Raw genomic sequence first — 55919 nt, 5'->3', positions numbered from 1 at the left:
CAGCCGAGGTAAGACGGGGCCGGCTGAATCTTCAGCCGGCTTCCGTATTGTCTGGGAAGGACAGTGTTAAGGCTTCCGTTTAGCGGCGGAATGCTCTTTTCCGTGCGCTTCATCAGCTGCAATGACGTCTGAAACGGGCACGTGATTGTTCTTTTTCTGGCCGGTCACCCGGTTGCGCTGTTTTTTGCCCATTATGTTCACTCCTTTTTCTTTAGGCTTGTCATCCCGCATATTCTGCCCAAGATCGCCCTGATCATGCTGATGATTGTCTCTTACCGTTATTCAGTGTACAATGGGTGGGAGTTTGAATAGGCAGGAGGAAAAGGAAATGAGTGTACATATAAACGCAGAAAAAGGCCAAATTGCGGATACAGTGCTTTTGCCGGGAGATCCGCTCCGAGCGAAATTTATTGCGGAAACTTATCTTGAAAATGTGGAATGCTATAATGAAGTCAGAGGAATGTACGGATTTACGGGTACATATAACGGCAAAAAAGTATCAGTCCAAGGCACAGGCATGGGTGTTCCGTCTATCTCTATTTATGTGAATGAACTGATTCAAAGCTATGATGTTCAAAACTTAATCAGAGTCGGCTCATGCGGAGCCATCCGTAATGACGTGAAGGTGCGTGACGTGATTTTGGCTATGACGTCTTCGACTGATTCACAGATGAATCGTGTCGCCTTCGGCAGTGTAGATTATGCTCCTTGCGCAGACTTCGAACTGCTTCATAAAGCGTACCAGGAAGCGCAAAAAAACAATCTTCCCGTAGCGGTCGGAAGCGTATTCACCGCCGATCAGTTTTACAATGAAGACTCCCAAATCGAAAAGCTTGCCAGATACGGCGTTCTCGGCGTAGAGATGGAAACGACTGCTTTATATACGCTTGCCGCTAAATACGGAAAAAAAGCGCTGTCTATCCTGACTGTAAGCGATCACGTATTAACGGGAGAAGAAACAACGGCAGAAGAGCGTCAAACGACTTTTCATGATATGATTAAACTGGCGCTGCATACTGTATCGTAAACTTGAGATGAGGGTCCTGCTGATTAAAGCAGCCCTCTTCTTTATGCATCGCCCTGATTCAAAAAAAGAAAGGTAAGTGTAAAATGAAGAAATCCACTAAATGGTTTTCGCTCGCTGCCGCTCTCAGCGTAACCGCAATCGTGGGAACCGGCTGCAGCATTTCAGGCGGCGACAGCCACAAGGACACAAAAACAGCAGCTGAAACAAAACAATCAGATGACACATCAAGCAAAAAAACAACGAAGGCAGAAAACAGCGATTTTGTATTGGAGAGCAAATATTTTAATGATATTAAAGAAGTGAACGGGCTTGAGACCATTCAAAACCCGACAAATACACTTGCGCTCGTGAATAAGACATACACGCTGCCGGGAGATTATAAACCGAATGATCTCGTGATCCCGAAAGTCGAATTTTCTTTTACTGAGAAAATCGAGAAACGATATATCCGCAAACCTGCCGCCGATGCTTTGGCGGAACTATTCAGCGCCGGAAAAAAAGAAGGTTATGACCTGGTTGCCGTTTCAGGATACCGCTCTTATGACAGACAGAAAGTTATTTTCGATAATGAAGTCAGTCTGAAAGGTGAAAAAAAGGCGAAAGAAGCCGTCGCATATCCAGGGCAAAGCGAACACCAGACGGGGCTGGCCATGGACATTTCCAGCAAAAGCAACGGATATGAGCTGAATGAAGCGTTCGGAAATACGGCAGACGGCAAATGGGTGAAAGACCATGCGTATGAATACGGCTTTATCATCCGCTATCCTAAAGGCAAAGAAAATGTCACAAAGTATGAGTATGAACCATGGCATTTACGCTATGTAGGCAAAAAAGCGGCAAAAGCCATCCATGACCATCAATTAACGCTTGAAGAATATTTTAATGAAGTAAAGAAAGTGTAATAAGAAGAAGCCCGCTTGAAAAATAGAAAGCGGGCTTTCTTTATTACCAGAAGAGTAAACCTCCAAGCGCAAATCCGGTAATCAAACCAAGGCCGATGCCGTAGGCTGCTCCCCAGCCTCCCCAGCCTCCCCAATAGCCGAACCCGTATCCTCTGTGACGGCCGCCGACAGGGGCGATATACACTTTGCTGTTAGTCACCCGTACGATCCTTCCGACGTGGACTCTGCCGTTTCGTTCTGTAATTCTTGCTACTTTTCCCTGGTGCTGCCGGCAAAGATGATAATAGTTTTGCATCTTTTCTCCTCCTATCCAACCTATCTTTCTATGTCAGCTTATGATAGAGTGCGGTAAAAAGGTTGGACGAAAACAGGAGGACAATCGCCGTTTTACTTGTAAGCGACAAAAGCGCAGTGTCCCATATATTCACGGTACGTCTGCATAAGCTCGTAATGAGCCGTCAGCGTATCGTAGTGAAACGGCTGAATAACGGGCGATAAATCCATTTCTGTAGTCGGCTCCTGCGCATTGTTTTCATAGACAGCGGGAATGAAATCCGCTTTCTGAAAGCCTTGCTGAAGCAATCTCTGTTTCCATGCCGTTTCATCCTGCAATACGGTAAAACCGTAGAAGTCTTTTATCTGCGTGATGGCGTTTTCCGGCATGGGCTTTTGTAAAGCAGCTTCAATGCCGATCAGCATACCCCCGGGTTTAAGGACCCGAAGGATTTCAGACAGCGATGAATCAAGATTTGAAAAGGTGAGAACTGATTCGGAAAGAACGGCGGAAAATTGATTTTCAGCAAACGGAAGCCGCTCAAGCTCCGCCAAATAGCCCGGAATGGTTAAGCCTTCAGCGGCAAATCGTTTTGCTGCTTTTTCAAGCATAATGGGATCCTTATCAACACAGGTGACGGGATACAGCAGGTGGCCGAGATAAGCGGCCGTCTGTCCCGTTCCGCAGCCGGCGTCAAGAATCGGTTCGCCAGGAGGAGGAGCCGCTTTTGTGAGAACGGCTTTGGAAAAAGCGAGCCCGCCGGGGTGAGCCCCTCCGACTCCGAATAAGGACAGCATTTCTAAATATTTGCTCAAAGGCCGAATCCTCCTTTTTTCCTCAGCATATGTTGAGAGAAAAGCATAGGTTTGGGTAAACGGGAAAGAAGGGCGCCTCACGTTTGAAGTTGACGAATGAGCGTTCGTCTATGATAATAATGTAAGAATAAAAAGGTGGTGTTTTCTTGAAGCGGCAATTTAAACTGTTTTTTATTATATTGATCACTGCGGTCGCAGCCTCGGCGCTTACGCTGTTTATCACGGGCAATACGACCATTTTCGGACAAGGCTCGGCTGCTTTGACGAACAGCAAATTTGAGAAATTCAATAAAGCCTACGAGCAGATTAAAAGTGATTACTATCAAAAAACAGATGACAGCAAATTAGTAGACGGAGCGATAAAAGGCATGATCAGTTCCCTGGATGATCCATATTCTTCTTATATGGACCCGCAGGAAGGAAAGTCTTTTGAAGAAACAATTTCCGCTTCGTTTGAAGGCATCGGCGCACAAGTGGAAGAAAAGGACGGAAGCATCCTGATCGTATCGCCGATTAAAGGGTCACCCGCGGAAAAAGCGGGGGTTAAACCGAATGACCAGATCTTGAAGGTCAACGGCAAAAGCGTTAAAGGCCTTAATGTAAACGAAGCCGTCGCATTAATCCGCGGCAAAAAGGGAACAAACGTCAAGCTTGTGCTGCACAGAGCGGGTGTCGGCGATCTGAACCTGTCGATCAAACGTGACACCATCCCGGTTGAAACGGTGTACTCTGAAATGAAAAAAGGAGACATCGGCGAAATCCAAATCACATCCTTCTCCGAATCGACGGCAAAAGAGCTGAATTCAGCCATTGACAGCCTCGAAAAACAAGGAGCGAAAGGATACATTCTCGATTTAAGGGGCAACCCGGGCGGACTGATGGATGAAGCCATCAAAATGAGCAACATGTTTATCGATAAAGGGAAAAATATCATGCAGGTCGAATACAAAGACGGCACGAAAGAGGTCATGAAAGCGACGAAAGAGCGCAAAGTGACAAAACCGACAGTCGTCCTTGTCAATGACGGCACCGCGAGCGCCGCGGAAATCATGTCGGCTGCGCTGCATGAATCATCGGGCATTCCGCTGATCGGCGAAAAAACGTTCGGAAAAGGAACCGTGCAGACGGCAAAAGATTACAGCGACGGTTCTACCGTTAAACTGACAATCGCTAAATGGCTGACAGCGGACGGAGAGTGGATTCATAAAAAAGGCATCAAACCGCAATATCAGGTTAAGCTTCCTGAATATGCGAACCTGCCGTATTTAGATGCGAAAAAAACATACAAATACGGGGATTCCGGAACCACCGTCACCAATGCGCAAAAAATGCTGAAAGCGCTGGGGTACAGCGTGAATGTAAACGGCACGTATGATAAAGCATTTGAACAAGCCGTTAAACAATTCCAAGCAAAAGAGAAACTGAAACAAACAGGCATTGTAACGGGAGACACAACGGCAAAATTGATGACGGATCTGCAAAAACAGCTTGCGGACAACGATACACAAATGAAAACAGCCGTTGAAACATTAAATAAGAATATGAAATAGTAAAAAACACCCGATGCGTCGCTCGCGCATTGGGTGTTTTCTGTTTGCGAAAAGCCCGTCTTATGTCGTTTCCTGTTCAAAAAGGTGGCTGTTCGCCTGAATGAAAAACTGTGATTGCTCATAGTGATAGGTGACTTTTGAGTAGTCAAACGGCTGGCCGTTGGTTAAATGAAAAATCGTTTCAACGCAAAGCTTAGGCGCTCCTGTAAACAGACCTAAGTACTCTGCTTCTTCCTCATTTAACATCCCCGCGTACAGATATAAATCTGAAAAACCGCGCTTTAACCCGAGACCTTCTCTAATATAATCAAATATTGATTCTGCCACGATCTCTTTATTCAAATACGTAATAATCGATTTGTTGTAAAATGACTCTTCGATACACAATGTCAGCCCGTCAATATATCGGATTCGCTTGACATAATACACGTCGCCGTCAGGCGGCATATTCAGATTTTGGGCAGCCTCAGGCGTGGGTTTTCTCACTTCCAGCGCTAATAATTTGGAAGTGACATTAAAATCTTCAAGTGATTCTTTAAATCCCTGATTAGAAAGCAGACTGATATACCCTTTTCTTTTATTCCGTCTGACAAAAATGCCGCTTCCCCTTACTTGAAACACAATCCCCTTTTTTTCTAATAAATCTAAGGACTTGGTGATTGTGCTTTTGCTCACGTTAAACCGGGTCATTAAGGTTTGCAGCACAGGCAGTTTATCCCCTTGCTGCAGCTGATGTTCTTCTATGTATTTTTCAATATCTTTCGCGATTTGCTGGTATTTTAACATATACATTCCTCATTCATTTATTGTCCCGCTTCTTTCAGAATTATAGCATAATCGTTTTTAAAAGCCATTTCGTAAATTAACTAAGATTGTTTATGTATTGATAAATTATACCGGTACAATTATAATATAAACGTATAATATGAAAATAAAGGCAGGATTTCTTCTACACTTGCGAAGCGGATGCTTGAAGCGGCTGCAGTGCATTTATTCGGCATGCAAGCGGCAGTCAAATAAAGGAGGATATAAACGATGGGGACATTGCCAAAAGATTTTTTATGGGGAGGCGCTCTGGCAGCCCACCAATTTGAAGGGGGATGGAATAAAGGCGGCAAGGGGCCGAGTGTAGTGGACGTCATGACGGCAGGCGCGCATGGTGTGCCCCGGAAAATAACAGATACAATTGAAGAGCGGGAATTTTATCCGAATCATGAAGCGATCGATTTTTATCATCGTTATAAAGAAGACATCGCATTATTCAGCGAGCTGGGTCTGAAATGTTTAAGAACGTCCATCGGCTGGAGCAGAATTTTTCCTAAAGGTGATGAAGCCGAGCCCAATGAGGAAGGATTGGCTTTTTACGACCGAGTGTTTGATGAATTGCTGAAACATGGGATTGAACCGGTAATCACGCTGTCACATTTTGAGATGCCGCTCCATTTGGCGAGGGAATACGGCGGTTTCAGAAACAGAAAAACAGTCGGATTTTTTGTGAAATTCGCTGAAGTGTGTTTTGAACGCTATAAACATAAGGTGAAGTATTGGATGACGTTTAACGAAATCAATAATAAGATGGATGTGAATAATCCGATCTTTTTATGGACGAACTCGGGCGTGGCCGTCAAAGAAAACGAAAACGCAAAAGAAGTCATGTATCAGGCCGGCCATCACGAACTGCTGGCAAGCGCATTGGCTGTTTCGAAGGGAAGGAAAATCAATCCCGAGTTCAGGATCGGCGCGATGGTATCACATGTTCCGATTTACCCGTACTCATCTCACCCCGATGATGTGATGCTGGCTGAAGAAACGATGAGACAGCGTTTTTTCTTCCCGGACGTGCAGGTTCGCGGATATTATCCAAGCTATGCGTTAAAAGAATTTGAAAGAGAGGGCTATCAGATACACTTTGAAGACGGTGATGAAGAGATTTTGAAAAACGGCCGAGTGGACTACCTCGGATTCAGCTATTACATGTCTACAACCGTAAAAAGTGATGTATCAAACGATAATACCGGGGATGTCGTAAACGGAGGATTGCCAAACGGCGTGGACAATCCTTATATTACAGCGAGTGATTGGGGCTGGGCGATTGACCCGACCGGTTTACGGTACACATTAAACCGCTTATACGACCGCTACCAGATTCCATTATTTATCGTGGAAAACGGATTCGGCGCCATCGACACATTAGAAGAGGACGGTTCAATTCATGACACAGCAAGAATTGAATATTTATCGTCACATATAAAAGCTTTGAAAAAAGCAATCACATATGATGGTGTGGATGTAATGGGCTATACACCATGGGGAATTATTGATATCGTGTCATTTACAACCGGAGAAATGAAAAAACGCTACGGTATGATTTATGTTGATCGGGATAATGAAGGCAATGGTTCAATGAGGCGGCTTAAGAAAGACTCATTTGAATGGTATAAAAAAGTAATTGAAACAAACGGTTCATATGTATCCTAAAGGTGTAAAAAGGGAAGGCTTCACCGTTGTGTGAAGCCTGCTTTTTATCAGTAATTTTGAAAACGCATTCATTTAAGCGGGAAGGAGGTGACTGTCCGGCTTTTCATTTAGAATCGCTTATAAAAATAAGGAAAGGGATGGTGGTTCATGTTTTTTAAAAAAGGTCTGCACAAGACGCTGGTTTTTCTTTTGTTTTTCTTTTTCATATCAAGCAGCATGGAAACCGAAGTGTATGCGGCTGATCGGAAGGCTTCAGACAAAAACAAAGTAAGGGTGTGGTTCAGTTCTGAAAAAGATCCGGCTTCCCGTACGTGGTATGACGGGCCGCTGGAAGTGAAATACGCCTTAGACGAACAAACACCGCTTACATTGACAAAAAAGAAGGCTTCTGACTCCGCCGCTGTGTATATTGATCCGTCGCGCCGCTATCAAAGTGTGTTAGGCGTAGGATCGTCCCTGGAAGAATCCACAATCCATAATTTGTCAAAAATGACACCCGCAAAAAGAAAAGAAGTGCTGAAAAAACTGGTTGATCCCAAAGATGGTATCGGCATGGACGTTATGCGCATAACGATCGGGACATCTGATTTTACGGCACAGGAATTTTATACGTATGACGATATGCCTGAAGGCCAAACAGATCCTAAGCTCCGTCATTTCTCGATCCAAAAGGATATTGATTTACACATTACAGCAACCATCAAGGAAGCGCTGGCGATCAATCCGGAACTGAAAATCATTGCCTCGCCGTGGAGCCCGCCGGCTTGGATGAAAACGAATGAAAACCTCAAGCGGGGAAAGCTGAAAGATAAATATATCGACGCACTGGCCGTTTACTTCCGCAAATTTATTGAGGCGTACGAAAAGCAGGGAATTCCGATTTATGCCATGACCCTTCAAAATGAACCTTTGCTGGAAATCGACTATCCGAGCATGTATATGCCGCCGTCTCAGCAGCGCAAACTGGCACTGGCCTTAAAAAAAGAAATGAAAAAACACGTAATTGACACGAAAATTTGGATTTATGATCACAATGCGAGCGGGGCGTGGAACTATATTCCGCCGATTTTAGATGATAAAAAAGGAAACCGGGCGGCAGACGGCATCGCTTTTCACGATTATGACGGTGACCTTTCCGTCATGTCGGAAATCGGAAAGAGATATCCTGATCAATCTATTCACTTAACGGAGCGGTCTGTCTGGGGGACGGCAGGGGCGGACCGGATCGCGCAGTATTTCCGCAACGGCGCGTCGAGCTATAATGCGTGGGTAACGATGCTCGACAGTCAAATCAAGACGCATCATTGGATAGGCATCCCAGACCCGACGCTGTTTATTCAGGATGCCAAAAACCCTGACCGCTATTGGAATATCCCGATCTTTCATATGACAGGAAACTTTTCAAAATTTATCGACCGTGGAGCAAAGCGGATAGAAAGTAATTACGGCTCCAAAAACACAGTCTCGAATGTATCGTTCCTTAATCCTGATCAATCCATTGTGACAGTCGTAATCAACCAGACATCCGCCGATCAAAAATTCCATGTCGTTTCAGAAAATCGGCAGTTTGAAGCTGTCATTCCGGCTAAAACTGTGGCTACCTACAAATGGAAGTGAAAAAAGTGAAAAACCGGCACATTTACGTGCCGGCTTCTTTCTGTTAAGCGCCTTTTTGGTTCAGTTGATCAGAAGGCGCTTTATTGAATAAACCGTCTTTGACGGCGTTTGAAGCCGCTTTTTTTACAAAAAACGGGTTAAGGATAATAACGGCTGCCATGTTAGCGGTCAAACCCCAAAAGCCTTCATATATACCGTGGGCGGATTGGGTGATATTTACCGTGAATGTCACGATAAGACCGACGAGAAGACCAATAATTGTCGCTTCTTTCGTTTGATTCTTCCAAAACAGACTGACGGCGATAGCCGGAAAGATCTGAACCATGCCGGAAACACCGAGAAGCTGAAGGGTAACGAGCGCAGTCGGGAACAGCATGCCGAATAAAAGCGCGAGCCCGATGACGACAAAGACCATTGAACGGGTGATCATCGTCAGCTTGCTTGGTGACACATTCGGGTGAATCAAATCCCGATATAAGTTATTCGCAAATAAGTTTGATGCTCCGATGGCCATGATAGAGCAGGGAATCAATGACGCAAGGGCAATCGTGGAGTAAGCAAAGCCCTGCGCGACTCCGCCGTAAGACGTTTGAATCAGCTTCAATAAAGCGAGCCGCGGATTGGTATCTTCCGGCAGGACAAGAAACGCGATAAAGCCGAGAAAAATAACAAGAATTAAAACAATATTATAAAGCGGCAGAAACATGCTGTTTTTGCGGACGGCATCTGCGCTTTTTGCCGTAAATACGCCGGTTGCCGCATGCGCCCACATAAAGAGCGCCAGCGCAGATACGATGGAAGCTGTGACAAACCAAGGGATTCCTTTCGGCCCCGAGTCCGGGATCGTCAGCATTTGCGGCGCTTTTTCAGCCAGGGTGTGAATCATCGGCGTCCAGCCGTGAAAATGGATCAGCGGGAGTGAGACGACCATAAACAGCATAATCACCCACACCAGAATGTCTTTAATAATCGCCGTAAAGGTCGGCCCTTTAATTCCGCTGAAAAAAGTATACAGCGCTACAAGAATAAAAGAGATGATGACGACCATATTGACATTAATGACACCCGTTCCGGCCACCTGAAGCGTATCTTGAATTCCGCTCAGCTGGAGACAAATATAAGGAATGAGCATAAGAACGCCGACAATGGCGACAAGACTGGCCAAAAGTTTACTGTCAAAACGCTCACGGGCATAATCGGCAAGCGTCGTTAATTTGTGTATTTTTGCCACTTTCCACAGCTTCGGCAGAAAGAAATAAGCGATAAAATACGCCAAAACAGAATACGGGATTGCAAAAAAAGCAACGCTTCCCCCTGTGTAGGCTGTGCTTGTTAAGCCTAAAAACGTATAAGCCGTATAAAGATCCGCGCCGACTAAAAACCAGACGAGGAGCCCCCCGAACCGTCTGCCGCCGACAGACCATTCCTCAACAGAAGTGCGTGATGATTTGTCTCTCCCGGCTATAAAGCCGATACAGACAACGGTTAAAACGATGATGGCTGTAATGATCAATGCTGTTATATTTGCGGGCATCAGTCCAGTCCTCCTTGTTTCTTCTGCAGCCTATAAATAAGAAACGAACATAATGGAGTGACTGCGATCCATAAAAGCAGCCAGAAATGAAAAAAAGGCAGCCCGATAATGATCGGATGAACCCGATTAGCGGCTGACAGCAGGGCTAGCTGGCTGAAAGGGATTAAGATGAGAACGAAAATTAGTGCTTTTCTGACCATTTACTTTCCTCCTGAAACTTGATAATGCTCCTTATCATAGCAGGTGTCAGATAAGATCACAAGATATTTTTCAGAAAAAAAAGAATTCTATTACTTTTTTAACTGAAACACTTTAGTTGCATCTTCATTCATATTAAATTAGAATAGTTAATATCTCGAAATCAAGATATTTAGGAGTGAATACGTTGGATACACAAGGATTGCACCATGTTACCGCATTTGCAAAAGATCCTGCTGAAAATCTACGGTTTTATACTGAAGTGCTGGGTTTGCGGCTCGTTAAAAAAACCGTTAATTTTGACGACCCGGCCACTTATCACTTTTATTTCGGCAACCAAAACGGAGAGCCGGGCACGATTATTACATTTTTTCCTTTTCAGGGAAGCCGCCCGGGAACCGTGGGAAAAGGGCAGGCCGGAAGAATTTATTTCTCCGTGCCGAAAGGAGCACTCGCGTTTTGGAAGCGCCGGCTTGAAGAAAACGGCTTGTCTGTAAAAGAACAGATCATGCTGTCTGAACAAGTGCTTCTCTTTAATGATACAGAAGACCTGCCGCTTGCCATAATGGAAGATGAAAGAAGCGGACAAAGTGAATGGACTCCTGCGGGCATTACTGAAAAAGAAGCGATCACAGGCATGAGAGGTGTTCTTCTGTACTCGTACCGTCCTGAAGCAACCATTCAATTTCTCATAGAACGCTTCGGTTATTCAAAGACAGGAGAAGAGCATCAGATTGTCAGGCTGCAATCGGAGGCGCGGATCGGACATATTATAGATGTTGACCTTGCGCCGAAAGAAACAGGTATCGGCGGTTACGGGACAGTTCATCATGTCGCTTTCCGCACTAGTGAAAAAGAGCAGGCGGAGTGGAAGGATATTCTTGCTGATTCTCATCTTGCTTCATCTGACATTCTTGACAGGTCTTACTTCACATCAATTTATTTCAGGGAAAGCGGCGGCATTTTATTTGAAATGGCAACCGATGAACCGGGCTTTATGACGGATGAATCCTTTGAAAATCTCGGAACAGACCTGAAGCTTCCGGAATGGCTGGAAGAGCATCGCAGCCAGATTACAGCTGTTTTGCCCAAAATGGAGAAAGGAGAATGATGATGAAACATGTGTTTGAACAGGGAACGTCAGAAAATGTTCTGCTGCTTTTGCACGGAACGGGAGGAAATGAACATGATCTTCTGTCGCTCGGACGTTTTATCGATCCGAACGCAAGTCTGCTCGGGGTCAGAGGATCAGTGTCGGAAAACGGCATGCCCCGTTTTTTTAAGCGGCTGAAAGAAGGCGTATTTGACGAGAAAGATTTAATTGAACGGACGGAAGAATTAAAGAATTTTATTGAGGAAGCGGCGCAAATGTACGGATTCAGCAGAGAAAACGTGATTGCTGCCGGCTATTCAAACGGCGCCAATATTGCAGCAAGTCTTTTGTTTCATTATAAAGATGTACTGAAAGGAGCGGTTCTGCATCATCCGATGGTGCCGATACGCGGAGTGAAGCTGCCTGATATGGAAGGGCTGCCTGTGTTTATCGGTGCGGGAATACGCGATCCACTATGTACAAAAGAAGAATCGGAGGAGCTTTATCAGTATCTGACAGATGCTCATGCATCCGTTGCTCTTGAATGGCAGGAGGGCGGTCATCAGCTCACACAGCAGGAAGCAGAGCAGGCACGAACCTGGTACAGTGAGCGATTCCTATAAAAAACCCTTAGTCTGCTTAAGCGGACTAAGGGTTTCTTTCATCTTACAGCCAAGTTGACACTTTAGATACAGGCAGCCGGTTGCTTTTATGCGCCGGCTTAACGGCTTTACCGATTGAAATCAGCATGACGGGCACGAAACGCTCGCTCACGTCGAATTCCTTAACGAATTGCTCTTTATTGAATCCGCCGATCGCGCAAGTGTCGTAGCCTTTTGCTTTAGCGGCAAGCATCAGCTGCATCGCTGCTAAAGAAGCGTTTAAAAATGCTGAATCACGGGCAAACTGATCATTTTGGTATGCACCGTTAATCTGGCCTAAAAGCGTTTGTTTAATCTCTTCTGTGATATTGCCTTGCTCAGCCAGTTCAGCATAAACGTCTTCACCATTTTCATTTGCTTTTAAGTCGCCTAATACGGCAATAACTGCTGATGAATCAATAATCTGTTTTTGATTAAAAGCAACCGGAAGCAGGGCAGCTTTTGCTTCATCACTGTGAAAGACTTGAAAATGCCAATGCTGAAGGTTCCAGGCGGAAGGCGCTTGCGTTGTGATTTCAAGGAGTTCTGTTAATTCCTCTTTTGTAATGACCGCGTCTTTATCGTATTCTTTAACAGATGCGCGTTCTTTTAAAACGTCTAATACGGATGTCATCATGTTTCCTCCTTCGGATAAACGTGTTATCATAATAGAAAAGTTAGAAGCTTACTAAATGTAACTCGGAAACTAATTTTAATGGATCACAAAAAACTTGTCAATTCATAGATGAAGGGATGAACTCACGTGGGATATACAATGTGTCCTAAAATGGAATCCGCTTTTTCCCTTTTGGGAAAGCGCTGGAACGGCCTCATTATCCATGTACTGATGGACGGGCCGAAACGATTTAAAGATATGACCGAAACGATACCGACAATCAGCCAAAAAATGCTCGCGGAGCGGCTCAAAGAGCTGGAACAAAATGAAATCGTCGAGCGTCAGGTGCTGCCTGAAACACCTGTCAAAGTCATTTATAAACTGACTGATAAAGGCTTGGCCCTGCAAGCCGTTTTTCAGGAAATGCAAAAATGGGCAGACAGTTTTTGCGAGCCCGGGGGGTCTGCCAACGACACATGTGATGAATAACAAAGGCTGCCCAAGGCAGCCTTTTCTTAATGATAATGTTTACTCGTCATAAAAACCATTAAAATCAAAATTGTTCAGATTGAGGTTCAAGCCTTTTAATTGCTTTAATAAAGCATCAAATGTAAGGAAATAATCATTTTTACATTCCGCCGGAACATCATTTAAAGAAAATAATTTCATTCCTCCTTCAATCCACTGTTTCCGGTATAACTGAAATGCTGCTTCAATTAAATGATCAGGCGTTACAATAAACCCTAGGCTTACGTCATGGTCTTCGCTGTAACCGAATTCAAACCCGCAGCAGGGGCAAATATCAAATGTTTTTTGATATTCGCCGTTATAAACGGGGCTTGTCTCTAATCCTTTAAATCCGCATATCAAACAAGGGTACAACTTACTAACCAAAATACATCCCTCTTTTATTCAGTTTGCAATCATTCAGAACAAGCGGGGAGGCCTTTTACAGTTTCCCGGTTAAAAACTGAGCCTCACCAAGCCCGAAGCTCCAATCGGCGTTCCCGTTTTCTGTAATGGAAATCATGACGTCCTCGGGTGATATGCCGCATTCTGTTTTAAGCTGATCAGCCATCAGTTGATATAACGTTTCTTTTTGATGTTCGGTGCGCGCTTTGCTGACAATGCTGATGATGACAAGATCTTTGCTTCTTTTGAAACCGAGCCCGGTATCTTCAATGATAAGCTCATGAGGCCGATGCTGGTGAACGATCTGATAACGGTCCGTTACAGGGACGTCAAAAGCTTTAACCATGGCGTAATGGGCGGTATCCAGTAATTTTTTTAATGCTGCGTCATCCCGGCCTTCAATAACGTCAAAACGAAGTAATGGCATATTTTATTCCCCCTGATGGTTTTTTATCATGTCGCAACTTGTAAAAAAGTATAACAATTAATCAAAATGTAATCAAATTATAACCAAAATATTTATACATTAATGCAATATCACAGAGAGGCACATGTTGTTACAATCGCCCAATCAATTTCCTCATTTTATGAATACGCTTAAGAATAGGCAGACATAAAGGAGGAAAAACATGTACCCTCGTCATGCATTGTATCGCGGGAATTTCGGTCCTGCCGGATTTCCGGCGAGAAGTCCTTTTTTGTTCGGCGCTCCTTTATTCGGCGGATTTTTAGGCGGTCTTCTCGGTGGCGTGATTGCCACAGGTTTTACAAGACCCCGCTATCCGTACGGGTTCGCCGGTTACGGAGGCGTCCCATACGGCGGTTTCGGGCCGGGAGCCGGCGGTTATCCGCCATTTTATTAAAGAAAAAACGGCCTGCATCGCGCGGGCCGTTTTTTTATCTTAAAATCTCCACTTCCGATAGATTGTAGTCTTCCTGTTTTGAAAACATAACTTCAATCATCCCGTCTTTATAGACTGCTTTTGTTCCTTTTCGTTTGACGAGGCTCGGAAGGACGATTTCTTTTTTTCCTTCTCCCAGACTGCTGTTCTCTACAACGAGGCTGTGTGACGTATGCTTAATCCTGATACGGTCGAGTTCCTCTTGTTCTGCGGGAATTTTCGCAAAAACATGATCGGATGTTTCAAACAGGTCAATTTCCGGCTTGGGCGGTTCCGCTTCGACCGGATCGGCCTTTTTGGACATTGGGTCGCGAAAAGGGAACTGTCCGGCATAACCGGCGCCGAATACGCTTTCCATCACTCGGTTGACATATGTCTCGACATCTTTCGGATCAGCATTTTTAAACGTTTCTTTAGAGAACTGATTTTGGAAGGGAAAATATTTGTTCCAATCAAACACGGCATCTCACCCTTTCTTAACGGACAACATAGTATATGCCCGCCGGAAGCTTCCCGTGATATAATATAATCTGTTTACAGAAAGGAAGGGGAAGGCCGTGCAAGGGAATAACGCAAGAAAAGGAATCATTTATACCGCTTGTTCTTTCGCCATGTGGGGGCTGTTTCCGGTCTATTGGAAACTTCTTGAACAAATACCCGCATTGGACATTTTAGCTCACCGGATTTTATGGTCATTTGTTTTCATGTGTGTGCTTTTAACTGTGCTTAAGAAGTGGAAAACCGGATGGCGTGAACTGCGTCTTTTGAAATCGGAAGGGGGCCTGCTGGCGCTTTTTTTCGCTTCCGTTTTAATTTCCGTTAATTGGTTTGTGTACATATGGGCCGTCAATCACGGCTTTTTGCTTGAAGCAAGTCTCGGGTATTACATTAATCCGCTCGTTTCCGTTCTTTTGGGCATCCTATTCTTAAAAGAAAAGCTTAACAAGATGCAAACAGCAGCCGTTTCTATTGCCGGGGCGGCCGTGATCATATCTGCGTTTCAATATGGCGCGGTTCCTTATATCGCATTGCTGCTTGCATTCAGCTTCGGCCTGTACGGCTTATGCAAAAAAAGAACCCGCATGTCCAGCACGATGGGACTGACGCTGGAGACGCTTTTGATTACCCCGGCTGCACTTGTTTATTTAGGATATACAGCTGACGGGAGCACTTCCGGGTCCTTGGGGGCAGGAACATGGGCGCTCCTATTTTTCGCAGGCGTATTTACGGCCTTGCCGCTGTTGCTGTTTGCAGAGGGGGCAAAGCGTCTGCCGCTGTATCAAGTCGGCATTTTGCAATATATAGCGCCGACCATTACCCTTATGCTCGGCGTATTTGTGTATCATGAACCGTTTTCCGGGCAAAAAGCGTTTACCTTCATTTGTATATGGGCAGCATTGCTTTTGTTTACCTTTTCACAGATCAAATGGAAGCGGCCGATAAAAAGCCGCTAAGCCTTTCGCTTTCCAGCGATAGCTTAAATTATGTATAATCATTACGAGTATGTAAAGGAGCTGTACAATGGGCACTGATAAAGACATAGCAAAAGCCTATCAGGCACTGTGGAGTAACCGCACTCTCCCGGCTTCAACTCTTGAAGAAGCGGAGAAGGCAATTGATCTTGAACTGCTTGATCAAAGAACACATCCGAGGCTCCGGAAGACACCCGAGGAAAAGTTTGCTCTGGCGGTGCAGCGAATTGTAGATTCCCGGCTGCGGCCGATTGAGAAATATGAATTGGTTGAACTACATACGAAGCGTTTGCAATTTTTAAAAGAAGAAAGAGGGGAGCAGCTATGAAAGCGATCATAAAAGAAGATGTGCAAACTTCTTTAGAGCGATATGCCGATCGTCCTGTATATATCCATTTGGAAACAACGACCGGTTCTTATTCAGCGCATCTGAATGAGAAAAATATGACGGTTGTAGCCTATATACGCAATGCAAAAGTGACGTACCATCAGGCGAAAATCAAAGGAAACGGCCCGTACCGCGTCGGTTTGAAAACGGAAGAAGGCTGGATTTACGCAGAAGGTCTGACTGAATATACAGTAGATGACGAAGACCGCTTGTTAATGGCAGGGCATCTGCCGGGCGGAAAATTGGCGATTTCGCTTCAAATCAGCGAAAAGCCGTTTACAGTTTAAAGAAAAGGGTGAAAATCATGAAAGAACATGTACTCGTCATCCTGCCTCACCCTGATGATGAATCATACGGAGTGGCAGGGCTGATTGCTTTACACAGACAAAAAGATATTCCCGTTACGTATGCATGCGCAACGCTTGGCGAAATGGGCCGGAACATGGGAGATCCTTTTTTCGCGAACCGTGAAACACTGCCGCTGTTAAGAAAACAAGAGCTGATCGACGCATGCAAAGCAATGGACGTTACTGACCTGAGAATGCTCGGGCTTCGTGATAAAACACTTGAATTTGAAGATGACGAGTGGCTCGCGGATATGATGGAAGAGATTATCGACGATGTAAAACCGAGTCTGATTGTCACATTCTATCCGGAGCACGGCGTCCATCCGGATCATGATGCATGCGGCGAAGCGGTTATCAGAGCGCTTTACAGAAAGAAAAAAGAGGACCGCCCGCGCACGCTTTGCATGGCAATCACCCGCAACAGGGAGGAAGCCGTCGGCAAGCCTGATGTCATTCTTGATATTAAAGAGGTTGCCGATATTAAAATGAATGCATTAAAAGCGCACCGCACCCAAACGGAAGGCATGCTGAGAGAGCTGGAAGAAAAAATAAAAAATAACGAGCCGGTTCTTCAGACATGGTTTGAAGAAGAAGTGTATTGGACATATCCGTGGAAAGACTGATAAAAAAAGGGATAAGGCTGAAATGCCTTATCCCTTTTTTTGTGTCAGATCGGAGGCGATCGCTTCCGCAAGCGAAGACCGTATTGATAAATTTGAAAAACTCAGTCCGAGCTGCACCGCGGTTTGGGCGATTTCAGGACGGATTCCGGATAATGTCGCTTTCACGCCGAGCATTCCGAGTGATTCAATTAAGGTGAAAAGCTGTTGGGCAACCATCGTATCAATCATGGCTACGCCCGATAAATCAATGTACAGCTGCGTGATGCGCTTCTCTGAACACTGGTGCAGCGTATTCTCCAAAATCATTTTGGCTCTTGCTGTGTCAATATCCCCGATCAACGGCAGCAGTCCGACATTGTCAAAAAGCACAATTACCGGCGAGCTCAGCTCGGTGATCAATTCTTTTTGCGCTTCAAGCTGAATGTTTGTGTTTTTATACATTTCCTCTATGAAAATATGAATCACCACATCAAACGATTTAATCAGCGTATGGAATATATCTTCGGCATCTTCTTCTGTCAAGGTGTCTGAATGAAGTCTGGTAAACTGCTTGACATGGCCGACATACAAATCACGAACTCTGATAAACTCGCGAATAATATAATGGATGGGAGTTTTTAAATGTTCTTCATCCCGTGCGGCTTCAAACGCCCACTTTTCCAATGCCGCTGTATATACTTCCTTCTCTTCAGAAAAAATCCGATTGAGATGATAATTAAACGCCAGATTTTGTTTTTTCAGATTCGTGAGTACAGCCGGGTCAGTAGAAGCATAAACAGAATCAGGATCCGTATCATGAAGGGTATCAAACCATGTCTGACTGATGTCCTCCGCCCGTTCAGTTAAATAATCGTACAGCAGTTTATGTTTTGGCATTGCTGCTCCTCCTTTATGAAATCATCATTTTTTTCACATAATGCTTTTGCAGTTTCATCAGTCTGAAGAATAAACCGACAGCTCCTGCGGCAAGTCCTGCAATTAACCCGATCCAGTAGCCGTATGCCCCGAGGCCCGTATAAGTGCCGACTGCGTAACCGACCGGAAGCCCGATAATCCAATACGACACAAAAGCCGCGCCGAGTGTATAGTTGACATCCTTATATCCTCTCAGAGCGCCTTGTATCGGAGCTGCTACGGCATCAGAAAGCTGGAAAAACAGCGCATAGATTAAAAAGTGCTGCGTCAACATGAGCACCGCCGGATCTGATGTATACATTCCGGCGATTTGCGGCCTGAACAGCAAAATGAAAGCCGCCGTGCATAAAGAAAAACTAAGCGCCATCACGATCCCGATATAGCTGTATGAGCGGGCATCTCTATAGCGCTTTGCGCCTGCTTCAAAGCCGACCAAAATGGTCATGGCCATGGATACGCTGAGCGGCAGCATATACAAGAGGGAAGCAAAATTCATTGCCGCTTGGTGGGCTGCAATCGTCACCGTCTGAAAATGGCTCATAAGCAGTGTGACAGCCGCAAAAATGCTCGTTTCAAAAAATACCGCAAAACCGATAGGCAAACCGATTTTCAAAAGCTTTCTGCATTCAGACGGAGAAAAACGGTACAGTTTCCGAAATACAGAGTACCCGGCAAACGGCTCAAATCTGCAGACGATAAAAAAGCTGATGGTGCAAATACACCAGTAAGTCAGGGCGGAAGCGAGCCCCGCACCGACTCCGCCCAATGCCGGCATGTTGAATTTTCCGAAAATAAATACATAATTTAAGACAAAATTAATAGGCAATGAGCAAAGCGTAATAAGCATTGTGACTCGCGTTTTGCCGAGTGCATCAATAAACGAGCGCAAAACGGTGTACACAAACAAAGGAAAAATACCGAGGGATAAAAACCCTAAAAAGTGTTTGGCGATCGTCCGGACACGAGGTTCCAGCCCCAAATGTCCCAAGATCATATCAACGGTGAAAAAGCCGATCAGGATAACCGCCGCACTGAGAACGGCCGCTACATAAACGGCCTGGATGACGGAAAACGGCACTTCCTTTTGTCTGCCGGCTCCAAACAGCTGCGAAACAACGGGCGTAACGGCCATTAATATTCCTGCAAGGCCCGTATACACCGGTGTCCACAGGCTTGAACCGATTGCAACCCCGGCTAAATCGGCGGCGCTCACTTTCCCTGACATCACCGTATCCAAAAAGGTGATCAGGGAAAGGCCCGCCTGTGTGATTAAAATCGGAATGAAGATATGTAACAGCTGTCTGACCTTTTGGCCGATCGTGTTCGTTTCTCTCAAGTTAGGTTCCCCGTTTCTTTATTTTAACGAGAGAAATTATAACATTTTATGTATAAAAAGCAATGAAAGCCGGCCTACTCTTTTTTGTCCGGTTTCGGCTTTTTAAACATCTTGGCATAAATGAATGAAAGTGAAATGACCCCTAAAAAGGTGCAGATATATTGCATCAGCCGTGCGAATTCCATATGATGTGCACCTCCTTTCATGATTATGGTGCACACAGCGGCGCATATCCATGCGCGCGATGCAGAAAATAAGGGAAAGGAGCTGATGTGACATGCGCCACACTCAAATGACGGAAAGCGCGTTTACCGCTGCCGTTCAAACGTATTTGAAACAAATTACAGAGGATGCCGGAATGATACTGCGGACATTGGATGAAAAAGACCAATGCCTTCTTTGTGAATTAGATGAACTGGGACATACGTTTCAGGAAATGCAGGCTGTCGCTTCGTCGTTTTACCTGCAGACATATATCGAACATTTTACGCCTTCCTATACAGAGCTGGCGAGGGCCGTGCAGCATCTGGCGGAAGAAAAACACGGAGCGCTGATTGTGATCGAACGTGCAGATCCGCTGGACGGAATAATACAAAAAGGGACCAGCCTGCATGCCGAGATCAGTGCGGCTTTAATTGAGAGTATTTTTTATCCCGGCAATCCGCTTCACGACGGAGCCGTATTGGTCAGAGAAAACCGGGTTGTATCAGCAGCCAATGTGCTTCCGCTCACAACAAAACATGTCGATCTCAAATACGGGACGCGCCACAGGGCCGCGATGGGACTTTCGGCCGTGACTGATGCACTCGTGCTCGTTGTTTCAGAAGAAACGGGAAAAATGTCCTTTGCTAAAGACGGCGGACTGTATCCGCTTGTTTCTCCGCGGGCGCTTCATGCGAAATAATAAGAAAATGGGAATATTGTACCCATTTAATATTAATAAGGTGAACATCTTTACCTTTTTCTGTATTGGTGTTATCGTTTAAATATACATAAAATTTAAAAGAATAGGGAGTGGAAAGATGGCAAATGTATTGATGATCGGCTTTCCGGGAGAAGGCCATATCAATCCGTCTTTAGGCGTCGTAAAAGAACTGAAGGCAAAAGGGGAACATGTCGTATATTACGGGGTGAAGGAATATGAGAACAAAATCGCGTCAAGCGGAGCGGAATTCCGTGAATATGAAGATTTCCGAAAAGATGAATTCGGAAAAAACGCAACGGGTGATGAACAGCGGGACGCTACCGAGTTTTTGCTATTAATGATTGAGACTTCCAAAAAAGCCGCACTCCGTATTCTTGAGGAAGTAAAAGATGAATCCTACGACTACATCCTGTATGATCATCATTTTCTGGCAGGAAGGCTCGTGAGAAACCAGCTGAAACTGCCGGCATATTCACTTTGTACGACATTTGCAATGAATGAAGCATTTATTAAAGAAGTGTTTTCGAATACAAACCTTGTATCAGAGGAATCATCTCATTATCCGGCTTATACCGAAGCGGTCAGCCGGATCAATGAAGAATTCAGCGCAGACATTAAAACGCCGTATGATATTTTCTCAAATGACGGCAGAAAAACCATCGTATTTACTTCAAGAGCGTTTCAGCCGAAAGAAGAAGAGTTTGGCGATGCTTATCTCTTTGTCGGCCCGTCCATTACCGAAAGAGCGGCGGCTCAAGATTTCCCGTTTGAACAGCTTGAAGGAGAAAAAGTCCTGTTTATTTCCATGGGCACGATTTTTAACAATCAGAAGGAATTGTTTAATAAATGCTTAAAAGCGGTCAGAAACTTTAACGGAAAAGCCGTCATGTCAATCGGCAAACATCTTGATCCGGCGGAGCTTGATGAAATTCCTGAGAATGTCATTGTCAAGCCTTATGTTCCGCAGCTTGAGATCCTGAAGAGAGCGGACTTATTTATCACTCACGGCGGAATGAACAGTACGAGCGAAGGGCTTTACTACAAAACCCCGATGATCGTCATTCCGATGGGCGCAGATCAGTTCGCCGTCGGAAGCCAAGTGGAAAACACGGGCGCGGGCAAGATGTTTAAAAAAGAAGATGTAACAGCGGAACTGCTCACTGAAGCAATAAAAGAATTGAGCGAAAATCCTGAATATCGGACAAAAGCTTCTGAAATCGGAGAATCCCTGAAAGCGGCCGGCGGAGCACAGCGTGCAGCGGAATTGATAGCAGAAGACGTGAAAACTGCCGAGACCCGGGTTCTGTAATCAGCCGTCACCCGCTTCCTTTAAAGGAAGCGGGCTTTTTTTGATTGTTTTTCGGGAGGATTTTTCACGCCGTAAAGAGAATTGTATGAAAAACAGACAAGAAAGGTGGAATGTCGCGGAAAAAAGCCATGTTATGAAAATGATTCCAAAGTCTTTTGTGAAATGTTCTCAATTTATGTAAAATGTGTGGCATTGGTGATGATCTAAGGCCAAATGAATCGGAATTAATGTCGACTTCTGAATGAATCCTGCATAACAGGCGGCGTCCAAAGAAAAGGAACGTCCCTTTCAGCAATGATAAATAGGAGGTTTTTCGTTATATGAAGAAAAAAATCGCAGCCGGACTGGCTGTATCTGCAGTAATGACTTCAACCTTCGCCGTGCATCCCGCTGAAGCAAAAACTATTCAAGTAAAAAGCGGCGACTCTCTTTGGAAGCTTTCCCGGCAATATCATACAAGTATTTCGGCCCTGCAGGCGGAAAATAAACTGAAATCAACGATACTCCACCCAGGACAGCGGCTGCACATTCCTGACGGCAGCGGCAAAACCGGACAAAAGGGAAAACGAAGCACGGGTGCTTACACAGTTACATACGGAGACTCATTATGGGTGATCGCAAAAAAATACAAAATGAGCGTTTCTGAGCTGAGAAGCCTGAACCGTTTGAGTTCAGATGTCATCTATCCGGGCCAGAAACTGAAAATTAAAGGGTCTGCCGGCGGCACGGACGGAGGCGGCAGACAGACAAAGCCTGATAAAGGCGCATCAGGGACTTACACTGTGAAGCCGGGTGACTCGCTGTGGAAAATCGCCAATCAAACCGGGATCACCATCGCCGAACTGAAAAAGCTGAATCAATTAACATCAGACATGCTGTATCCGAATCAAGTATTAAAGCTCAAAGGTTCTTCACATAACGGAAACAGCGGCAAAACACCGCCATCTCATTCAAACCCTTCTGAGAAGCCATCCACTTACAAAGTAAAAGCAGGCGACTCCCTCTGGAAAATTGCTAATCGGTTCGGCATCACCGCTCAGCTCATCAGAGAAAAAAATAAATTGACAACTGATGTGCTTCAAATCGGACAAGTTCTGGTGATTAACGGAACGGGAAAAACAGAAGATCCTGTGCGGCAGCCGGATAACAAACCGGCAAAGCCAAACAAGCCGAATACCCCGGAACCTCCGGTGACAGGCTCAAAGATTGACAGAATGATAGGCGAGGCGAAAAAACATGTCGGCGTTCCTTACCGCTGGGGAGGCAATACGCCTGCGGGCTTCGATTGCAGCGGTTACATCTATTACCTTTTAAATAAGGTAAGCTCTGTTTCCCGTCTGAGCACGGCCGGATATTGGAATACGATGAAACATATCAGCCAGCCGTCAGCAGGCGACTTTGTCTTCTTTACGACATATAAAGCGGGTCCTTCTCATATGGGAATGTATTTGGGCGGAGGAGATTTTATTCACGCAAGCTCCTCCGGGGTTGAAGTTTCAAACTTAAGCAATCCGTATTGGAAAAAAGCGTATTTAGGAGCACGCAGTTATTTTTAAAAAAGCCTTTCGGGGCTTTTTTTGTTTACCATTTTCACGTTTTGACAAGACTGATGGGTAAAAAAATAAGGGGGAGGAAGCATGAATCGTCTCTTGCTTTTTCTCATGCTCGCATCAATTACGCTTTGCGGCTGCGGGGGGAGACCCGCTCCTGTTCCGCCCAAAAAACATGGGGAAAGCCGCGCATTGGAAGCATCTGCATACCGTGAGCATGCCGGACTCATCAATCAAAACGGAAAAACGATCGGATATATCGAAGTGAGGGAATCTGATGATGAAGGGTCAGACATTCATATATCAGCGGGGCATCTGCCGCCCGGCACTTCTCTCGGATTTCATATTTATGAAAAAGGGACTTGTCAGGCACCTGATTTCGAATCAGCCGGGGGACCGTTCAACCCTTTGAACAAAGAACACGGCTTCAACAATCCGATGGGTCATCACGCCGGGGATCTCCCCAATCTTGAAGTGGGGGCTGACGGTAAAGTGGATGTCATTATGAACGCGCCGCAAACTTCATTAAAAGAAGGGAGCAGACTCAGCCTGCTCGACCGGGACGGAAGCGCGTTCGTCATCCATGAACATACGGACGATTATTTAACAAACCCGAGCGGAAATTCCGGAGCCAGAATCGCCTGCGCTCCCCTGACAAAAAGCGCCCGCAGGGAATGAGCCCTTTTGTATTGAGTATACAAGGGCTTTTTTAGTATACTCGGTTATGGAATACAAATGGAAAGGAAACATCACCTATGACTTCAGAATTACAGTACCTATCACTTCCGGAAGATATACAAAACAAACTGCAGGCTTATCAAAATCATCCCGTTTCCCAAGAATTCCGGGATTTAATCGGATCATCAGGCTATGAGGCCGAAGATAAAGCGATTGTATTCGATGCCGTCATTGCTTTGACAATGGGAAAAAATATCTTATTAAAAGGACCGACGGGTTCAGGGAAAACAAAATTGGCGGAAACGCTTTCGAACTATTTTCATAAACCGATGCACAGCGTCAACTGCTCCGTAGACCTCGATGCAGAAGCGCTTGTCGGCTATAAAACGATTGAAAATGAACAGGGACAGGCGACAATTGAATTCGTTCCCGGACCTGTAACAACCGCAATGAACGAAGGACATTTTTTATACATTGACGAAATCAATATGGCAAAGCCTGAAACCCTTCCGATTCTAAACGGCGTGCTTGATTACAGAAAAATGATGACAAATCCCTTTACAGGAGAAGTGATTAAGGCAAGCGAAGGATTCGGTGTTATCGCCGCGATTAATGAAGGCTACGTCGGCACAGTTCCGCTGAACGAAGCCCTTAAAAACCGTTTTGTCATCATTGATGTTCCGTATATTAAAGGAAGCCTCCTGAAACAGGTGCTGACCTCTCAGTCTGTCTTAAAAGATGAGAAATTAATTGAGCGTTTTATGACGCTGTCTTCTGATTTAATCGCACAAGCGCATAACGGACAAGTGTCAGAAGAAGCGGCGTCCATCAGGGCTCTCATTGATACGTGCGACTTGGCTGCGTACATCCCGCCGAAACGGGCGATTGAAAGAGGCATCGTGGAAAAACTTGACGACGACAGGGAAAAAGCCGCTGTCAGAAATATTGCAGAAACGCTGTTCGAATGAGGGACATACAATGAAGTTTATCAAATTTAACGACAGCACGATTGATTCGTTTTTGTTCATGATGCTGACTGACCTGGCCAAAACACTGACCAGAAGCAGTGAAGTTGAAGTGGAATACGGCGTGCAGTCTTACTACAATCCCTTTGAAAAGAAAATTTACATGAGCCACTTTTGGAAAGACCGCTCAGCCGGGGATATGGAAGCCGGCCTGAAAAGCGATGTCTATTTGCGCGCTGTCGGAACACGCAGCAGCTCATTTCGGGAATTTGCGGGCTTTTTAAATGACGTTCACCGGCACTTCACCCGCCAAAGCTTTGCCAAGCAGCTGTTTATGCTGCTTGAGGATATCAGAATTGAAGAGCTGATCAAAAAAGAACGGCCGGGAACGAAACGTGTTTTTCAGAAGCGGAGGGAGATGTACAGGAAATATTTCACGACGCAGCTGACATTGAATTTAGAACGGAGCATTTTCACCGACGCTTTGTATTGCGCGATGTTTGTCAAGCTGACGGCTGAGTCTCCGCTTGAAGGCATTCCTTCCATGCATGAACATATTGATATGATGATACCGTATATTGAACGTCAGCTCATCCGGGTGTATGAGGCGGATTCTACGGAACAAATCGCAAGAATAACGGAAGACCTCATGGAAGGCCTTGATGAAGTGCTTGAGAAAGATATGCTGAATACGTACTTTTTTCTGCCGGAACTTGATTACGAAAAAGCGGCTGAAGAGCCTTTGTTCGAAAGCGTAAAAAAAGCGCCTTCGTTAAGTGACGATCTCACGCTCCCTGAGTCTTCCGACGGAGATGAAGAAATCCTTGAAGAGAAAATGAATACGTGGCACCGGGAAACCGAAGCGCCGGCAAAAAGTTTCCTTCAATTTGATATTGAGCACGGCGCGAAATCAGATTTTGGGAAAGACGCGGCCAGAGAAGGCGATGACGGTGACCAGGCGCTCGGCTCCGTTCAAGGTTCCGCACGTCAGACGAAAAGAGAGGATTACTCAAAACTGGAAGCGCTTGAATCCATTCAGGATGAACATAAGGGCGCTGGGCTGGCTGACGGAAAAGAAAACAAATTTGCCTTCCCGGTTTATCAAACGCCTCATAAAGCGTCTCCTGAAGAGGAGCAGTCTTATAAAGAACAGGCAAAAACGATAGAATCATATCAAAAACGCCTGAAGCAGATGATACAAAAAACACTTGAGCACAAAAAAACGCTCCCGCGGACCGACCTTCACGCAGGCCGGCTGAATCGCAAACTGATCCGCTATTTTACGGAGCGGAACCCGCGCCTTTTCTATAAAAAGCAGGACCCGTCTTCAGACATTGACGCCGTTTTCACATTGCTTGTCGATTGTTCGGCCAGCATGTTCGACAAAATGGATGAAACCAAAAGAGGGATCGTTCTTTTTCATGAAGCCTTGAAATCAGTGTCCGTACCGCACCAGATCGTCGGGTTTTGGGAGGATACGAACGAAGCGACTGAAACGAGCCAGCCGAATTTCTTCAATACCGTCATTCCGTTTGAAGAGTCGCTGCTGCAGGCGGCGGGTCCGCTGATCATGCAGCTTGCGCCTGAAGAAGATAACAGAGACGGATACGCCATCAGACAAATGACGAAACAGCTGATGCGGCGGAGTGAGGCGCAAAAATTTTTAATCGTGTTTTCAGACGGAGAGCCGGCAGCATTCGGATACGAACAAAACGGCATCGTCGATACGAGCGAGGCTGTCATCGAAGCGAGAAAAAAAGGGATAGAAGTCATAAATGTTTTTCTGTCCAATACTGCGATAGAAGAATCACAGATGAAAACCATTCAGGATATGTACGGAAAGTACAGTATTTTTGTTCCGGATGTTGATCAGCTGCCCGATGTGCTGTATCCGCTCTTGAAAAAACTGCTTCATAAAAGCATAGGATAGGCTTTTTCCTATGCTTTTTCGCTTTTTATTTTAAAATGATTTAATTTTTTCGGTATTGATCTGTTTTTTTTACTATTTTGTGAACAATCAAGGTAGAATCCAAACGCAATCAGTGGTAAAATATCCTTGGAAGCGTTTTTATTACATAATTTTGGGCACAGCGTTCAAAAGTTATTTCAAGATAGTGAATTGATCACTTGATTATCTAGGTTGGGGGTAATATTCAAATGTTTCAAAATAATATGAAACAAAGAATGAATTGGGAAGATTTTTACGGACCGAACCTCGGCTATGCACTGGAGCTGTACGACCAATATGCTGAAGATCCAGACAGCATTGATCCGGATCTGAAAGACATGTTTGACGAACTCGGCGCTCCGCCAAGCCAAATAAAAGAGGCATCGGGAACAAAGGAACAGGGACGCGTCACCGCAGATCTGATTCAAAAGATCGCAGCAGCAGTTAAACTTGCAGAAGATATTCGAACCTATGGCCATCTGAACGCTTCCGTCAATCCGCTCAGAAAGGATCCGAAAAAGAGCGAGCTCTTTCCGTTATCCGAGTATGGGCTTACAGAAGAAGAAATGAAAGCAATACCCGCGTCTGTCATCTGTAAAGACGCACCTGCCAATATAACAAACGGCTTAGAAGCCATCCAGCATTTACGCAATACCTATAAAAGAACCATCTCCTTCGAGTTTGACCATGTGCATGATTTCGAAGAGCGCGCATGGATTACAAAAATGGTCGAATCCGGAGAACTGTTCCGGAAAAATTCACCGGAAAAACTGTCAGCCGTTTTAGAAAGACTGACGGAAGTAGAAGGATTTGAACAATTTTTACACCGGACATTCGTCGGTCAGAAGCGTTTCTCAATTGAGGGGTTAGACGCGCTTGTGCCGGTTCTTGACGACATTATCGCCCAGTCTGTGAAAGCGGGCACAACCAATGTCAATATCGGGATGGCGCACAGAGGCCGTTTAAATGTGCTTGCGCATGTGCTCGGCAAACCGTATGAGATTATTTTCTCGGAATTCCAGCACGCGCCGAATAAAGACCTTGTGCCGTCTGAAGGATCGACCGGCATCAGCTACGGCTGGACGGGCGATGTAAAATACCACCTCGGTGCAGACAGACAGCTTCAGGATGCTGAAACCAAAAGCGCGCGGATTACGCTTGCAAATAACCCGAGCCACTTGGAATTCATCAATCCGATCGTTGAAGGAAGCACGCGGGCGGCACAGGAAACAAGAACGCAAAAGGGGTACCCGGTTCAAGACGAAACAAAATCGCTCGCCATTTTAATTCACGGTGACGCAGCGTTTCCGGGAGAAGGCATTGTCGCCGAGACGCTGAACTTAAGCTCTCTGAAAGGCTATCAGGTCGGCGGGGCCATTCATATCATCGCCAATAATATGATCGGCTTTACAACTGAAAGCGATGAATCACGATCCACGAAATATGCCAGTGATTTGGCGAAGGGCTATGAAATCCCGATCGTTCACGTCAACGCGGATGATCCGGAAGCATGCCTGTCAGCCGTTAAATTTGCGGTTGAATACCGGAAGCGGTTCAATAAAGATTTCTTAATCGATTTAATCGGGTACAGACGGTACGGCCACAATGAAATGGATGAGCCGTCAACGACACAGCCGATGCTGTATGACGCCGTCAGAAAACACCCGACTGTCAAGCGGATCTTTGCGGAAAAACTCGTAAGTGAAGGTCTGATCAGCGAGGAAAAAGCGCAAAACATCGAAACGGCAGTGACAAAACGAATTGAAGACGCCTATAAAAAGGTGCCCGCCAAAAAAGAAGACGCCGTACGGGAAATTGAATTGCCGGAACCGGTGTCCAACGGTTTTCCAGACGTTGACACAGCCATTGACTTTGATGTTCTCCGCAAGCTGAACGGCGAACTTATCAACTGGCCGGAATCTTTTAACGTGTTCGGCAAGCTGAAAAGAATCCTGGAAAGACGTGCAAAAGCGTTTGATGATGACCGTAAAGTTGAATGGTCATTGGCTGAATCGCTTGCGTTTGCTTCCATTTTGAAAGACGGCACGCCGATCCGGCTGACCGGACAGGATTCAGAGCGCGGAACGTTCGCTCAAAGAAACCTTGTGCTGCATGACAGCGAAACAGGAGAAGAATTTGTTGCCCTCCATCATTTAGACGACTGCGCTGCTTCATTTACGGTGCATAACAGCCCGCTCTCTGAAGGATCGGTTCTCGGCTTTGAATATGGATACAACGTGTATTCGCCTGAAACGCTTGTGATGTGGGAGGCGCAGTACGGGGACTTTGCCAATGCGGCTCAAGTCTATTTTGATCAATTCATATCTGCAGGACGGGCAAAATGGGGACAAAAATCAGGACTGGTCATGCTGCTGCCTCACGGTTACGAAGGGCAGGGTCCTGAACACTCCAGCGGCCGCGTCGAGCGGTTCCTGCAGCTGGCGGCGGAAAACAACTGGACGGTGGCCAACCTGACAAGTGCGGCTCAGTATTTCCACATTTTAAGAAGACAAGCGAAAATGCTGCTTCGTGAGGAAATCCGCCCGCTTGTGATCATGACGCCGAAGAGCCTGCTGCGCAACCCGAATACGGTATCTGAAGTGCAGGAACTGAGCGAAAGCCGATTCAAGCCTGTCTATGAGCAGTCCGGTCTTTCCCATGCTTACGAAAAAGTGACTCGCGTCGTATTATCAAGCGGAAAAGTGTCAATTGATATCAGCGATCACTTCAACAAAATGGAAGGCGATAAGGATTGGCTTCATATTGCCAGAATCGAACAGCTGTATCCGTTCCCGGCAAAAGATACGAAGGAGCTTTTCGCCAAACTGCCGAACCTGCAAGAGATCGTTTGGGTTCAGGAAGAGCCGCAGAACATGGGGGCATGGAGTTATATCAGCCCGTATCTGACGGAAATTGCGCCAAAAGGAGTAAATGTCCAATACATCGGCCGAAGAAGACGATCCAGTCCCGCAGAAGGAGATCCGACAGTCCACAAAAAAGAACAGGAACGCATTGTATCTGATAGCTTGACTCGCAAAAACTAAGGGGGAAATGAAAAAATGGCGGAAATTAAGGTACCTGAATTAGCAGAATCAATCTCAGAAGGAACGATAGCCCAATGGTTAAAGCAGCCCGGTGATTATGTAGAACAGGGTGAGTACTTGCTTGAACTGGAGACGGACAAAGTAAATGTTGAATTGACAGCAGAAGAATCGGGTGTTCTAAAAGAGGTATTGAAAGATTCGGGTGATACCGTCCAAGTAGGAGAAATTATCGGTACCATTACAGAAGGCGCTGGCGAAAGTTCTGCACCCGCCCCTTCAGAAAGTGCTCCAGCCAATGAACAAACGAAAGAGGAAGCAAAAGCTGAACCTGCTGCACAAGAAGTCAGCCAGGAAGCACAATCAGAAGCGAAATCCAGAACGGTAGCGTCTCCGGCTGCACGCAAGCTGGCAAGGGAAAAAGGAATTGATCTATCACAAATTCCGACGGGAGACCCGCTCGGCCGCGTGCGCAAACAAGATGTGGAAGCTTATGAAAAACCGGCTTCAAAACCTGCGGCACAGCCGAAACAGCAGGCTCAAAAAACACAGCAAAGCTTTGACAAACCTGTCGAAGTGCAAAAAATGTCCCGCCGCAGACAGACGATCGCGAAACGATTGGTTGAAGTGCAGCAGACTTCTGCGATGCTGACTACATTTAACGAAGTTGACATGACGGCCGTTATGAATCTAAGAAAACGCCGCAAAGACCAATTCCTTGAGCAAAACGATGTAAAACTCGGTTTCATGTCGTTCTTTACAAAAGCCGTCGTCGCTGCATTGAAAAAATTCCCGCTCCTTAACGCTGAAATTCAAGGCGATGAGCTGATCGTGAAAAAATTCTATGACATCGGTATCGCTGTCGCGGCTGAAGAAGGGCTTGTCGTCCCAGTCGTGCGTGACGCTGACCGCCTGACGTTTGCCGGCATTGAAAGAGAGATCGGCGAACTTGCGAAAAAAGCGCGAAACAATAAATTAACCTTAGGTGAGCTGCAAGGAGGCTCCTTCACGATCACAAACGGAGGTACATTCGGATCGCTTATGTCCACACCGATCCTAAACAGCCCTCAGGTTGGGATCTTAGGTATGCACAAAATTCAGCTGCGCCCAGTAGCGATTGATGCGGAGCGCTCTGAAAACCGTCCGATGATGTACATCGCTTTATCATATGATCACAGAATTGTAGATGGTAAAGAAGCGGTCGGATTCCTCGTCACCATTAAAAACCTGCTTGAAGATCCGGAACAGCTGTTGCTGGAAGGATAATTTGAGACAGACAAAAAGTACACTGCCCTTACAAGCAGTGTACTTTTTTTATTGAGAGAAGGGGAGAATTTATATGAAAAGCTGTTATCCGCTTGAGATCGAATTTGAATATAATGAAGAATTGCATTCTATCACTCCGGTTCTTCTGCAAGACGAACATGACACGATATTAATAGACTGCGGATATCCCGGTTTTACAAACCATCTTCAACATGCTGCTGCCCGGCATGGAATGTCGCTTCATTCATTGACAAAAATCATTGTAACGCATCACGACATAGACCATATCGGCTCACTCGCTGCATTATACCGTTTGCATCCGGATGTCAGCGTGACAGTACATGAGCGTGAAGCGCCGTATATTGACGGCTCTAAAAAATCTTTACGGCTTGAGCAGGCTGAATCAACGTTTTGTTCATTGCCGGAGGATGCAAAGCCTTATGCAAAACAGTTCATCCGCTCGCTTCAATCAGTCGAATCGGCTCCAGTTCACCGGACAGTTACTGACGGCGATCTGCTGCCTTGGTGCGGAGGCATTCGCGTTGTAGCCACGCCGGGTCATACACCCGGCCATATCAGTCTTTATCTGCCTGCCGAAAAAACAATGGTCACAGGTGATGCGGTCGTCATTGAAGACGGAAAGCTGAACCTTGCTAATCCCGGCTATACGTTACATATGGATGATGCGGTCCGTTCTGTGCAGCGGCTGCTCGATTACGATATCCGCCAATTGATTTGTTATCATGGAGGTTTATTTCAGGGGGATGTAAAAAAAGCGCTTTTGCGCCTGTTTCGTGATCTGCAGAATAAACAAGGATAGGAGCGGCAGCAGCCTATCCTATCCTTGTTCAGTTATGAAAACGGAATCTTTGCCGTTTCTTTTTCTTCGGCGCTGTTTTTCTCTTTTTTCTTAGACCAGTAGGTTGCAAGAACAGACCCCGACAGATTGTGCCATATGCTGAAAATTGCGCTCGGCACGGCTGACAAAGGGGAGAAATGCGCTGTCGCAAGCGCTGCACCCAGTCCGGAGTTTTGCATTCCGACTTCGATCGCAATCGCTTTTTGTGAAGCATAATCCATTTTGAACAGCTTTGCAGTCAGGAATCCTAACAAATATCCGATTCCGTTATGTAAGATGACGACAGACACAATCAGCAGTCCTGATTGAAGCAGATGCTCACGATTTACGCTGACGACAGAGGATACAATCGCTACGATGCCGATTACCGACACGAGAGGAAGCGCGTGCACGGCTTGTCCGACCTGTTTTTTGAAGAACAGCTTCACAATCACCCCGAGGACGATCGGCAAAAGCACGGCTTGCATTATGGAAACAAACAGTGAACCGAAAGAAACGGGGAGCCACTCTTTCGCAAACAGCATAATAAGTGCCGGCGTTACAATAGGAGCAAGCAATGTTGAGATCGTGGTGACCGCAACAGAAAGCGCCGTATTGCCTTTCGCCAAAAACGTCATGACGTTTGATGCCGTACCGCCCGGACAGCATCCGACCAGAATGACGCCCGCGGCGATTTCTGCGGGGAGGCGGAGCCCGATTGATAAACAGAAAGCCGTAAGCGGCATAATCGTAAACTGGCAAGCGACTCCGATCACGACATGCCAAGGCTTTCTGATTAATTCTTTAAAATCGTCTGCTTGAAGAGTAAGCCCCATCCCAAACATAATAATACCAAGGAAAATCGTCATATAAGAACTGATCCAAGAAAACAAATCAGGGTAGGCGAATCCTAAACCGGCAAAGACGATAACCCACAAGCCAAAGGTTTGTCCCGCAAACCTGCTTATTTTTTTCAGCCATTCCATAAACACAGCTCCTTTTACATTCAATCAATCAGTCAGAAAATATGACTGACTTTTCTGTATTCCATTATAAATAATTTTCTGAATAATTCAATATTAAATATAAGTTTTCAATAAAATTATTATGTAAACTAACATCTTCTTGACTATTCAGACATATATTCTTACAATTGATTTTTATACTGAAATGAATTGGGAGTGCTGAAGTGAAAGAAGCTAATCAATGGTCATCTAAGCTGGGATTTATTTTAGCTACGGCCGGCTCTGCAATCGGGCTCGGCGCAATATGGAAGTTCCCTTACGTAGCGGGAACCAGCGGAGGCGGCGCTTTTCTGCTTGTTTTTATTTTATTTACTGTTTTAATCGGACTGCCGCTTTTACTTGCTGAATTTATTATCGGCAGAAAAACACAAAAAAACGCCGTTGAATCCTATAAGGCGCTCGCGCCGGGGAAAAAGTGGCATTGGATCGGATATCTCGGAATCATTACGTGTTTTATTCTATTATCCTTCTACAGCGTAGTGGGGGGATGGATATTAATCTACATTATAAAAGGCTTTACAGGCGGCTTATCGCTTTCTTCGGGATTTGATACGTTATTTATCGATACCATTTCAAATCCTTATGCAGCCGTTTTCGGCCAGCTGCTGTTTATCGTGCTGACGATTTTAGTTGTGGCAAAAGGGGTGAGCAGCGGAATCGAAAAGGTAAGCCAGGTGCTGATGCCGGCTCTGTTTATTCTGTTTATTCTCTTAATGATCCGCTCCGTTACGCTGCATGATGCAGCAAAAGGATTAAAATTCTTTTTTATGCCTGATTTTGGCGCGATGGATGCCAATACCATTTTATATGCGATGGGACAATCATTTTTCTCGTTAAGCGTCGGAGTGTCCGTAATGGTTACATACAGCGCATATTTAGAAAAAGAAGAAAATATTGTTCAATCCGCCGTATCGGTGACGGTATTAAATGTCCTTGTTGCCGTAATGGCGGGAGTGGCGATTTTTCCGGCGGTGTTTGCATTCGGCCTCAAGCCGGATCAAGGCCCGCAGCTTTTATTTAACGTGCTGCCGACCGTCTTTAACCAAATGCCGTTGGGCATCGTTTTTTTACTCGCCTTTTTGCTGCTGTTTTTATTTGCGACACTGACATCCGCTTTTTCAATGCTTGAAATTTTAGTTGCTGTTTTGTCAAAAGGCGATTCGGCAAAACGGAAGCGGTATGCATGGATCGGGGGACTTGCTATATTTATTGTCGGGGTCCCTTCGGCGCTGTCGTACGGAATTTTGAGTGATGTTTCTATTTTTCACCGCAGTATTTTTGACGCTGCGGATTTTCTGGTCAGCAATGTCTTAATGCCGCTGGGCGCGCTATTAATTGCCGTTTTCGTACCGCTGAAAATTCCGAAACAGATGCTGTTTGACGAACTGAAAAGCGGTTCCGGTATAAAACGAAAATGGTTTGCAGTCTGGCTCCTATTAATCCGTTATGTGGCTCCTGTAGCCATTATTATCGTTTTTCTGCACGTGCTTGGTATTTTTTAAGCCAAAAGAAGCAGGCCCCCGTTCAAGACGGGGGCTTTTTTAATAAAGCGGCCATATCACGCGGTGCGCTTGTTCGAACCGTTTCTCCGCCTCCCGCCAATCAACGACATTCCACCATTGATCCACGTAAGCCGCGCGGTCGTTTTTATATTGTAAATAATAAGCGTGTTCCCACACATCCAGCGGAAGCAAAGGAATGACGTCCCACTGGCTGTAGAGCTGATGCTTCTCAGCGGCCAAAATCTCCAGCCGCCCGGCGCGCGGCGCCCAGACTAGGATAGCCCAGCCGACTCCTTCGACTTTTTTCGCCGCTTGAGAAAATTGCTCTTTAAAAGCGGAATAGCTTCCGAATGACACATCAATCATTTGAAAGAGCGCACCCGTCGGCCGTCTTTTTCCGTTTGGATTCATCGAAAACCAGAAAATACTGTGCAAATAATGGCCCGCGCCGTGAAACGCCAATTGCCGCTCCCAATGTGCCACTAAGTCGTACTGTTTCGTCTGTCTCGCTTTTTTGAGCTCCAGTTCAGCTTTATTCAGACCGTCAACATAGCTCTGATGGTGTTTGGTATGGTGGAGTTTCATAATCTCTCTTGAAATATACGGTTCCAGTGCGGAATAACTGTAAGGCAGTTTAGGGAGGACATGCTTGCCGATCGGCACATAAGCTCTGCGCTCATCCGGCTCTTCGGGTTCAGTAATGTCCCGGTAAAGTGCCGATGCCTGTTCGTACCATTCCGCCTCCGTTAATCCATCATCCTGAAGGGTGTGAAAAATTCGGTCGATTTGTGCCGCGAAGCGATCGAACCGACCTTGCTGAATGACTTGTTCCTTCAAGGTTTCACACCAATTCAGCATCTCGGTTTGATAAGCGTGCCGTTTCATTTTTCTTCCTCCTTTTCACTCACTTTCATAAAAGTGCTGAGCGCAAGCAAAGAAAACACATACGGGTAGCTGTGATACCTGATGTAAAACTGCTTCGGCAGGCCGATTCCGGTCGGATAGCTGAAAGCGGCGCCTTCGTAATGCCGGTTTTCAATAAGAAAAGATATGCCTTTTGTGACGGCTTGATGATGAGTTTTTTCGTATTGCAGCAAAGCTTCGGCCGCCCAAGCCGTCTGTACAAGCGTCCCGTAAGAAAGCGGAACATAGGTTTTCTCTTCTGCGCTTTTACAGGATTCCCCCCAGCTTCCGTCCTCGTTTTGAATGGACTTCAGCCAGCGGATCGCTTTTTTCACGGCCGGGTGGTTTTGGCTCACGCCGCAAGCCTTCATCCCTGTCAGCGCCGCCCATGTGCCGTAAATATAGCAGACACCCCATCTGCCGTACCACGATCCGTCCTCTTCTTGATGGCGGATCAGCCATTGGACGGCTTTTTCAATCTGAGGGTGATTAGAAGAAAGCCCCGCTTCTCCTAAACAGTGCAGCACCCGTCCGGTTAAGTCGCTTGTTGAAGGATCGATGGCAGCTTCCTCAGCCGATTCCAGCGGCAGCAGGCGGACCAGCGGATGATTGACATTTTTCTCAAAAGCAGAGAAGCCGCCGTCACTGTTTTGCATGGACAAAAGCCAGCTCAGTCCGCGTTCCCATGAGGCGGGATAAAGTTTTCGCGGAATAGCTTTGAGCACTGCGGCTGTGTCATCACAATCAGGATTATTTGTATTAATGTTTGAAAAACCCCATCCTCCCGGTTCAGCATGCGGGTTGTGAACGGCCCAATCAGCGACTTTCGTCTGCTGCCGTTCACGCAGAAACCGGGCGGCGCTGGTTATCATCTGATCGTTATCTGAGATGCCGCTTTTCATAAGCGCATAGTTGAGAAGCGCCGTATCCCAAACGGTCGACGTTGAATTTTCCAGGTACGGTATATTGCCGCAAGACGTGAGCAAAGCTTTCGTGCCGGCAAGTGCTTTTCTGATAACGGGGGAGTGGCGCGATACACCGAGAGCGAGCAGGCCGTACACCATAAAAATAGTGGCGCTCGCATAGCTGTATAATGTGCCGTCTTCTTCAATCCGGTCAAGCATATACGTTTTGGCCGTACGCAGACCGAGCTGGTGAAAAGCTGCAGGAATCTGCAAAAGCCGCTTCCAATGCGCGAAAAGAGAAGAGAGGTCTCTGTTCTCATCCTGATCGGAACGAAGCCATGTAAACGGATTTTTAGTCATATGCCGATCTAAATGCGCGAGAGACGGAACATTGGGATTTTTCAGCGAAAATCTTTTGTTAAGCGTCACGGCCATCGGTACAAAATGAATACGGGCGTATGTACTGAACTGGTAAAAATGCAGCGGGAAGGATGGGGGAATGACTAAGAAAGATAATGGCAGATGCAGCGCGGGCCATGGATAAAGGCCGTTTGCCGCAAGCATCCACTTTGTCATGAAGTGTACGTTGCGCAAGCCGCCATTTGAGATGATAAAGCGTTCGGCCTGAATCATATGCGCCTCAGAACGGCTATATAAACCGGAAGCCAGCAAGCCGGCATAGCCCTGTACAGTGGCGGTCACATTTCCTTTCCGGTCATCAGGATAGTTGGCAAAAGTTCCGTCCGGGCGCTGTTTAGCGCGAATGCCTTCTGCAAGCTCAGCGATCAGTTCTTTATCATTGTCTCCAAGAGAAGTGAGAAGGAGGATCAGAAAGGCGTTTGTCAAAATCGGTCCTTCAAAACAAAATGACCATGAGCCGTCCGCATTTTGCGTTTCTCTTAATAGGGAGATGGTTTTCTTTTGGCAGCTTCTGACGTTTTCATGAATTGTGCTCACACTCGCTCAACTCCTTCAGAAGCATATATATTCATATGTAAAAGGCGGCATGACAAAAGAAAGAAACTGCTGATAGGCAGCAGTTTCTTGTTTGATTTAATCTTCCAGATTGATCCAGACACTTTTCACTTCTGTATAATTATTCAGCGCGTAAGAGCCCATTTCCCGCCCAAGGCCGGATTGCTTATAGCCGCCGAAAGGAGATGCAGCATCGAAAACATTGTAGCAGTTGACCCAAATAGTGCCGGCTTGGAGACGGTCAGCAATGTAATGGGCGTTTTTCACATTCTCAGTCCAAAGTCCGGCTGCAAGGCCGTATTCCGAGCGGTTCGCCCGCTCAATGACTTCATCTACCGTATCATACGGAATGGCGGCTAAAACAGGGCCGAAAATTTCTTCTTTTGCGATGGTCATGCTGTCATCCACATCCGCAAATACAGTCGGGGAGACAAAATACCCTTCTTCAAACGGGCAGCTGCCGCCCGCGACAGCTTTGGCTCCTTCCGCTTTTCCTTTTTCAATATATGAAAGCACGCGCTCATGCTGTTCTTGACTGACGAGCGGGCCGATTTGTGTATCTTGGTGAAGGCCGGCGCCTTGCTGAAGCGATTTCGCATATGAAACCATTTCGCTGACGACCTCATCATATTTGTCTTTGTGAATGAAGACACGGGAGCCTGCGCAGCATACCTGCCCCTGATTAAACATGACCCCGTTTAAAGCGCCGGGAATGGCTTTCTTTAAATTGGCGTCAGGCAAAATGATATTAGGTGACTTTCCGCCAAGCTCCAGTGTCACGCGTTTAATTTTTTTTGCGGCTTTTTCCATGATTTTTTTGCCGATTTCTGTAGAACCGGTAAAAGCGAGTTTATCGACATCGTCATGGTTGGTCAGCGCTTCCCCGGCCGTCTCGCCGAACCCTGGGACAATATTGATGACGCCGTCAGGGAAGCCCGCCTGATCTATTAATTCCGCTAAATAGAGGGCGGTCAGCGGTGTCTGTTCCGCCGGTTTCAAAACGATTGTGCAGCCTGTGGCAAGGGCGGCGCCCATTTTCCACATCGCCATAAGGAGCGGGAAGTTCCAAGGGATGATCTGCCCCACGACGCCGACAGGCTCATGGCGGGTGTAATTAAAATATGAGCCGGCGACCGGAATTGTTTGTCCGGTTATCTTTGTAGACCATCCGGCATAATAACGCATATGCTCAATTGCGAGCGGGATATCCCCATTTGTTGTTTCATTAATCGGTTTTCCGTTATCAAGTGTTTCAAGCTGCGCGAGTTCCGTTTTGTGCTCTTCCATTAAATCGGCAAGCTTATACATCAGCCTGCTTCTGGAAGCGGCCGGCATAGTGCGCCATTCGCCGTGATCAAAGGCTTTGCGTGCCGCTTTCACTGCACTGTCAATGTCTTCTGACTGTGCCTCGTAAAGCGTCATCAGCGTTTCCCCTGTTGCCGGATTCGGTGTGACAAATGTTGATCCTGAAGCGCTCGGAACAAATTTTCCGTCAATATAAAGTTTCTTCGTACCCTGTAAAAATGTTTCCAGCCTTTTTGTGATCTGCATCGTTAAAGAACTCATTCGTAACAAACCTCCCGAAATTTTTTTATGGTCTGTTTTGAGCATCTTGATGTCCGCGCGAAGTAAGCGCATACAGTCATTTTATAATAACACCTCCGGTAAAATCAATCGATAACCGTTATTGCAATTCACAAGAAAAAACGGCTACAATAAGCTTATCGATTAAGAAAAGGAGTTTTATAAATGATTCATAATAATTGGCAGACAAAAGAAAGCGCCAAAAAGGTCAAATGCGTACATACAGATGCGAAAAAATACATTGTCAAAAATGTGCTGACGCCGGGTAAAGAGTATGAAGTCAAAAATGAAACAGAAGAATTCATTTTTGTTGTAGACAATACAAACAAAGTCGGAGGCTTCTACAAAGAGTATTTTGAAGAAGTTTAAAGCTGAATGAATTTATTTTGCCTGAGCCATACTAAAAAAGACTACATATAAAGGGTGGCTGCAAAATGAAAAAAACAGAGCAAGACAAACAAAATAAAACATCAGATCAGCTTCAGCAAGTGCAACCTGAAGAAGGCACCGACACGACGATGGAACAAATTTCAGATACCTATAAAGAAGGAACAATTGAAGATACGGATCGTTGATGTTTTGTTAAAACCGCGGCATTGAAGAAGCCGCGGTTTTTTATGGCGAAAATAAAAAACTGACTTTTCGAAAAAAATACCGTTTTCTTGAAACCTTTTCTTTCGCTGAACCGTACTACTTCATAACAGCGGCACCTTTCGCGAAGGGCTTTTTTGATGAACGTTCTAAAAATGTAATCTGTTCGTAATGGTTTAAATGCCGTCTATGTCGTATTCTTATATAGGGATAAAGAACTTATTTTTTTATGATTGTAATAAAACAATAGTATAGAAGCAGAAAGTGGGGTTCTTCATTGGGAATTTTTTCTGTCAGCAGATCAACCGACACAAAAAAGCTGGAGGCTTTGCTCGTTGAGGGAGAACGGATCGAAACAATTTATAAACTGCGGGTTGACCAAATATGCTTTACGAATAAACGAGTGATTTTCTTTGATAATAAAATGTTCTCCAAAAAGAAAGTGCGCGTATTTCTTCCATATAAAACAATTGAAAGCTTCGCCATTCAAGAAGCGGGGATGTTTGATCCCGATACCGGGCTTGTATTAATGACAAGGGGAAAAACTTTCGAATTGGAATTTGCAAAAGAAACGGACTTGACTGAGGTTCAAGCCATCTTAACAAAATACTTATGCAGTTAAATATCACATAAAAGCCATCCGAATGCATGCGGATGGCCTTTTTATTATATAATGCTTGTTTTTCCGGAGTTCGAATCAATGAGATCCGGATCAGCAATAGAACTGATGGGGATATAAATCGGCGCCAAATCACCATTTTCTTCACCGAATCCGTAGTTGATCTTATTGGATAAAAAATAATCGATTTGCTGATACGGGCCGATCGTAATGGAAGAACCGCGGTCGACTGCATTTACTTTAAAGCCTCCTACATTTACCAAAACCGGCGAAAACATCATAATGGGCCTCCTTTTCCGGCAGGAATTTTATCGCATGCAGACTCAAAGGTAGATGGAGAATCAATTTGATCCCGGTCATCCACTTTGCCGTTCGTGCCGATGAAGCCGCTTGCATCTCCGAAGTTCTGTCCGTATCCCTGATTCTTTTTATCAGAATTCTGCCATTCCGCCAGTAAATTTTGTCCGACATTCACCGCTGAAGCATTTTCAAAGGAATTAATTTTCAACATGAAAATATTAATATTGATATATGGAGTTGGTTGAACCACAGGCAAACCTCCTTTAATACAGGTGTATGCCGGCTGTTATGACCGTATGCTTAGATAGGGGGCGATAAAAATGGATTTCGATAAGATGAAGCAGTGGATGGAAATGGCGCAAAACATGTCCGGCGGCGACTTTTGGAAAAACGTTTTTGATGATGAACAACTGAAATCATTTCAAAACGGCCATTCTCATTTTCCCTTTCAACAGGGAGATGGGCAAATGAGAAGAAATGAGGATGCTTTTCCTCTTATAGATATTGTGGAAACCCATGATGAGCTCCAATTTTTGCTGTATCTGCCCGGCTACCGGAAACAAGATGTTCAGCTGCTGTCCTACGGAGAATATATCGTCGTAAAAGGCACGAGAAAATCCTTTTTTAATGAACAGGATTTTAAACAGAAGACCGGAAAATACGGCGATTTTGAAAAAAAACTCGACCTTCCGCATTCTGCTCAGGGAACGAAGGGAATGCAGGCGGTATTCAAAGACGGGATTTTATATATATCGATTGCTAAACATCTGGGGGATGCAAGCCAGATCATTATCGAAGGCTGATCTTGTTTGCTGTGCCGTCTATCAGATCTGAATCATCGATACTCATGATAGGGATGACGACAACGGTGCAATCACCGTTTTGTTCACCGTACCCTTCATTTCTTTTATTGGCTGCTGTGTTTCTCACCATAACGGAAGAGCCGGTGTTAAAAGCTGCTCCGCCGCTGATTCCGTTCATTTTTATATACTCAAAGTTGATAACGGATGGAAAAAACATCATGATTCGCCTCCTTTTTGTATATCATGTTTATATATTCGCAATGCGGGACGCATAGAACTTTCCAAAAGTGACGGGGAAAGAAGTGATTTTCTTTTGAAAAAAATAATGAAAGAGATTTTCAAAAAAGTGTGTGAAGAAGAATTAGGCCGGCTTAAGAAAGTGGAACAACAGCTTGATGAGCTTCAGGATAAGTGTCATTTTGAGCCGCAAACGGTTGAAGGGGAAAAAACATATGTCCATATTGAGCACGTCAAAGTGGACAAGGTTGAATACAATATTGATTTTGAAAAGCTGAGTATAGAAGAGCTGAGCGGTATGCTGAATATCGGCGCCACTTACCATACACCGGCGCACAGGCTTAAACAAGCCTGCGCTGAAGAATTTGGGGACAACCGGCAAAATGATGCTGCGAAAGAAAAAAGACAGACAAAGCAGCAGACACCCAATGTCACCATCAGGGGGAGAAAGCATTGACCTCCATTGTTTCATCCTCCTTTTTCGAGGGTATGTATTAACAGATGCAGCGAAGAATACAGACGAAAAAGGAGATGATGAATATGTCATTATCAAAAGAACAGCAGGACAGCCTTTATCATAAATTAATCGATTTAAAGGAAAGTCTTCAGGGAGAATCAAAAGAAAATCATTCAATGAGCGAAGACACAGGAGAACTGTCGAACGGAGTAGATAATCACTTAGCTGATCACGGAAGCATTTATTTGGACAGGGTCACGAATCAGACGCTGGACGGTGTCGATCAGAATCTTTTAGATGAGGTGAATGCCGCGCTTGAACGAATGGATAAAGGAACATACGGGATTTGCGAGAAAACGGGAAAAGAAATTCCTTATGAAAGACTTGAAGCCGTGCCGTACGCCAGAATGACCGTCGAAGCGCAGCGAGAAACAGAAGGGGATGTGAAAACAGACGCTCCATCATATGAAAGGGAATTTCACGAGCAGGTGAAAGACCTCTCAAATAAAGAAACCGTTGATCAAAAAAGCTCACAAACTTACGAAATCCTGGATCGCGAGCAGGATTCACAATAATAGCAGCAGGTACATTCATATGTACCTGTTTTTTTATTCCATAAAAAATCTCAGAATCGAAATAAAATCATTGACTTTATATAAAAAAGAAAGTAACATACTATTTGTAAGTAAATATTAAAAGATTACCGGGAGGAATTTAGAATGTCTCAAGTATTATTTGTAAAATCAAGTGATCGTACGGCTGAAGAAGGCGTATCCGTAAAATTATACGAAGCGTTTCTGGCTGCTTATAAAGAAAACAATCCGAATGATGAAGTGATCGAACTTGATCTTCATAAAGAAAACCTTCCTTACCTCGGAAGAGATATGATTAACGGAACATTCAAAGCTTCAAAAGGAATTGAAATGACAGACGAAGAGAAAAAACAAGCGTCAACTGCTGACATTTACTTAAATCAATTCGTCAAAGCTGACAAAGTCGTGTTTGCATTCCCGCTTTGGAACTTCACAGTGCCTGCTGTGCTTCATACTTATGTTGATTACCTCTCTCGCGCAGGAGTTACTTTCACATACACGCCTGAAGGCCCTAAAGGTCTGATGGGAGATAAAAAAGTAGCGCTCTTAAACGCACGCGGCGGCGTATATTCTGAAGGACCGATGGCATCTCTTGAAATGTCATTAAACTTCATGAAAACCGTTCTCGGTTTCTGGGGTGTCCAAGATCTTCACACTGTTGTCGTTGAAGGCCATAATGCTGCACCGGATAACGCTCAAGCGATCATTGAAAAAGGACTGCAAGAAGCGAAAGATCTGGCTGCAAAATTCTAATTTCCATTAACTCTTGCGCCCCTACAGGGTGTGAGAGTTTTTTCTATTATAGAAGAAACTGGCGGCAACTTTCGATCTGATCTTATATTGATATATTGATATTTTGTCGAAAAAACAATTTTTATGTAGAATAAAGCATTTTTCACAAAGAAAAAAGGTTTTCTGTAAAAGAATTAACCCTCTTGCCAAAATACGACTGATGGTGTAGGATATAAGAGAAGCTACATTGTTCGTATTGTTAATTAAGTTTTAACCTTTAAGCTGTAATAGGGAGTTTTATATCGAAGCCGGAATGTCATGCCTCCATTGCAGAGGACGACAGGAACGCTTCTGCAAACACCCACTTTGAGGAGTGGTGGTTTAAAACTTTCTTACTTGCGTACGGCATACGTAGCGAAAGCCATTTCCCTTGCGGAGATGGCTTTTTATTTTGCATTGCCCTTGAGCAGCGTACTTTATCAGTATGATAAAATAAAAGAATCAAAGACAAAGTGAGGTTTTACAACATATGCTGGATAAAGCCCAATCCCTTCTGGCGCATTATTTTGGCTACGACAGTCTTCGCGCGGGCCAAAAGCAGGCGATACAATCAGTTACAGAGGAGAGAAAAAACACGGTCTGCATTATGCCGACGGGGGGCGGAAAATCAATCTGCTATCAGATTCCCGCACTGCTGTTTGAAGGAACCACAATCGTTATTTCCCCTCTTATTTCCTTAATGAAAGACCAAGTCGACGCGCTTGAAGAAGCGGGTATCGCGGCAGCTTATATTAACAGCACCCAGACAAGCCGTGACATTCATGAGCGCCTGACCGGTTTGAAACAAGGGGCTTACCGGCTCTTTTACATCACACCGGAGCGTTTGACTTCTTCTGAATTCATTCACATCCTGCAGAATATTACGGTTCCTCTTGTCGCCATTGACGAAGCTCACTGTATATCGCAATGGGGACATGATTTCAGGCCGAGTTACCGGAATATCGAAATCCTTTTTAATGAATTAAAAGAACCGCCCGTCATCATCGCATTAACGGCGACGGCTACGCCTGAGGTTCATGATGACATCTGCAAGCAGCTTCATATTAAGAAAGAACAAACTGTATATACCGGTTTTGCCAGAGAGAATTTAACGTTTAAAGTAGTAAAGGGCGAAAACAAAGACCGGTTTATCGAGCGGTATCTGGAAAAAAATAAACACGAAGCCGGCATTATATATACAGCGACAAGAAAAGAAACCGACCGTTTATATGAGAAATTAAAACGCAGCGGCATCAATGCCGGCCGTTATCACGGCGGATTGGCGGATGATGACAGAAAAGACCAGCAGGAGCGGTTTCTTAACGATCAGATACAAGTGATGGTAGCTACGTCCGCTTTCGGAATGGGAATCGATAAGAGCAACATCAGATTCGTTTTACACGCGCAGATTCCGAAAGATATGGAGAGCTATTACCAGGAAGCCGGGCGGGCCGGGCGCGATGGTCTTAACAGCGAGTGTGTACTCTTGTTTTCGCCGCAGGATATTATGGTGCAGCGTTTTTTAATAGACCAATCGGCCGCCGGAGAAGAAAAACAAAAGCAGGATCTCAAAAAACTGAGACAGATGGTGGATTACTGTCATACGGAAGATTGCCTGCAGCGGTTTATTCTGAAGTATTTCGGCGAGAATGAGGCGGCAGCTTGCGGAGCATGCGGCAATTGCACTGATACAAGGACCGCCCATGACGTCACAAAAGAAGCGCAGATGGTATTGTCATGTATTATCAGAATGAATGAGCGCTTCGGAAAAACGATGGTGGCGCAGGTGCTTAGCGGCTCAAAAAATAAAAAAGTGCTGGAAAACGGCTTCAGCAGCCTGTCCACTTACGGCATTATGAAGCATCAATCCGCAGCGGAAATCAGTGATTTTATCGAATTCCTTATTTCAGATGAATATATCAAAATGGCGGACGGCACATTTCCGACGCTTATGGTCACCCAAAAAGGCAGGGACGTTCTGCTTGGAAAAAGCGCAGTCGCGAGAAAAGAAGCCTTACAGGCCGCCGCCGTTACCGAAAATGATGAATTATTTGAGCTTCTCCGGCGTCTCCGCAAAGAGATTGCAGCTGAACAGGGTGTGCCTCCATTTGTCGTGTTCTCAGATCAGACGTTAAAAGAAATGTCGGCGAAACTTCCGAAAACGGATCAGGATCTTCTTTCCGTAAAAGGGGTCGGGGAACAAAAAAGATTGAAATACGGAGCGGTTTTTTTAGAAGAAATCCGAAATTATGTAAGAGAAACAGAGTGAAAAAAGTTTTTTTAGAAATTTGCACATTGTGTTTTTCATTGGCGCCGGAAAAATCAGAGGCTTGAAAACCCTTGCTGTATCAAGGTTTCAGCAAGACTTACCAAGCGAGAGAAATGTTTCATGTAAAGGAACTGTAATCTAATTCAAATCGTTTTGTTATTGAACTGACATTTTCATATGTTACGATATCACCTGTTAGCCGCCAATAAAAAGCTAACAAGGGAGGATTTACTTATGAAGAAGACGATTATGTCCTTTGTCGCAGTTGCAGCAATTTCAACAACTGCATTTGGAGCTCACGCTTCTGCTAAAGAAATCACGGTGCAAAAGGGTGACACGCTCTGGGGGATCTCGCAAAAAAACGGAGTGAACCTAAAGGACTTAAAAGAATGGAATCAGTTATCTTCTGATTTAATCATTGAAGGAGAGAAACTGACTATTTCTTCAGTAGAAACAACCACATCTGGGCAGTACACAGTGAAGCAGGGCGACAGCCTCTGGAAAATTGCTCAGAAATTCGGAACATCAGTCGGCAATCTGAAAAGCTTGAATAACTTGCAATCAGATATAATTTACGCAGGCACAACGTTAAATGTGAAAGGTCAGGCTCAGGCTGCACAGCCGGCTCAAGAAGCCAGCCAGCCGCAAACTGAACAAAAACCAGCTGCCGAGACAGAACAGCCTAAACAAGAAGCTGTCAAAAACGAGCAGCCTAAACAAGAACCTGTTCAAGAACAACAACCTAAACAAGAAGCGAAGGCTGTCGAAGCAAAACAGCAGCCTGTTCAATCAAATACAAACCAACAAGAGCCTAAAAAGCAGCTGACAATGACTGCAACTGCTTACTCTGCTAACGACGGCGGCATTTCCGGTGTAACGGCAACCGGTGTTGACTTAAACAAAAACCCTGATGCAAAAGTCATCGCGGTAGACCCTAGTGTCATTCCGCTTGGCTCTAAGGTTTATGTTGAAGGTTACGGAGTGGCAACAGCAGCAGATACAGGCGGCGCAATTAAAGGAAATAAAATTGACGTATTTGTTGCAAAGAAAAGTGACGCTAACAACTGGGGCGTCAGAACAGTAAATGTTAAAGTATTAGACTAGTTTCATATAGAGATGAAGAACACAAGGCGAAATGCTTTGTGTTCTTTTTTTCTTCCCTTTTTTGACTGTATATAATCGTTATATGCGGAAAAAGAAAAAGCGTTTCTCTAATATAATAAGGAACGGATGTGAAAACGGAATCTGAAGGGGTGTATGAAACTGATGGAGCCGGAATTTATATGTTTATGGAATGCCTTCACAGAATCACCGGTGTTTCAAGCAGGTATATGCACTGCTTTCGCCATTGTGCTCGTTATCGGACTGTCTATGCCTGCTGTCAGGCTGTTTCAGGCGCTTGACAGAGGGAGAGGAAGGCCAGCCGTTATTGAAAAGGTGAGACGTACTGGCGTGATGAAGAATGGCAAGTGCGAGCTTGTGCTTATTTTAAACGTAAAAAACCGAGACGGAACGCATGATAAACGTGAACTGACACACGCCGTATATAATGAAGAGATCAGCCGTTTTTATAAAGGAGCTTCCGTATGGGTGACGGCAGCGGCTGGCGGACGAATGATGATCGCTCCGCGCACGCCGCGGCATAAGGCGTCAAAATAAAAAGACGGGGCGGTTTTCCCGTCTTTATGTATTAATGCCGATCGATCCATATCCGTCCGCCATCTGAGCCGGCTTCTATCCTGCATGTTCCTCCGATCGGGAATGTCATCAAAGGGGAGGTATGGCCGAAATCAGCATTTGCGATAACAGGCATGGATGACAGTTCTTCTTTTGTACGGATGACGGCACAGAGAGCCTCCTCAGACACATTTGAAGCATGCTGGAAACGTCCGATGACAATTCCCTTCACGGCTGAAAAAGCGGGAAGATGGATGAGTGACTGCAAATCCCGGTCAAACATATGAATGTCCGACATATGATCATCTTCTATAAACAGAATCACTTGTTCCATCTCTGGAAAGTATTCGGTGCCCTGCAGAAGATTCAGCGTGCATAGATTTCCTCCGATCAGTGTTCCTTCCGCATATCCGGGTTGAATAACGAGCGGTCCCGGATTCCGATAAAAACGTCTGTCCTCCTGGTTCAAATACCATTTATCATCACTCCACTCGGATGAAGGCTTTACCTCATACGGGTTGTCAGAAGCACAGCAGGCCAAGAAAGAGTTAATTGTATAGTCCAGCCCTTTTTTCATGGCAAATGAAGAAAAATGGGGACCGGAATATGTAATAAGGCCGGTTTTTTGATATATGGCATGGCCGAGAGCGGTAATATCTGAATAGCCGCAAAGGATTTTCGGATGCCGCTTGATGTTTTCATAATCAAGATAGCGGAGCAGCTGATTTGATTGGAACCCGCCGAGTGTCGTCAAAATCGCTTTGATGTCAGGATCAGCGAAAGCCTCGTGCAGATCCCGTACACGCGATTCAATGGATGATGAATCAAATTCATTTATTTCTTTCGCATTCTCTGAAAAAGAGACACAAAAGCCCAGCTCCTCCAATTTTGTCTTCGCGGCATTTATATTTTCATCTGACATAACGGACATGCTTGTGGCTGGAGACACAATACGAATGCCGTCACCTTTTTTCAATTTTTCCGGATACAAAAAAAACCCTCCTTAAATGGTTTAATCTATTACACCATATAAAAGAGGGTTTATCTATCATTTTTTACAGGTCGACCCATTTAATGCCGCCTGATTGCGTATCATTGTCAATCCAGACATCAAATTGATGTTTTTCATAAAAATGAACGAGTCTGTCGACATGATCCCAATCACGCTTAGCGATGTCGCCCGTCACTTTCGGGATATTCTGCTCTCTGGCAATATGTTTTAAAAATTTCATGCAGATCGAGCCGTAGCCGTGGTTCGGCGGGCCTTTAATGTCCCCGATATGAATGGCATTGTCATAATAAGAGGCGATCAGTGAAAAACACCCTCTTCCCCGGTAGGCTGACTCACAGTCAGTCAGCATAATCTTACATGTTTGGCCATCATCAATCGAGGAAACAATGATCCAATCGTCATTGTTCGATTGATCAATACCAAGCACTCGCGCGTCTTTTGATACATCTATCAGATTTTCCCGCATTCTGAAAATCTGAAATTCAAGTTTATGAAGCTCTTTTTCCAGCTCTTTCTGATCTCTTTCTTCTGCAGTAAACAAAATCATACTCCTTTCACAGCGTAAAAGTCTTAGTCAAACACAAGTATCCATTGTAGTAAATGATGTCTTGGTTTGTAAATAGGTTTTGCAAAAACTTTTTTAGAAAAGTCTGCCGTTTATATGTGGATTAACGTTTTTAAGGCGGTGCGGATAGGGAAAGGAACAGTGAGCAGCGGAAAAAGGAGGAATCTATAATGGCAATTGACTCACTCATCGGCAAATTGAAGTACGTAATGACGGAATCTCCTGATAAAATGCTTTCCTTATATGTAAATACGGATATGAGAAATCCGGATCAGCAGGGGGGAGAGTGGAAAATCGCCTTGAAAACCGGTTTTCGGAGATTAAAAGAGTATCTGTCTGCCAGTGATCCGGAAGAAGAAAAATCTCTCGTCCGCATCATGGAACGTGTCTATCAATATATCGATGGGCTTGGTAAAGAGATGCCGCGCAGTCTCGTGTTTTTTGCATCGGGAGAAGGCGGTATCTGGGAGACGATTGAATTGCAGGTGCCTGTCGAAACACGATTTTATTGGGAAGAAACGGCTGTCCTTGATCAATTAGAACTTCTCCGTGAACAATTTCCGAGCACGGCTTTTATTCTCACCCAGCAGAATGAAGTGAAGATCATAGAAACCGTACTCGGAAAAATTGAAGGGGTGGAGCATTATCAATACGACGTCATCAATGAATCGTGGAAACCGCAGGATGTAAGCGGAAACTCCGCATCGATGGACGAGGACGCCGCCAAAGCCCACGTCGAAGAAAACCAAAACAGGCTGTATAAACGATTAGCTTCGAACCTTGATCAGAAGGCCGCTTCACACCAATGGGAGCGTCTCGTAATCGCAGGGGACAAAGAAACAGCCGATATTCTCGATCAGCACATGAATAAACCGATTGATCGGATCATTCCAAAAAATCTGTTGAATGAAAACGAACATAAGGTGATAGAAGAACTGTTGAAGGAAGCATAATATGACGAAAGGCCGGGTCTCAAACACCCGGTCTTTTTAGGGCTTAAGTTTGTCTAATTTCTGACGAAGCGGACGAAACCGTTGACATCAAAGCTGAATTCTCATACCATTTGGATAGTCAGTAAAATTGAGAGAGGTCATAAGATGAATCAGACAGAAAACAAACCTAAAAGTTATACCGGTATCGTGCTGACATTGACCGTTTTGATCAACGGGTTAATTGCGGTGCTGTTTTTTATGCCGAAATCGGGACAGGTCAGCATTGCCAATATTCATATTCTGCCGATGTTAAATGCTATTTTTAACAGCTTTACTTTTATCTTTTTGCTGGCAGCGCTCTTTATGATTAAGCAAAAAAATATTCAAGCGCATAAACGCTTTATTTTGGCGGCGTTTACGACGACTCTGCTGTTTTTGATCTGCTATGTCGTGTACCACTCGATAGCTGAGAATACTTTATTCGGCGGCCACGGCATCATTCGGGGGATTTATTTCTTTATTTTAATTACGCACATCTGTCTTTCCGCCGTTATCGTGCCGCTTGCGCTGTTTACGCTGATCAGAGGATTCAGCATGCAAGTGGAGCGCCACAAAAAAATCGCGAGATGGACGATGCCGCTCTGGCTGTATGTCAGTCTGACGGGTGTCATTGTATACTTAATGATCTCGCCGTATTATTAAAAAAAGCCGTGCTCCGCGCGGCTTTTTTTCTGTTGATTGAAAAAAGGCGCCTCATACAGGGCGCCTTTTACTCTTCAAGCGTTTCAAGTGTTGTTACATTTAAGGATTGTTCAACGGTTTTTGTTTTTGCTTTTACTTTTTCTGCGTACGTGTAATCACCATAGCAGTAGGGATAACGGAAATTGTCTTTGTTCCCTCCGCAAGTGTAAAGTTTCGGATTCTTTTTGACCTGCTGCTCGGAGTATTGTTTTGCCAGTTCCTCAGTATGTGATCCTCCATGTTCAGCCACAAAATCAATATAGCCGGCTCCCATGTTGTAGCTTTGTATAATCGTATCCAAGTCTACGCCTTTTTTCTTGCCTGTTTGGTACATGAGAGTGAATTGTTTGATTCCCTGTTTGATACTGGTTTGAGGGTTTTTAATCTCATTTCGCTTTAAACCCAGAGATTCTGAAGACTGCATGGGATCATTTCCTCTTCCTTTTGACTCCTGATATATCATGCCGAGTACAAGCGATGTATATTTGGTGAGTCCTTTATCATCCAGCTCGTCTTCAACAAGCGGTTTGTAATCTGTCAGCCGTTCAAGCACGATCGGCTTGACATCAAACGGAAGACTTTTGAGCCATTCATTATTTGAAAATAACAGAATGAGGAAGAAGGAAACCATGACAAAAACACATATCATCATAAGACCCGCGGCAGCGAAACAGCCTTTTTTCTTTTTCTCCACTGTGTTTCACCCTCAATTTCAGGAGCATTATGACTTTTTCATTATGACACAGATGAATGCGCGAAACCAAGCGGAAACCCGTATTTGAAACATAAATTTAAAATAACGGTTCTTTTGTCAGGCACAGGATGTATCTGCATCAATTGACATTTGGTATAATTGGGCTACTTGAGAAAAGAAGGGTGAGGTATATGACTGAATTTCACGAATCCGGAAACACAAATGACCCCGCTGTCGATTTAGATGAGGAAACTTTATTTTTGGTTGCCCAGACTTTTAAGGCGCTGTCTGATCCGACCAGAATCAGAATTCTCCATTTGCTGTCACAGGGTGAGCACGCGGTAAATGATATCGCAGAAAAGCTGAATTTGCTGCAGTCTACCGTTTCTCATCAGCTGCGTTTTCTTAAAAATCTGCGCCTCGTCAAATCACGCAGAGAAGGAACATCCATCTATTATTCTCCTGAGGATGAACATGTGTTAGATGTGCTTCAGCAAATGATTCACCATACGCGGCACGATTAAAAACATCCCTGCTTTTGAGACAGGGATGTCAGCCGTACTGACTGTTATTGGTTTGGTCTCTGCTCGTTTTTAAAACATAAAAAGAGAAGCCGCTGTAATACACTGCGATGAAATAAAAGATACTGATGGTCAGCGGATCGGCCCCGACCGTTTGGCTGTATGCTTCCGGATGGGTAAAGTCCGCTGTGACCCGGTAAATTTCAATAACGCGATAAACAAATCTCGATAGGAATAACGTTAATAGAATAAGTTCAATCCACAGGTGAGTGCGAAAATATATTTTTCCGCGGCGTTCTTCAAAAGAAATGTTCCGTTTAGCAAACAGGACCAGAAGCCAGCCGCAAAAAGTGCCGAATATAAGATGGCCGTATAAAGCCGGGTGTGTGATGCTGAAAAACGCCAGAGCTGCGGCCAGCAATGAAAACAAAATCATTCTTGTATAAAGCCAGCGGGGTTTCAAAGGCTGAAAGCCGACGGACCGTTTCACCTTTTTATACAGAAAAAAGGCAATCATTAAGACAGGGCAGATGCTTTGAAGTGTGATATGCATGGTGTGGAACTCCCCCTCCGTTGAGTAGTGTATGCTTATCCGGCTGGTTTTAGTAGTCTGATTTATTCGCAGGCTGAAAGCATCTTTTATCACATTATGCACGTTTCTTTTTTTGGCATAAGAGAATCGCCCGCGCCTTTTTCAGGATTTAAACAGAAAACTCTTGAAAAACTAACGCTGTTAGTTATAATTAAACTAACACTATTAGTTTTTAGGAGGATGTTGATGAGAATCTTACAATACGGAAGTGTTTGGCAGCTGACTTTTTTTCCAGCGCTTTTCCCGGTGAATTGTTATTTGGTTGAAGAAGAAGAAGGAGTAACCCTGATTGACGCCGGACTGCCTAACAGTCATAAAGGAATCAAACAAGCATTGCGGCAGCTTGGGAAGCCGCTGAATGACATATTACTCACCCACGCGCACGGGGATCACATCGGTTCGCTTGACTCATTAGCTGCGGAATTTCCGGATGCTTCCGTCTGTATTTCTGAGCGGGATTCTTTCTTGCTGAAAGGTGACACTTCATTATTTGAGCATGAAGCACAAACGCCGATAAAGGGGGGAGTGCCGAAAAATGTTCAGACCGAACCTGATCGCCTGCTGAAAGGCGGCGAGCGGATCGGATCTTTACTTGTCATTCCCGCTCCCGGTCATACGCCGGGAAGCCTCGCTTTTAAAGATATGAGAAATGATATGCTGATCGTCGGAGATGCCTTTCAAGTACGGGGCGGCCTTGCTGTTTCAGGGAAGCTGAAATGGAAATTTCCGTTTCCGGCTTTTGCTACGTGGAATAAAGAAGAAGCTGTAAAAACAGCAAGAACGCTTATCGCTCATCAACCAAGCAGTCTGGCCGCCGGACATGGAAATGTTCTCTGCAATCCCGTTGAAATGATGGCTGAGGCTGCTGAGGAAGCCGAACGAAGCCTGCCGGGAGGCCGATCATAATGTCACCGAGAGTCGGAATGAGCCTTGACATGATATTGAGAGCCGCAGCAGGCATCGCTGACGAAAAAGGGCTGAATGAAGTGACGCTTGCGGCTGTTGCAAAGTCCTTAAACGTAAAACCGCCTTCCCTTTACAATTTTGTCAATGGCCTTCAAGGAATTAAAACAGAGCTGGCTGTCTCCGGTTTAACTATGTTATATGAAAGAATGGCGGCCTCTGCAGAAGGACTGACGGGCGAAACGGCTTTGCTCAGTCTTGCCGATGCCTATATCAATTTCGCCGAAGCCAATCCAGGATTATATGACGCAACATTTCAAAAGATAAAAGACGGACGGATTGAGAATCTGTCAAGCCTGCTTGTAGAGCTTGTTGTCAGGCAGCTGACAGCTAACGGTTATGCACAGTCTGACACTGCGATTCATGGTGCGAGAGGACTGAGGAGCCTTCTTCACGGATTTGCCGTGTTGAGAAAACAGAGTGCATTTGAATTAACCGAATCAATTAAGGAAAGCCGGAAGTTTGCAGTTGTTGCTTTCCTAAGAGGTTTGCAGAAGAGGAGACAATAATATTATTATGTAAACTAATTAAAAGACGCATCATGTAAAAAGGAGGGACAAATGGATTCATTACAACATATCATTTGTGAGCGGCGCACCTATTCACATATTTTTGATTCTCATGCACACACATACTGCCAAATGCTCTTTCCGCTCGAAGGACAGCTGGACCTGGAGACAGAAAGACGTAAAATCAGATTAAAACCTGATCAAATGCTGTACATTCCGCCCGGGCATGAACATCGGTTCCGTTCTTTGGAGCGAAATGAATGTCTCGTTCTCGACATACCGGCATATTTTTTCAAAGGTTCCTTTGACCCCGGCGTTCTGAATAAGCTTGATCCTTTTTGGACATCGATTCGGTTTCTGCTGACAGAAGAGACAAAGCAGCAGTCGGCTCATTCATTGAGTCTGCTTGCAGAATATATTGCTGAAAAGATACAAGAAAACCGTACGAATAATTCAATTGCGTATATCCGCCGAAATCTATCAAAGGCTTTTACAATTAAAGAGCTTGCCGCAATGGAACATTACCACCCGGCGTATTATTCCGACTGGTTTAAAAAGCAGACGGGGAAAAGCCCGCAAGCTTATATTGCTGAGCTCCGTATGAAGAAAGCGGAACAAATGCTTATTGAAACAAAATGCCGGCTGACAGACATCAGCCAGGAGGTCGGCTTTCAAAATTTGTCTTCCTTTACCAGATGGTTTGTCAGACATAAGGGAATAACGCCGCGCGTCTTCCGAAACACCTTTCAATCTGATAAATAATTCTGAAAATCGGTTAAATAAACTGCTTCTTTTTTTGGTATCATGATTGTAAAAAAGGAGTTTTTGATATGGCAGTCATCGAAGATTTTGTTAAGCTTGATCTCAGAATAGGAACGGTCGTAAAAGCGGAAGTATTCCCGGAAGCAAAGGTGCCGGCTATTAAGATGACAATAGATTTCGGCGAAGAGATCGGCATAAAACAATCAAGCGCCCAGATTACAAAACGGTACGAACCGGGTGATCTGACGGGCAGACAGGTTACCGCTATTGTCAACTTTCCGCCGCGGCGGATCGCCGGATTTAAGTCAGAAGTTCTCGTTCTCGGCGGCATCCCGGAAAAAGGAGACGTTGTCCTGCTTACGCCAGAGCAGACAGTACCGAACGGAACGAAAATCGGATAATAAAAAAAGACGTTTGCAGAAGCAAACGTCTTTTGCGTATTGAGGCGATACACCACACGCCACATTCGTGTGTGCCGCAAGGGCATGTGCATCGGCTTACACAATTCAGCTCATCGCTATATCAATATAGCATGGGGGGTGCGGAAATGCAAGAGATTTTTTAATATATGTTATATCTGGCTTTGTTTTGCCGATCCCCGATCTTTCGTGTAAGGTTTCATTTGAAATTTTATGATCTTGAATAAAGCAGTTCGACAAATGCAAGAGATTCATCTAACCTTATATCCCGTGGTAAAATTTAGGGAGAAAGAAGCGGAAAGGAGACGTAAATGAAAGTATTTGAAGCAGCCTCGTTCATTTCAGCCGCAGAAAAGCGGGCAAAACAATACGACCAGATTAGAGAACAATTTATCAATCTCAGAAAAGCGTTTCAGGGAATGGCTGACTTAGACGACAGTGAGTTTTCAGGCAAAGGCGCAGACAACATTAAAGCATTCTTTCAAGATCACGCCGGTGTCACAGACAGCTGGCTTGATCTGATCGATATGAAAATTGCTTTTCTTAACAGTATTTCTGGAAAAGTAGCTGATGCCGGATTGGCCGATTCGTTTGTGGAAGAGTCCTTTTTAGAACATGAGCTGATTCATGCGAAGAATAAATCAAAAGCCATCATGCAGGAGCAGCGCAATGAAATGAAAGGTATCCTTGATGAAATCAGCGATATCATTCATCTTGATGTTTTCTCCACAGAAGATGTCGATCAAAAGCTGGATTCAGCAGACAAAAAACGGGATAAGACCATACATAAACTCGGAAAGCTTGATCACGATCTAACGAAAGAATACGCAGAAACCGA

General features: G+C 45.0%; 65 protein-coding genes and 1 other RNA gene (1 of these 66 running past the window's edge). 43 read left to right on the top strand and 23 right to left on the bottom strand.

Annotated features, from left to right (window positions below):
* A protein-coding gene (locus HWY38_RS18175) for a YodL domain-containing protein (RefSeq protein ID WP_003153700.1) crosses the window boundary here: on the top strand, nt 1-12 show its end. Its footprint begins 309 nt before the window's first position; the window shows 12 of its 321 coding nt (coding positions 310-321); the start codon falls outside the window, past its left edge; its stop codon occupies nt 10-12.
* Between the two features lie 54 nt (nt 13-66).
* Here HWY38_RS18175 and HWY38_RS18170 read toward each other — a convergent pair whose 3' ends face one another.
* On the bottom strand, nt 67-192 hold the full coding sequence (locus HWY38_RS18170; RefSeq protein WP_003153701.1) for a hypothetical protein: 126 nt from the start codon (nt 190-192) through the stop codon (nt 67-69).
* A 136-nt stretch (nt 193-328) separates the two neighbouring features.
* Between HWY38_RS18170 and deoD the strand changes: the two genes are divergently transcribed.
* Together deoD and HWY38_RS18160 are read left to right on the top strand one after the other, a co-directional pair.
* Nucleotides 329-1027, top strand: a complete 699-nt coding sequence (gene deoD / locus HWY38_RS18165) for a purine-nucleoside phosphorylase (protein WP_003153702.1) — start codon at nt 329-331, stop codon at nt 1025-1027.
* A gap of 83 nt (nt 1028-1110) precedes the next feature.
* Nucleotides 1111-1929, top strand: a complete 819-nt coding sequence (locus tag HWY38_RS18160) for a D-alanyl-D-alanine carboxypeptidase family protein (protein WP_007407945.1) — start codon at nt 1111-1113, stop codon at nt 1927-1929.
* Nucleotides 1930-1972: 43 nt separating this feature from the next.
* Here HWY38_RS18160 and HWY38_RS18155 read toward each other — a convergent pair whose 3' ends face one another.
* Together HWY38_RS18155 and HWY38_RS18150 are read right to left on the bottom strand one after the other, a co-directional pair.
* Entirely contained in the window at nt 1973-2224 is a 252-nt protein-coding gene (locus tag HWY38_RS18155; RefSeq protein WP_007612011.1) for a hypothetical protein, read from the bottom strand.
* Nucleotides 2225-2316: 92 nt separating this feature from the next.
* Nucleotides 2317-3018: a class I SAM-dependent methyltransferase gene (locus HWY38_RS18150; RefSeq protein WP_224182328.1), complete on the bottom strand. Its 702-nt coding sequence runs from the start codon at nt 3016-3018 to the stop codon at nt 2317-2319.
* Between the two features lie 146 nt (nt 3019-3164).
* On the opposite strand from HWY38_RS18150, the gene HWY38_RS18145 reads away from it, so the two are divergent.
* A complete protein-coding gene (locus HWY38_RS18145; RefSeq protein WP_044802202.1) occupies nt 3165-4568 on the top strand; it encodes a S41 family peptidase in 1404 nt (467 codons plus the stop codon).
* A 60-nt stretch (nt 4569-4628) separates the two neighbouring features.
* On the opposite strand, the gene HWY38_RS18140 is transcribed toward HWY38_RS18145, so the two are convergent.
* Nucleotides 4629-5354: a GntR family transcriptional regulator gene (locus HWY38_RS18140; RefSeq protein WP_224182327.1), complete on the bottom strand. Its 726-nt coding sequence runs from the start codon at nt 5352-5354 to the stop codon at nt 4629-4631.
* Nucleotides 5355-5603: 249 nt separating this feature from the next.
* Between HWY38_RS18140 and bglA the strand changes: the two genes are divergently transcribed.
* The gene (gene bglA, locus HWY38_RS18135; RefSeq protein ID WP_032873380.1) at nt 5604-7046 is read left to right on the top strand and encodes a 6-phospho-beta-glucosidase BglA; all 1443 of its coding nucleotides are present in this window, start codon (nt 5604-5606) and stop codon (nt 7044-7046) included.
* Between the two features lie 147 nt (nt 7047-7193).
* Complete coding sequence (locus tag HWY38_RS18130; RefSeq protein WP_224182326.1) at nt 7194-8663, top strand: glycoside hydrolase family 30 protein; 1470 nt, start codon at nt 7194-7196, stop codon at nt 8661-8663.
* 43 nt (nt 8664-8706) lie between these two features.
* Here the strand turns inward: HWY38_RS18130 and HWY38_RS18125 are convergent, their stop codons facing one another.
* Nucleotides 8707-10197 carry a sodium:solute symporter gene (locus HWY38_RS18125; protein WP_224182325.1) on the bottom strand — a complete coding sequence of 497 codons (1491 nt, stop codon included), beginning with the start codon at nt 10195-10197 and terminating at the stop codon, nt 8707-8709.
* A complete protein-coding gene (locus tag HWY38_RS18120; RefSeq protein WP_007612000.1) occupies nt 10197-10397 on the bottom strand; it encodes a DUF3311 domain-containing protein in 201 nt (66 codons plus the stop codon). The genes HWY38_RS18125 and HWY38_RS18120 overlap by 1 nt, the downstream gene beginning before the upstream one ends.
* A gap of 185 nt (nt 10398-10582) precedes the next feature.
* Here HWY38_RS18120 and HWY38_RS18115 point away from each other — a divergent pair, with 185 nt between their 5' ends.
* Together HWY38_RS18115 and HWY38_RS18110 are read left to right on the top strand one after the other, a co-directional pair.
* Nucleotides 10583-11506: a ring-cleaving dioxygenase gene (locus HWY38_RS18115; RefSeq protein WP_224182324.1), complete on the top strand. Its 924-nt coding sequence runs from the start codon at nt 10583-10585 to the stop codon at nt 11504-11506.
* A 2-nt stretch (nt 11507-11508) separates the two neighbouring features.
* Entirely contained in the window at nt 11509-12111 is a 603-nt protein-coding gene (locus HWY38_RS18110) for an alpha/beta hydrolase (protein WP_224182347.1), read from the top strand.
* Nucleotides 12112-12154: 43 nt separating this feature from the next.
* On the opposite strand, the gene HWY38_RS18105 is transcribed toward HWY38_RS18110, so the two are convergent.
* On the bottom strand, nt 12155-12763 hold the full coding sequence (locus HWY38_RS18105) for a nitroreductase family protein (protein ID WP_003153727.1): 609 nt from the start codon (nt 12761-12763) through the stop codon (nt 12155-12157).
* Between the two features lie 129 nt (nt 12764-12892).
* Here HWY38_RS18105 and HWY38_RS18100 point away from each other — a divergent pair, with 129 nt between their 5' ends.
* Nucleotides 12893-13234 carry a winged helix-turn-helix transcriptional regulator gene (locus tag HWY38_RS18100; RefSeq protein WP_012117759.1) on the top strand — a complete coding sequence of 114 codons (342 nt, stop codon included), beginning with the start codon at nt 12893-12895 and terminating at the stop codon, nt 13232-13234.
* A gap of 39 nt (nt 13235-13273) precedes the next feature.
* Here the strand turns inward: HWY38_RS18100 and HWY38_RS18095 are convergent, their stop codons facing one another.
* Both HWY38_RS18095 and HWY38_RS18090 read right to left on the bottom strand, forming a co-directional pair.
* The gene (locus tag HWY38_RS18095; RefSeq protein WP_224182346.1) at nt 13274-13642 is read right to left on the bottom strand and encodes a hypothetical protein; all 369 of its coding nucleotides are present in this window, start codon (nt 13640-13642) and stop codon (nt 13274-13276) included.
* 52 nt (nt 13643-13694) lie between these two features.
* Complete coding sequence (locus HWY38_RS18090) at nt 13695-14084, bottom strand: tautomerase family protein (protein ID WP_003153733.1); 390 nt, start codon at nt 14082-14084, stop codon at nt 13695-13697.
* A 202-nt stretch (nt 14085-14286) separates the two neighbouring features.
* Here HWY38_RS18090 and HWY38_RS18085 point away from each other — a divergent pair, with 202 nt between their 5' ends.
* Complete coding sequence (locus HWY38_RS18085) at nt 14287-14520, top strand: hypothetical protein (RefSeq protein ID WP_224182323.1); 234 nt, start codon at nt 14287-14289, stop codon at nt 14518-14520.
* Nucleotides 14521-14554: 34 nt separating this feature from the next.
* On the opposite strand, the gene HWY38_RS18080 is transcribed toward HWY38_RS18085, so the two are convergent.
* Nucleotides 14555-15019, bottom strand: coding sequence for a hypothetical protein (locus HWY38_RS18080; RefSeq protein ID WP_007611985.1), 465 nt, complete (start codon nt 15017-15019; stop codon nt 14555-14557).
* Nucleotides 15020-15116: 97 nt separating this feature from the next.
* On the opposite strand from HWY38_RS18080, the gene rarD reads away from it, so the two are divergent.
* From rarD to bshB2, 4 genes are all read left to right on the top strand, one after another.
* Complete coding sequence (gene rarD / locus HWY38_RS18075; RefSeq protein ID WP_224182322.1) at nt 15117-16013, top strand: EamA family transporter RarD; 897 nt, start codon at nt 15117-15119, stop codon at nt 16011-16013.
* A 67-nt stretch (nt 16014-16080) separates the two neighbouring features.
* On the top strand, nt 16081-16359 hold the full coding sequence (locus HWY38_RS18070) for a hypothetical protein (RefSeq protein WP_224182321.1): 279 nt from the start codon (nt 16081-16083) through the stop codon (nt 16357-16359).
* Nucleotides 16356-16706, top strand: coding sequence for a YojF family protein (locus HWY38_RS18065; protein WP_007611980.1), 351 nt, complete (start codon nt 16356-16358; stop codon nt 16704-16706). Before HWY38_RS18070 ends, HWY38_RS18065 begins: the two co-directional genes overlap by 4 nt.
* Nucleotides 16707-16723: 17 nt before the next feature.
* Nucleotides 16724-17389, top strand: coding sequence for a bacillithiol biosynthesis deacetylase BshB2 (bshB2, locus tag HWY38_RS18060; RefSeq protein WP_007407961.1), 666 nt, complete (start codon nt 16724-16726; stop codon nt 17387-17389).
* Between the two features lie 27 nt (nt 17390-17416).
* Here bshB2 and HWY38_RS18055 read toward each other — a convergent pair whose 3' ends face one another.
* Together HWY38_RS18055 and HWY38_RS18050 are read right to left on the bottom strand one after the other, a co-directional pair.
* Nucleotides 17417-18265, bottom strand: a complete 849-nt coding sequence (locus tag HWY38_RS18055; protein WP_224182320.1) for an STAS domain-containing protein — start codon at nt 18263-18265, stop codon at nt 17417-17419.
* Nucleotides 18266-18278: 13 nt separating this feature from the next.
* Complete coding sequence (locus HWY38_RS18050) at nt 18279-19640, bottom strand: MATE family efflux transporter (protein ID WP_224182319.1); 1362 nt, start codon at nt 19638-19640, stop codon at nt 18279-18281.
* Nucleotides 19641-19917: 277 nt separating this feature from the next.
* Here HWY38_RS18050 and cdaS point away from each other — a divergent pair, with 277 nt between their 5' ends.
* From cdaS to HWY38_RS18005, 9 genes are all read left to right on the top strand, one after another.
* The gene (gene cdaS / locus HWY38_RS18045) at nt 19918-20544 is read left to right on the top strand and encodes a sporulation-specific diadenylate cyclase CdaS (protein ID WP_007611976.1); all 627 of its coding nucleotides are present in this window, start codon (nt 19918-19920) and stop codon (nt 20542-20544) included.
* A gap of 118 nt (nt 20545-20662) precedes the next feature.
* Nucleotides 20663-21874, top strand: a complete 1212-nt coding sequence (locus HWY38_RS18040; protein ID WP_224182318.1) for a macrolide family glycosyltransferase — start codon at nt 20663-20665, stop codon at nt 21872-21874.
* Between the two features lie 320 nt (nt 21875-22194).
* The gene (locus HWY38_RS18035) at nt 22195-23430 is read left to right on the top strand and encodes a LysM peptidoglycan-binding domain-containing protein (RefSeq protein WP_224182317.1); all 1236 of its coding nucleotides are present in this window, start codon (nt 22195-22197) and stop codon (nt 23428-23430) included.
* A gap of 81 nt (nt 23431-23511) precedes the next feature.
* A complete protein-coding gene (locus tag HWY38_RS18030) occupies nt 23512-24102 on the top strand; it encodes a superoxide dismutase family protein (protein ID WP_007407968.1) in 591 nt (196 codons plus the stop codon).
* 77 nt (nt 24103-24179) lie between these two features.
* On the top strand, nt 24180-25070 hold the full coding sequence (locus tag HWY38_RS18025) for an AAA family ATPase (protein WP_224182316.1): 891 nt from the start codon (nt 24180-24182) through the stop codon (nt 25068-25070).
* 10 nt (nt 25071-25080) lie between these two features.
* A complete protein-coding gene (locus tag HWY38_RS18020; protein ID WP_224182315.1) occupies nt 25081-26997 on the top strand; it encodes a nitric oxide reductase activation protein NorD in 1917 nt (638 codons plus the stop codon).
* A 227-nt stretch (nt 26998-27224) separates the two neighbouring features.
* Nucleotides 27225-30059 (top strand): 2-oxoglutarate dehydrogenase E1 component, encoded by a 2835-nt coding sequence (sucA, locus tag HWY38_RS18015; RefSeq protein ID WP_022553224.1) that lies wholly within the window; start codon nt 27225-27227, stop codon nt 30057-30059.
* A gap of 15 nt (nt 30060-30074) precedes the next feature.
* Complete coding sequence (gene odhB / locus HWY38_RS18010) at nt 30075-31322, top strand: 2-oxoglutarate dehydrogenase complex dihydrolipoyllysine-residue succinyltransferase (protein ID WP_003153764.1); 1248 nt, start codon at nt 30075-30077, stop codon at nt 31320-31322.
* Between the two features lie 73 nt (nt 31323-31395).
* Complete coding sequence (locus tag HWY38_RS18005) at nt 31396-32142, top strand: MBL fold metallo-hydrolase (protein ID WP_224182314.1); 747 nt, start codon at nt 31396-31398, stop codon at nt 32140-32142.
* Between the two features lie 32 nt (nt 32143-32174).
* Here the strand turns inward: HWY38_RS18005 and HWY38_RS18000 are convergent, their stop codons facing one another.
* The gene (locus HWY38_RS18000) at nt 32175-33146 is read right to left on the bottom strand and encodes a bile acid:sodium symporter family transporter (protein ID WP_224182313.1); all 972 of its coding nucleotides are present in this window, start codon (nt 33144-33146) and stop codon (nt 32175-32177) included.
* 203 nt (nt 33147-33349) lie between these two features.
* Here HWY38_RS18000 and HWY38_RS17995 point away from each other — a divergent pair, with 203 nt between their 5' ends.
* Nucleotides 33350-34687 carry a sodium-dependent transporter gene (locus HWY38_RS17995; RefSeq protein ID WP_007407975.1) on the top strand — a complete coding sequence of 446 codons (1338 nt, stop codon included), beginning with the start codon at nt 33350-33352 and terminating at the stop codon, nt 34685-34687.
* Nucleotides 34688-34726: 39 nt separating this feature from the next.
* Here HWY38_RS17995 and HWY38_RS17990 read toward each other — a convergent pair whose 3' ends face one another.
* The 3 genes from HWY38_RS17990 to HWY38_RS17980 form a co-directional block, all read right to left on the bottom strand.
* Entirely contained in the window at nt 34727-35572 is an 846-nt protein-coding gene (locus tag HWY38_RS17990) for a superoxide dismutase (RefSeq protein WP_007611962.1), read from the bottom strand.
* Nucleotides 35569-37452 (bottom strand): prenyltransferase/squalene oxidase repeat-containing protein, encoded by a 1884-nt coding sequence (locus HWY38_RS17985; protein ID WP_224182312.1) that lies wholly within the window; start codon nt 37450-37452, stop codon nt 35569-35571. Before HWY38_RS17985 ends, HWY38_RS17990 begins: the two co-directional genes overlap by 4 nt.
* 96 nt (nt 37453-37548) lie before the next feature.
* A complete protein-coding gene (locus HWY38_RS17980) occupies nt 37549-39036 on the bottom strand; it encodes an aldehyde dehydrogenase family protein (protein ID WP_007611960.1) in 1488 nt (495 codons plus the stop codon).
* Between the two features lie 183 nt (nt 39037-39219).
* On the opposite strand from HWY38_RS17980, the gene HWY38_RS17975 reads away from it, so the two are divergent.
* The 3 genes from HWY38_RS17975 to HWY38_RS17965 all read left to right on the top strand — a co-directional run bounded on the left by HWY38_RS17975 (nt 39220) and on the right by HWY38_RS17965 (nt 40267).
* Nucleotides 39220-39423 (top strand): DUF6501 family protein, encoded by a 204-nt coding sequence (locus tag HWY38_RS17975; RefSeq protein WP_044802223.1) that lies wholly within the window; start codon nt 39220-39222, stop codon nt 39421-39423.
* Between the two features lie 65 nt (nt 39424-39488).
* Nucleotides 39489-39629: a DUF4025 domain-containing protein gene (locus HWY38_RS17970; RefSeq protein ID WP_003153781.1), complete on the top strand. Its 141-nt coding sequence runs from the start codon at nt 39489-39491 to the stop codon at nt 39627-39629.
* Between the two features lie 293 nt (nt 39630-39922).
* The gene (locus HWY38_RS17965) at nt 39923-40267 is read left to right on the top strand and encodes a PH domain-containing protein (RefSeq protein ID WP_003153783.1); all 345 of its coding nucleotides are present in this window, start codon (nt 39923-39925) and stop codon (nt 40265-40267) included.
* A gap of 44 nt (nt 40268-40311) precedes the next feature.
* Here the strand turns inward: HWY38_RS17965 and HWY38_RS17960 are convergent, their stop codons facing one another.
* Together HWY38_RS17960 and HWY38_RS17955 are read right to left on the bottom strand one after the other, a co-directional pair.
* Nucleotides 40312-40545: a hypothetical protein gene (locus HWY38_RS17960; RefSeq protein ID WP_003153785.1), complete on the bottom strand. Its 234-nt coding sequence runs from the start codon at nt 40543-40545 to the stop codon at nt 40312-40314.
* Nucleotides 40542-40814, bottom strand: coding sequence for a hypothetical protein (locus HWY38_RS17955; protein ID WP_003153786.1), 273 nt, complete (start codon nt 40812-40814; stop codon nt 40542-40544). Before HWY38_RS17955 ends, HWY38_RS17960 begins: the two co-directional genes overlap by 4 nt.
* Nucleotides 40815-40884: 70 nt before the next feature.
* Between HWY38_RS17955 and HWY38_RS17950 the strand changes: the two genes are divergently transcribed.
* On the top strand, nt 40885-41367 hold the full coding sequence (locus HWY38_RS17950; protein WP_003153787.1) for an Hsp20/alpha crystallin family protein: 483 nt from the start codon (nt 40885-40887) through the stop codon (nt 41365-41367).
* On the opposite strand, the gene HWY38_RS17945 is transcribed toward HWY38_RS17950, so the two are convergent.
* On the bottom strand, nt 41354-41587 hold the full coding sequence (locus HWY38_RS17945) for a hypothetical protein (RefSeq protein WP_014418113.1): 234 nt from the start codon (nt 41585-41587) through the stop codon (nt 41354-41356). The two genes, HWY38_RS17950 and HWY38_RS17945, sit on opposite strands and share 14 nt — an antisense overlap.
* Before the next feature lie 93 nt (nt 41588-41680).
* On the opposite strand from HWY38_RS17945, the gene gerPC reads away from it, so the two are divergent.
* The 7 genes from gerPC to HWY38_RS17910 all read left to right on the top strand — a co-directional run bounded on the left by gerPC (nt 41681) and on the right by HWY38_RS17910 (nt 47353).
* Nucleotides 41681-42061: a spore germination protein GerPC gene (gene gerPC, locus HWY38_RS17940; RefSeq protein ID WP_224182311.1), complete on the top strand. Its 381-nt coding sequence runs from the start codon at nt 41681-41683 to the stop codon at nt 42059-42061.
* 83 nt (nt 42062-42144) lie between these two features.
* On the top strand, nt 42145-42636 hold the full coding sequence (locus HWY38_RS17935; protein WP_003153790.1) for a TraR/DksA family transcriptional regulator: 492 nt from the start codon (nt 42145-42147) through the stop codon (nt 42634-42636).
* 144 nt (nt 42637-42780) lie between these two features.
* Complete coding sequence (locus HWY38_RS17930) at nt 42781-43407, top strand: FMN-dependent NADH-azoreductase (protein ID WP_003153791.1); 627 nt, start codon at nt 42781-42783, stop codon at nt 43405-43407.
* Nucleotides 43408-43622: 215 nt separating this feature from the next.
* Nucleotides 43623-43808, top strand: a non-coding RNA gene (gene ssrS / locus HWY38_RS17925) — 6S RNA.
* Between the two features lie 107 nt (nt 43809-43915).
* Nucleotides 43916-45694: a DNA helicase RecQ gene (gene recQ / locus HWY38_RS17920; protein ID WP_224182310.1), complete on the top strand. Its 1779-nt coding sequence runs from the start codon at nt 43916-43918 to the stop codon at nt 45692-45694.
* Nucleotides 45695-45928: 234 nt separating this feature from the next.
* Nucleotides 45929-46798 carry a 3D domain-containing protein gene (locus tag HWY38_RS17915; protein ID WP_007407985.1) on the top strand — a complete coding sequence of 290 codons (870 nt, stop codon included), beginning with the start codon at nt 45929-45931 and terminating at the stop codon, nt 46796-46798.
* 162 nt (nt 46799-46960) lie between these two features.
* On the top strand, nt 46961-47353 hold the full coding sequence (locus tag HWY38_RS17910) for a hypothetical protein (RefSeq protein WP_224182309.1): 393 nt from the start codon (nt 46961-46963) through the stop codon (nt 47351-47353).
* 31 nt (nt 47354-47384) lie between these two features.
* Here the strand turns inward: HWY38_RS17910 and HWY38_RS17905 are convergent, their stop codons facing one another.
* Together HWY38_RS17905 and HWY38_RS17900 are read right to left on the bottom strand one after the other, a co-directional pair.
* Entirely contained in the window at nt 47385-48362 is a 978-nt protein-coding gene (locus tag HWY38_RS17905) for a S66 peptidase family protein (RefSeq protein WP_224182308.1), read from the bottom strand.
* Nucleotides 48363-48426: 64 nt separating this feature from the next.
* Nucleotides 48427-48930 carry an N-acetyltransferase gene (locus HWY38_RS17900; protein WP_014305189.1) on the bottom strand — a complete coding sequence of 168 codons (504 nt, stop codon included), beginning with the start codon at nt 48928-48930 and terminating at the stop codon, nt 48427-48429.
* 188 nt (nt 48931-49118) lie between these two features.
* Here HWY38_RS17900 and HWY38_RS17895 point away from each other — a divergent pair, with 188 nt between their 5' ends.
* Nucleotides 49119-49901 (top strand): VLRF1 family aeRF1-type release factor, encoded by a 783-nt coding sequence (locus tag HWY38_RS17895; RefSeq protein ID WP_224182307.1) that lies wholly within the window; start codon nt 49119-49121, stop codon nt 49899-49901.
* Between the two features lie 144 nt (nt 49902-50045).
* Nucleotides 50046-50582, top strand: a complete 537-nt coding sequence (locus tag HWY38_RS17890; RefSeq protein ID WP_003153801.1) for a DUF420 domain-containing protein — start codon at nt 50046-50048, stop codon at nt 50580-50582.
* A 67-nt stretch (nt 50583-50649) separates the two neighbouring features.
* Here HWY38_RS17890 and HWY38_RS17885 read toward each other — a convergent pair whose 3' ends face one another.
* Entirely contained in the window at nt 50650-51315 is a 666-nt protein-coding gene (locus HWY38_RS17885) for a lysozyme family protein (protein ID WP_224182306.1), read from the bottom strand.
* A gap of 191 nt (nt 51316-51506) precedes the next feature.
* On the opposite strand from HWY38_RS17885, the gene czrA reads away from it, so the two are divergent.
* Nucleotides 51507-51839, top strand: coding sequence for a Zn(II)-responsive metalloregulatory transcriptional repressor CzrA (gene czrA, locus HWY38_RS17880; protein WP_007407993.1), 333 nt, complete (start codon nt 51507-51509; stop codon nt 51837-51839).
* 28 nt (nt 51840-51867) lie between these two features.
* Here czrA and HWY38_RS17875 read toward each other — a convergent pair whose 3' ends face one another.
* Nucleotides 51868-52389 carry a hypothetical protein gene (locus HWY38_RS17875; RefSeq protein WP_032866232.1) on the bottom strand — a complete coding sequence of 174 codons (522 nt, stop codon included), beginning with the start codon at nt 52387-52389 and terminating at the stop codon, nt 51868-51870.
* Between the two features lie 225 nt (nt 52390-52614).
* Here HWY38_RS17875 and HWY38_RS17870 point away from each other — a divergent pair, with 225 nt between their 5' ends.
* The 5 genes from HWY38_RS17870 to HWY38_RS17850 form a co-directional block, all read left to right on the top strand.
* Nucleotides 52615-53334 (top strand): MBL fold metallo-hydrolase, encoded by a 720-nt coding sequence (locus tag HWY38_RS17870; protein WP_032873441.1) that lies wholly within the window; start codon nt 52615-52617, stop codon nt 53332-53334.
* A complete protein-coding gene (locus tag HWY38_RS17865) occupies nt 53334-53900 on the top strand; it encodes a TetR/AcrR family transcriptional regulator (protein ID WP_224182305.1) in 567 nt (188 codons plus the stop codon). Before HWY38_RS17870 ends, HWY38_RS17865 begins: the two co-directional genes overlap by 1 nt.
* 51 nt (nt 53901-53951) lie before the next feature.
* Complete coding sequence (locus tag HWY38_RS17860) at nt 53952-54662, top strand: AraC family transcriptional regulator (protein WP_224182304.1); 711 nt, start codon at nt 53952-53954, stop codon at nt 54660-54662.
* A 68-nt stretch (nt 54663-54730) separates the two neighbouring features.
* Entirely contained in the window at nt 54731-55063 is a 333-nt protein-coding gene (csaA, locus tag HWY38_RS17855) for a chaperone CsaA (RefSeq protein WP_224182303.1), read from the top strand.
* A 329-nt stretch (nt 55064-55392) separates the two neighbouring features.
* Nucleotides 55393-55919 (top strand): T7SS effector LXG polymorphic toxin (locus tag HWY38_RS17850; protein WP_263433386.1); only part of this gene is annotated, 527 nt, incomplete at its 3' end.

Origin of the sequence: Bacillus sp. KS1 (genome assembly GCF_020075515.1) — a bacterium.
GTDB lineage: Bacteria > Bacillota > Bacilli > Bacillales > Bacillaceae > Bacillus > Bacillus velezensis.
This window is presented reverse-complemented; position numbering and strand designations above follow the sequence as displayed.

Coding starts and splice junctions, on each gene's coding strand:
- HWY38_RS18070 (WP_224182321.1), top strand. CDS start 16,081: ATGGGCACTGATAAAGACATAGCAAAAGCCTATCAGGCACTGTGGAGT.
- HWY38_RS18055 (WP_224182320.1), bottom strand. CDS start 18,265: ATGCCAAAACATAAACTGCTGTACGATTATTTAACTGAACGGGCGGAG.
- HWY38_RS17930 (WP_003153791.1), top strand. CDS start 42,781: ATGTCTCAAGTATTATTTGTAAAATCAAGTGATCGTACGGCTGAAGAA.
- HWY38_RS18005 (WP_224182314.1), top strand. CDS start 31,396: ATGAAAAGCTGTTATCCGCTTGAGATCGAATTTGAATATAATGAAGAA.
- HWY38_RS18170 (WP_003153701.1), bottom strand. CDS start 192: ATGGGCAAAAAACAGCGCAACCGGGTGACCGGCCAGAAAAAGAACAAT.
- csaA (WP_224182303.1), top strand. CDS start 54,731: ATGGCAGTCATCGAAGATTTTGTTAAGCTTGATCTCAGAATAGGAACG.
- HWY38_RS17945 (WP_014418113.1), bottom strand. CDS start 41,587: ATGATGTTTTTTCCATCCGTTATCAACTTTGAGTATATAAAAATGAAC.
- HWY38_RS17960 (WP_003153785.1), bottom strand. CDS start 40,545: ATGATGTTTTCGCCGGTTTTGGTAAATGTAGGAGGCTTTAAAGTAAAT.
- HWY38_RS18025 (WP_224182316.1), top strand. CDS start 24,180: ATGACTTCAGAATTACAGTACCTATCACTTCCGGAAGATATACAAAAC.
- HWY38_RS17975 (WP_044802223.1), top strand. CDS start 39,220: ATGATTCATAATAATTGGCAGACAAAAGAAAGCGCCAAAAAGGTCAAA.
- HWY38_RS18110 (WP_224182347.1), top strand. CDS start 11,509: ATGAAACATGTGTTTGAACAGGGAACGTCAGAAAATGTTCTGCTGCTT.
- sucA (WP_022553224.1), top strand. CDS start 27,225: ATGTTTCAAAATAATATGAAACAAAGAATGAATTGGGAAGATTTTTAC.
- HWY38_RS17875 (WP_032866232.1), bottom strand. CDS start 52,389: ATGCATATCACACTTCAAAGCATCTGCCCTGTCTTAATGATTGCCTTT.
- HWY38_RS17990 (WP_007611962.1), bottom strand. CDS start 35,572: ATGAAACGGCACGCTTATCAAACCGAGATGCTGAATTGGTGTGAAACC.
- HWY38_RS18085 (WP_224182323.1), top strand. CDS start 14,287: ATGTACCCTCGTCATGCATTGTATCGCGGGAATTTCGGTCCTGCCGGA.
- HWY38_RS18035 (WP_224182317.1), top strand. CDS start 22,195: ATGAAGAAAAAAATCGCAGCCGGACTGGCTGTATCTGCAGTAATGACT.
- deoD (WP_003153702.1), top strand. CDS start 329: ATGAGTGTACATATAAACGCAGAAAAAGGCCAAATTGCGGATACAGTG.
- HWY38_RS17980 (WP_007611960.1), bottom strand. CDS start 39,036: ATGAGTTCTTTAACGATGCAGATCACAAAAAGGCTGGAAACATTTTTA.
- HWY38_RS18130 (WP_224182326.1), top strand. CDS start 7,194: ATGTTTTTTAAAAAAGGTCTGCACAAGACGCTGGTTTTTCTTTTGTTT.
- HWY38_RS18120 (WP_007612000.1), bottom strand. CDS start 10,397: ATGGTCAGAAAAGCACTAATTTTCGTTCTCATCTTAATCCCTTTCAGC.
- HWY38_RS17910 (WP_224182309.1), top strand. CDS start 46,961: ATGGAGCCGGAATTTATATGTTTATGGAATGCCTTCACAGAATCACCG.
- bglA (WP_032873380.1), top strand. CDS start 5,604: ATGGGGACATTGCCAAAAGATTTTTTATGGGGAGGCGCTCTGGCAGCC.
- HWY38_RS17900 (WP_014305189.1), bottom strand. CDS start 48,930: ATGATTTTGTTTACTGCAGAAGAAAGAGATCAGAAAGAGCTGGAAAAA.
- HWY38_RS17890 (WP_003153801.1), top strand. CDS start 50,046: ATGAATCAGACAGAAAACAAACCTAAAAGTTATACCGGTATCGTGCTG.
- HWY38_RS18160 (WP_007407945.1), top strand. CDS start 1,111: ATGAAGAAATCCACTAAATGGTTTTCGCTCGCTGCCGCTCTCAGCGTA.
- HWY38_RS17865 (WP_224182305.1), top strand. CDS start 53,334: ATGTCACCGAGAGTCGGAATGAGCCTTGACATGATATTGAGAGCCGCA.
- recQ (WP_224182310.1), top strand. CDS start 43,916: ATGCTGGATAAAGCCCAATCCCTTCTGGCGCATTATTTTGGCTACGAC.
- HWY38_RS18065 (WP_007611980.1), top strand. CDS start 16,356: ATGAAAGCGATCATAAAAGAAGATGTGCAAACTTCTTTAGAGCGATAT.
- HWY38_RS18040 (WP_224182318.1), top strand. CDS start 20,663: ATGGCAAATGTATTGATGATCGGCTTTCCGGGAGAAGGCCATATCAAT.
- cdaS (WP_007611976.1), top strand. CDS start 19,918: ATGCGCCACACTCAAATGACGGAAAGCGCGTTTACCGCTGCCGTTCAA.
- HWY38_RS17870 (WP_032873441.1), top strand. CDS start 52,615: ATGAGAATCTTACAATACGGAAGTGTTTGGCAGCTGACTTTTTTTCCA.
- HWY38_RS18090 (WP_003153733.1), bottom strand. CDS start 14,084: ATGCCATTACTTCGTTTTGACGTTATTGAAGGCCGGGATGACGCAGCA.
- HWY38_RS18020 (WP_224182315.1), top strand. CDS start 25,081: ATGAAGTTTATCAAATTTAACGACAGCACGATTGATTCGTTTTTGTTC.
- HWY38_RS18105 (WP_003153727.1), bottom strand. CDS start 12,763: ATGACATCCGTATTAGACGTTTTAAAAGAACGCGCATCTGTTAAAGAA.
- HWY38_RS17935 (WP_003153790.1), top strand. CDS start 42,145: ATGTCATTATCAAAAGAACAGCAGGACAGCCTTTATCATAAATTAATC.
- HWY38_RS18030 (WP_007407968.1), top strand. CDS start 23,512: ATGAATCGTCTCTTGCTTTTTCTCATGCTCGCATCAATTACGCTTTGC.
- HWY38_RS18155 (WP_007612011.1), bottom strand. CDS start 2,224: ATGCAAAACTATTATCATCTTTGCCGGCAGCACCAGGGAAAAGTAGCA.
- HWY38_RS18000 (WP_224182313.1), bottom strand. CDS start 33,146: ATGGAATGGCTGAAAAAAATAAGCAGGTTTGCGGGACAAACCTTTGGC.
- HWY38_RS17860 (WP_224182304.1), top strand. CDS start 53,952: ATGGATTCATTACAACATATCATTTGTGAGCGGCGCACCTATTCACAT.
- HWY38_RS17950 (WP_003153787.1), top strand. CDS start 40,885: ATGGATTTCGATAAGATGAAGCAGTGGATGGAAATGGCGCAAAACATG.
- HWY38_RS18125 (WP_224182325.1), bottom strand. CDS start 10,197: ATGCCCGCAAATATAACAGCATTGATCATTACAGCCATCATCGTTTTA.
- odhB (WP_003153764.1), top strand. CDS start 30,075: ATGGCGGAAATTAAGGTACCTGAATTAGCAGAATCAATCTCAGAAGGA.
- czrA (WP_007407993.1), top strand. CDS start 51,507: ATGACTGAATTTCACGAATCCGGAAACACAAATGACCCCGCTGTCGAT.
- HWY38_RS17895 (WP_224182307.1), top strand. CDS start 49,119: ATGGCAATTGACTCACTCATCGGCAAATTGAAGTACGTAATGACGGAA.
- bshB2 (WP_007407961.1), top strand. CDS start 16,724: ATGAAAGAACATGTACTCGTCATCCTGCCTCACCCTGATGATGAATCA.
- HWY38_RS17970 (WP_003153781.1), top strand. CDS start 39,489: ATGAAAAAAACAGAGCAAGACAAACAAAATAAAACATCAGATCAGCTT.
- HWY38_RS17915 (WP_007407985.1), top strand. CDS start 45,929: ATGAAGAAGACGATTATGTCCTTTGTCGCAGTTGCAGCAATTTCAACA.
- HWY38_RS18140 (WP_224182327.1), bottom strand. CDS start 5,354: ATGTTAAAATACCAGCAAATCGCGAAAGATATTGAAAAATACATAGAA.